This window comes from Parasutterella excrementihominis YIT 11859 (genome assembly GCF_000205025.1).
GTDB classification, from domain to species: Bacteria; Pseudomonadota; Gammaproteobacteria; order Burkholderiales; family Burkholderiaceae_F; genus Parasutterella; species Parasutterella excrementihominis.
Window position 1 is genome coordinate 1 of sequence record NZ_GL883764.1, and the last position, 41,250, is coordinate 41,250.

31 protein-coding genes are annotated in these 41,250 nt (G+C 42.5%); 21 read left to right on the plus strand and 10 right to left on the minus strand.

Annotated elements, in window-relative coordinates:
• The first annotated feature begins 650 nt into the window (after positions 1-650).
• The 4 genes from HMPREF9439_RS12295 (at position 651) to HMPREF9439_RS12310 (ending at position 6,416) form a co-directional block, all read left to right on the plus strand.
• Positions 651-947: a hypothetical protein gene (locus HMPREF9439_RS12295; RefSeq protein ID WP_040603710.1), complete on the plus strand. Its 297-nt coding sequence runs from the start codon at positions 651-653 to the stop codon at positions 945-947.
• 524 nt (positions 948-1,471) lie between these two features.
• On the plus strand, positions 1,472-3,808 hold the full coding sequence (locus HMPREF9439_RS12300) for an autotransporter outer membrane beta-barrel domain-containing protein (RefSeq protein ID WP_157645900.1): 2,337 nt from the start codon (positions 1,472-1,474) through the stop codon (positions 3,806-3,808).
• A gap of 654 nt (positions 3,809-4,462) precedes the next feature.
• Positions 4,463-5,977 carry a flavocytochrome c gene (locus tag HMPREF9439_RS12305; protein WP_008865101.1) on the plus strand — a complete coding sequence of 505 codons (1,515 nt, stop codon included), beginning with the start codon at positions 4,463-4,465 and terminating at the stop codon, positions 5,975-5,977.
• An 85-nt stretch (positions 5,978-6,062) separates the two neighbouring features.
• Entirely contained in the window at positions 6,063-6,416 is a 354-nt protein-coding gene (locus HMPREF9439_RS12310) for a cytochrome c3 family protein (protein ID WP_008865102.1), read from the plus strand.
• Between the two features lie 73 nt (positions 6,417-6,489).
• On the opposite strand, the gene HMPREF9439_RS12315 is transcribed toward HMPREF9439_RS12310, so the two are convergent.
• The 3 genes from HMPREF9439_RS12315 to HMPREF9439_RS12325 all read right to left on the minus strand — a co-directional run bounded on the left by HMPREF9439_RS12315 (position 6,490) and on the right by HMPREF9439_RS12325 (position 9,968).
• The gene (locus HMPREF9439_RS12315; protein ID WP_050789296.1) at positions 6,490-7,167 is read right to left on the minus strand and encodes a response regulator transcription factor; all 678 of its coding nucleotides are present in this window, start codon (positions 7,165-7,167) and stop codon (positions 6,490-6,492) included.
• 844 nt (positions 7,168-8,011) lie between these two features.
• Positions 8,012-8,890, minus strand: coding sequence for a DMT family transporter (locus HMPREF9439_RS12320; RefSeq protein ID WP_008865104.1), 879 nt, complete (start codon positions 8,888-8,890; stop codon positions 8,012-8,014).
• Between the two features lie 43 nt (positions 8,891-8,933).
• Positions 8,934-9,968: a LysR family transcriptional regulator gene (locus tag HMPREF9439_RS12325; RefSeq protein WP_008865105.1), complete on the minus strand. Its 1,035-nt coding sequence runs from the start codon at positions 9,966-9,968 to the stop codon at positions 8,934-8,936.
• Positions 9,969-10,077: 109 nt separating this feature from the next.
• Between HMPREF9439_RS12325 and HMPREF9439_RS12330 the strand changes: the two genes are divergently transcribed.
• A complete protein-coding gene (locus HMPREF9439_RS12330; RefSeq protein WP_040603712.1) occupies positions 10,078-11,553 on the plus strand; it encodes an FAD-dependent oxidoreductase in 1,476 nt (491 codons plus the stop codon).
• 166 nt (positions 11,554-11,719) lie between these two features.
• On the opposite strand, the gene HMPREF9439_RS12335 is transcribed toward HMPREF9439_RS12330, so the two are convergent.
• Positions 11,720-12,556: a TOTE conflict system archaeo-eukaryotic primase domain-containing protein gene (locus HMPREF9439_RS12335; protein WP_008865107.1), complete on the minus strand. Its 837-nt coding sequence runs from the start codon at positions 12,554-12,556 to the stop codon at positions 11,720-11,722.
• A gap of 353 nt (positions 12,557-12,909) precedes the next feature.
• On the opposite strand from HMPREF9439_RS12335, the gene HMPREF9439_RS12340 reads away from it, so the two are divergent.
• On the plus strand, positions 12,910-14,190 hold the full coding sequence (locus HMPREF9439_RS12340; protein ID WP_008865108.1) for an AAA family ATPase: 1,281 nt from the start codon (positions 12,910-12,912) through the stop codon (positions 14,188-14,190).
• A gap of 74 nt (positions 14,191-14,264) precedes the next feature.
• On the opposite strand, the gene HMPREF9439_RS13245 is transcribed toward HMPREF9439_RS12340, so the two are convergent.
• The 3 genes from HMPREF9439_RS13245 to HMPREF9439_RS12355 all read right to left on the minus strand — a co-directional run bounded on the left by HMPREF9439_RS13245 (position 14,265) and on the right by HMPREF9439_RS12355 (position 17,733).
• A complete protein-coding gene (locus HMPREF9439_RS13245) occupies positions 14,265-14,939 on the minus strand; it encodes a DUF3800 domain-containing protein (protein WP_008865109.1) in 675 nt (224 codons plus the stop codon).
• 465 nt (positions 14,940-15,404) lie between these two features.
• Positions 15,405-16,037, minus strand: a complete 633-nt coding sequence (locus HMPREF9439_RS12350; protein ID WP_008865110.1) for a response regulator transcription factor — start codon at positions 16,035-16,037, stop codon at positions 15,405-15,407.
• Positions 16,027-17,733 (minus strand): sensor histidine kinase, encoded by a 1,707-nt coding sequence (locus HMPREF9439_RS12355; protein WP_040603714.1) that lies wholly within the window; start codon positions 17,731-17,733, stop codon positions 16,027-16,029. The genes HMPREF9439_RS12350 and HMPREF9439_RS12355 overlap by 11 nt, the downstream gene beginning before the upstream one ends.
• A 154-nt stretch (positions 17,734-17,887) precedes the next feature.
• Here HMPREF9439_RS12355 and HMPREF9439_RS12360 point away from each other — a divergent pair, with 154 nt between their 5' ends.
• From HMPREF9439_RS12360 to HMPREF9439_RS12385, 6 genes are all read left to right on the plus strand, one after another.
• A complete protein-coding gene (locus tag HMPREF9439_RS12360; protein WP_008865112.1) occupies positions 17,888-19,630 on the plus strand; it encodes an FAD-dependent oxidoreductase in 1,743 nt (580 codons plus the stop codon).
• 336 nt (positions 19,631-19,966) lie between these two features.
• Positions 19,967-21,616: an ATP-dependent nuclease gene (locus HMPREF9439_RS12365; RefSeq protein WP_008865113.1), complete on the plus strand. Its 1,650-nt coding sequence runs from the start codon at positions 19,967-19,969 to the stop codon at positions 21,614-21,616.
• Positions 21,609-23,126, plus strand: a complete 1,518-nt coding sequence (locus tag HMPREF9439_RS12370) for an AAA family ATPase (RefSeq protein ID WP_008865114.1) — start codon at positions 21,609-21,611, stop codon at positions 23,124-23,126. Before HMPREF9439_RS12365 ends, HMPREF9439_RS12370 begins: the two co-directional genes overlap by 8 nt.
• Before the next feature lie 371 nt (positions 23,127-23,497).
• Positions 23,498-24,424 (plus strand): retron St85 family RNA-directed DNA polymerase, encoded by a 927-nt coding sequence (locus HMPREF9439_RS12375; protein WP_040603716.1) that lies wholly within the window; start codon positions 23,498-23,500, stop codon positions 24,422-24,424.
• Position 24,425: 1 nt separating this feature from the next.
• Complete coding sequence (locus tag HMPREF9439_RS12380) at positions 24,426-25,796, plus strand: AAA family ATPase (RefSeq protein ID WP_008865116.1); 1,371 nt, start codon at positions 24,426-24,428, stop codon at positions 25,794-25,796.
• Position 25,797: 1 nt separating this feature from the next.
• On the plus strand, positions 25,798-26,448 hold the full coding sequence (locus tag HMPREF9439_RS12385; protein WP_008865117.1) for a retron system putative HNH endonuclease: 651 nt from the start codon (positions 25,798-25,800) through the stop codon (positions 26,446-26,448).
• Between the two features lie 305 nt (positions 26,449-26,753).
• On the opposite strand, the gene HMPREF9439_RS12390 is transcribed toward HMPREF9439_RS12385, so the two are convergent.
• Positions 26,754-28,688, minus strand: a complete 1,935-nt coding sequence (locus tag HMPREF9439_RS12390; RefSeq protein WP_008865118.1) for a DUF4435 domain-containing protein — start codon at positions 28,686-28,688, stop codon at positions 26,754-26,756.
• A gap of 202 nt (positions 28,689-28,890) precedes the next feature.
• Positions 28,891-29,211, minus strand: a complete 321-nt coding sequence (locus tag HMPREF9439_RS12395; protein WP_008865119.1) for a hypothetical protein — start codon at positions 29,209-29,211, stop codon at positions 28,891-28,893.
• 310 nt (positions 29,212-29,521) lie between these two features.
• On the opposite strand from HMPREF9439_RS12395, the gene HMPREF9439_RS13155 reads away from it, so the two are divergent.
• The 3 genes from HMPREF9439_RS13155 (at position 29,522) to HMPREF9439_RS12400 (ending at position 30,911) form a co-directional block, all read left to right on the plus strand.
• On the plus strand, positions 29,522-29,641 hold the full coding sequence (locus tag HMPREF9439_RS13155; protein ID WP_008865120.1) for a twin-arginine translocation signal domain-containing protein: 120 nt from the start codon (positions 29,522-29,524) through the stop codon (positions 29,639-29,641).
• Positions 29,638-29,808: a hypothetical protein gene (locus tag HMPREF9439_RS13250; protein ID WP_008865121.1), complete on the plus strand. Its 171-nt coding sequence runs from the start codon at positions 29,638-29,640 to the stop codon at positions 29,806-29,808. Before HMPREF9439_RS13155 ends, HMPREF9439_RS13250 begins: the two co-directional genes overlap by 4 nt.
• Before the next feature lie 203 nt (positions 29,809-30,011).
• The gene (locus HMPREF9439_RS12400) at positions 30,012-30,911 is read left to right on the plus strand and encodes an HNH endonuclease (RefSeq protein WP_008865122.1); all 900 of its coding nucleotides are present in this window, start codon (positions 30,012-30,014) and stop codon (positions 30,909-30,911) included.
• Between the two features lie 224 nt (positions 30,912-31,135).
• On the opposite strand, the gene HMPREF9439_RS12405 is transcribed toward HMPREF9439_RS12400, so the two are convergent.
• Entirely contained in the window at positions 31,136-32,797 is a 1,662-nt protein-coding gene (locus HMPREF9439_RS12405) for an FAD-dependent oxidoreductase (RefSeq protein ID WP_040603726.1), read from the minus strand.
• Positions 32,798-33,073: 276 nt separating this feature from the next.
• On the opposite strand from HMPREF9439_RS12405, the gene HMPREF9439_RS12410 reads away from it, so the two are divergent.
• The 6 genes from HMPREF9439_RS12410 to HMPREF9439_RS12435 all read left to right on the plus strand — a co-directional run bounded on the left by HMPREF9439_RS12410 (position 33,074) and on the right by HMPREF9439_RS12435 (position 40,981).
• Positions 33,074-35,701, plus strand: coding sequence for a molybdopterin-containing oxidoreductase family protein (locus tag HMPREF9439_RS12410; RefSeq protein ID WP_008865124.1), 2,628 nt, complete (start codon positions 33,074-33,076; stop codon positions 35,699-35,701).
• Between the two features lie 30 nt (positions 35,702-35,731).
• The gene (locus HMPREF9439_RS12995; protein WP_008865125.1) at positions 35,732-36,448 is read left to right on the plus strand and encodes a 4Fe-4S dicluster domain-containing protein; all 717 of its coding nucleotides are present in this window, start codon (positions 35,732-35,734) and stop codon (positions 36,446-36,448) included.
• Positions 36,449-36,483: 35 nt separating this feature from the next.
• The gene (locus HMPREF9439_RS12420; protein ID WP_157645901.1) at positions 36,484-37,068 is read left to right on the plus strand and encodes a TorD/DmsD family molecular chaperone; all 585 of its coding nucleotides are present in this window, start codon (positions 36,484-36,486) and stop codon (positions 37,066-37,068) included.
• Positions 37,069-37,317: 249 nt separating this feature from the next.
• A complete protein-coding gene (iscB, locus tag HMPREF9439_RS12425) occupies positions 37,318-38,601 on the plus strand; it encodes an RNA-guided endonuclease IscB (RefSeq protein WP_087942024.1) in 1,284 nt (427 codons plus the stop codon).
• A 5-nt stretch (positions 38,602-38,606) separates the two neighbouring features.
• Complete coding sequence (locus HMPREF9439_RS12430; protein ID WP_008865129.1) at positions 38,607-40,349, plus strand: sensor histidine kinase; 1,743 nt, start codon at positions 38,607-38,609, stop codon at positions 40,347-40,349.
• Positions 40,325-40,981: a response regulator transcription factor gene (locus tag HMPREF9439_RS12435; protein WP_008865130.1), complete on the plus strand. Its 657-nt coding sequence runs from the start codon at positions 40,325-40,327 to the stop codon at positions 40,979-40,981. The genes HMPREF9439_RS12430 and HMPREF9439_RS12435 overlap by 25 nt, the downstream gene beginning before the upstream one ends.
• The last annotated feature ends 269 nt before the right edge of the window (positions 40,982-41,250 follow it).

Below are 41,250 nucleotides of genomic sequence, written 5' to 3' on the forward strand. Positions count from 1 at the left end.
TAGTAAATATATTTTTTAATAATTAAGTTAAATTAATATTTGTTTTTTAATGCACACTGATTTTTAAGTAACAAAAGTAACTCAAAAAAGCAAATCAAATAATCTTCGTTCCAGAAGCAGTGCTAGGATGCGCGTGCAATGATATCGGCAATAATTGGTAGATAACTATAGGTATAAAAAGACTTTTTCTTGTCAATCAACTGTCCTAGTCTATGAAGCAGACATAAGAGGTACTTTTTCTACACTACGTTTAGGGATACCTCTCTTGGCACTATATTTTATTTAACCTCTTTTTGAGGCTAGATAATCTCAAGTCATAAAAATAAATATAAACTTCAAATAGCATGCTATATAAATAACAACTCTCTGCAACTCGAAGCTTTTTTTACTAACACAAAATCGTTAGATACGACTTACCAAAAGAGCAAGATATAATTGTTATTTAAACATCCTTTTATAAACAAAAAAAATATTGTTGTATAAAACAATAATTGTTTTAATTTTTATACAACTACTAGATTTGTTTGTTATTCATCAAACACTTATTGACGACGTCTATTTGATCTAATTTAATATTTAATCAGAAAATATTTTTTCATTTGTAGAATTCAAATTTCTTCATATTTATCTTTTATTTAATTATGAATAACATGAAAGTTCTGCATAACGGATCGGGTTTAGACAAACTCATAAAAAACAGCCCCCTGTCTGCAAAAGCTCCTTTTATTAGGAAACACTCTGCCCTTGCAGTGGCTGCTTGTTTGATTTTTCCTCTTAATGATGCGATAGCGAACATTGAAGGATATAACTTTCCCTTCTCAGAGGCTTATTTAGTCTTCGTTGATAACGAACAAGATGTCACATCTAACTCAAATGATCCGAATGATGTTTCTAACAGAGAAAACCGCCCCTTATTTTTTGGGCAAAAAACGGCTCCTATACTCTAGAAACAAGGGCGCTGACAATTTACTCGCCGTCTTATTTTCAAGCAGGCGGCGAAACGACGTTTACTCCACTCCCAACCGATAGTGTGCAACAAGGCCAAACAGCCTCTTTAAGTTTACCCCAGATAGTTCTTGGACAATCTTATGTAAGCGAAAGAGAACCCAATCTCTTCATTAATGTCATTGGCTCTGGAAACGGTGATGTTTCATTTAATGCAAGAACCATAAGTGCTTATAGTGGTCAAACTAATTACATCAGTTTGTATGTGGATGGCGGAAACCTAAATAACAACAATGAAACACAGTTAAATGTGGCAAGTAGTTTCAACATTATTGATTCGAATGTTCAGGCCTCCTTCGTTGTAAAAAACTCAGCCTCTGTCAGCGTGGGGGCCGGTAGTACTTCTAACAGTACTGCACAGCTAAATTTTTCCAAGGAAAATGATCGTTTCTTAATTGAAAATGCTAGAAATGTTTCTTTTGCAGAAAATCTTAGCTTTACTAACAAAGTCAAGAACCTAGCTGTTATGGGAGAAATTTCTGACCAAGCACTTATCCGGAATTCTAACTTCTCAGTTGGCAAAACTTTCCTATTCGGCGGTTCAGAGTACGGAGACGTGAGGGGTACCGATAATGCATTCTTACAGATTATTAACGATGAAGGAGTCAATGCTGAATTCAATGTTGGTTCTCTTGTCATTCAAGCCCCCAGTGCCGGAAATAAAACATCCCTTCTAGTAGGTCATGGCGCAAACGTCAAAACCTCATCGCCTGTTATTGTTCAAGCACAAAAAGAAGGGGCAACAGCACAATTACTTCTTGGCGACACCAGCTCTAACGAAGGGTTTTATAACTTAAACGCTCCGGAAGTTCAATTAAAAGGTCCGGGTGATGCCAAAGTTGTTTTTAACAACGGACATACAGGAGATTCCGCACAAGAACTGCGGATTCCTATCGTCGGAAACGGCAGTGTGGAAATTCAAAGCGGGCGAACGTTATTCACCGTTCCGACCGGTTATGACGGTCAAACGCTTATTGCAGAGCAAGGAACCTTAATTCTTCCCACCCTGAATTCTGTTGGGCAAAGCAGCATCGTCGATAACGGAGAGCTTGTCTATACAGGGGTGAAAGGCACTTTGCAGGATAAAATCAGCGGAACAGGCGCTGTCAGTTTTGATAAAAATGCAAATGTCACCATTCAAACTGACACCGAATGGACCGGTCCTACAAATTTAAGAGACGCTATCGTCACGCTCGGAACTTCAGAAAAGCCAGTGCTGATGAATAGCTCTTCCGTGAATATTTCGTCCGAATCTTCTTTAAGCGGCTTCGGTCTTATCAAAGGAAGCCTCAATAATGAAGGTTTCTTGGGTATCGGAAACTTAGACTCAACAGAAACGGCCGAATTAAGAGTCGGAAAGGATTTGAACAACTCAGGACAGATTGTTCTTGGAAACGGCAAATCTACAGGAAACAAGCTCATCGTTGCAGGGAATTATTCCGGAGATAACGGGCATATCTTGTTTAACACGTTTTTAGGCGGAGATAATTCATTAACCGATATGCTGATCGTCGAAGGCGACACATCAGGAAGAACCATCGTCCACGTTAACAACCTCGGCGGACCCGGAGAACAAACACTTAACGGAATTAAGCTTATCGATGTTTCAGGAAAATCCGACGGCAATTTCGTTCAAAGCACCCGCCTTGCTGCCGGAGCCTATGATTACGAACTGAAAAGAGGAAAAGGCAGCGATAGCCGAAACTGGTATCTAATCAGTGACCTTACCGATAAAACAAAACCTGACAATCCTAATAACGAGGATAACGGAGGCAATGGCGGTGACAACGGAAACGGAGGCAACGGAGACGACGGCAAAGTCATTCCAATCGTAAGACCTGAAGCCGGTGCTTATATCGGAAATGAAGCTGTCGTCCATTCTCTTTTCACAAATCGCCTGCAAGGCAGAATCGGTGACCTGTGGTTTACCGATCCGCATTCTGATAAGAACGAAACAAGAAACTTTTGGATGAGAATGCAGGGAGGATATACCTCCTGGAAAGAGAGCAGCGGACAAATCAAAAACCGCACTCTGACAGCCGCTACACAGCTTGGAACGGAACTACTCTCGTTTTCTTCCAACGGCACCAACCGATTCCAATTCGGATGGATGGGCGGTTATGGCCACGGAAGGACCAAATCCCATAATCCTTATTCGGGATACCGCGCAATCGGCAGCGTAGACGGTCTGAATTTCGGTGTAACCGGCACCTGGTTCCAGAATGGAACCGGCCGTGAAGGCGCATACGTTGACACCTGGCTTACATACGGCTGGTTCAAAAACAGAGTTAAAAGCTCAGGCGTTGAATCCTATCATTCAAAAGGCCTAACGGGATCTCTTGAGACGGGCTATACCCTGAAGGTCTCAGAATTTGATACCTCTGAAGGGCGCCAAGTCGGAATTTATTTCCAGCCGCAGGCTCAGGTCATTTGGTCGGGTATTAAGACTGATAACTTCACTGAGTCCAATGGCACACGCATTGAAGCTGTCGGGAAAAATAATGTGACGACAAGGCTCGGCGCAAGAACGATCTTCCATCTGAAGAACCAAGCTAATCCTAAATATGAGGGAGCACAGGTGTTTATTGAAGGTAATTGGATTCACAATACCAAAGATTACGGAGTCACAATGAACGGGGTTAACCTCAAACAAAAAGGCGCACGCAACTTGGGTGAATTTAAAACCGGGGTAGACAGTCGTCTCAATCCCAACTTACACCTCTGGGCAAACACTGCTGTCCGCGCCGGTTCATACCATTACCGTGATTTAAGCTTTATGGCCGGATTAAAGTATAGTTTTTAAAGCCTTATCCTAAAATCGCTTGATTAATTGGACGTCTCGGAGAGCAAGAAAACGCACTCCGAGACTAATGTTTTTTCAGAGATGATATCTATAATTTTCCCTGCACCATGTGTCAATCAAATAGTTGCCAAACATTTGTACCTGCTCAAGCAGCAATTAGGGCACCAGATCCCATTCAAAACTCTTCTGGAATAGCTATTAATCGCAGTTTGCGAAGAACTTTTTGTCGATCGAAAAAATCTACCCTCTCTTGTTTTGAACTAGACCTGCGCCGCTAAAGCAATGCAAAATCAACAAGTTCATAACCTACCAACAAACCATACGGTCCTAAGCCTCAAAAGCCATGTTCTATCAAAAACAGTCAGCTTTGAAAAAGCTAGATCGAATATGGTGCTTTTCTCTTCATCATCAAGAAAGCTGTTTAAAATATATCTCCTGCTTCTGTCGCGAGGTTTACTAATCTATTTGTTTTATCAAATAAGTCTTTTGTCCTAAGTATCGCACCTTAACTAATTTAATTATCACTATAAATCATATAGTTATAGATTAATCAAATCTATCATTTAAACTTTTTGACGTATTTCTCTGTCCACTATCCCCCTCTAGAATGACTTTTGATCTCTTGAAATAACCTTGTTAACAAAAGGGGGCCTTATGAATACTTCTTCCCGTCGATCCTTTTTAAAAACGTCTGTCGCAGGGGCTGTATTTTCGTCATCCGGTATCTTAGCCGCGACAGTATCCGCTCAGACTAAAAAATGGGATGAAACCTTTGATGTGATTGTGGTTGGTTCAGGCTTCGCCGGCCTCGCTGCGGCGATTGAAGCTAAAAAAGCAGGAGCAAACGTCATCGTGTTAGAAAAAATGCCAACCGCCGGCGGAAACTCAATCATTAACGGAGGAATTCTTACAGCCACCGGCTGTCCGCAGCAAAAGAAACACAACATTGAAGATTCAAAGGAGCTCCTTGAGAAAGATATTCTCGTGGCCGGCAACTATATGAATGATGTGAAGAAAGTTCACCAGATGGTTGATCGTGTCCTTTCCACTTATGAGTGGACCGTCAATGAATTAGGTGTCGAATACTTGCCTGATGCGATCGGTCAGGAAGGCGGCCACTCAGTTCCGCGCTATGTGACAACAAAGATTGGCTCAGGCGCAGGAATCGTCAACAAACAGTTAGATAAATGTCTTGAACTTGGCATCCCGATTCGTCTAAGAACGTACGTTGACAAGATCATCCGAACAGCAAACGGTGTAGAAGGCGTCGAAGTCTTTGAAGGATACCGTTTTCCTAAGGCTGGAAGCGGTCGACACAAATCCCTGAAAGCCAATAAAGGTGTAATTCTCTGTTATGGTGGTTTCTCAGCTGATGTTCCTTACAGAACAATTCAGGATCCGAAACTTAATGCTACCTTAGATACCACTAATCAGCCGGGAGCAACCTCCGAACTTTGGAGAGAAACCTCCAGCATCGGGTGCCTGCAAGCTCAAAACGATTGGATTCAGTGCGGTCCGTGGGGAAATCCTCATGAAAAAGGCATGGGCATCGGCTGGCAATTCAATCAAACAGCAGCGGCAGAATACGGACTATGGACCAATAGCGCCGGCAAACGATTTGTGAATGAATTGGCAAATAGAAAAGTAAGAGCGGACGCGATTATGGTCGAACAGGCCAACGGGCGTAAATGCTTCGCAATTGCTGATGCAAACGGTGTAAAACCTTTTGAAACACAGCGTCCGGGAATGTTAAATAAACATCTCGAACGGAATTTGATCTTCAAATATGACACGTTAGATGAATTGGCAAAAGCACAAGGAATTGACGCCGAGCAGTTGAAACAGACGGTTGAAGAGTTCAACGGATATGTAAAAAACAAAAAGGATCCTGTCTTAGGCCGTTATATCAATAACGAGCAATTGCCTGTTGAAACTGCGCCCTTCTATGTCGGCGAGCTTCAGCCTAAAGTTCACCACACCATGGGTGGTCTGATTACAGACGATAAATGCATGGTGCTTGACGTGAAGACAGATAAACCTATCAAGGGCTTGTATGCGGCCGGGGAGGCGACGGGACATGTACACGGGGCAGTCCGATTAGGCTCAGTCGCTATCCTCGATTGTTTAGTCTTCGGACGAATGGCCGGCGAAAACTGCGCCAAATCCTAAAGAACGATATTCTCGCTTGAGGAATTAGCCGAAGAATGGTCGATCAGAAGAAAATCTTTTTGGTCGACCTTCTGTTGGAGGGATTATGAAAAGACTCCTGCTCAGCTCCTTTCTTTTATCCGTAGCCCTTTTTTACTTTGATGCTTCTTTTGCTCAGGAGAGTGCTCCGCTCGGCGCAGATCGCCACGGAGTTAAAAATGTGACTTGTAAGGAATGCCATGGTGAGAGAAATGAAATTACTGCCCCGGACATTAACCAATGCTCGAAATGCCATGCTCCCGATGAAATTGAAAAGAAGACTCAAGGAATAAAACCTCAGAATCCACATGTATCGCCCCATTACGGCAACAAATTAGAGTGCACGCTTTGTCATCTGCAGCATGCCGCTCCGGAAAATTATTGCGCACAGTGCCACAGTTTTGATTTCAAGGTTAAATAACCGGATTTGATCGGCGCACTCCTTATTAAACAGTAATTACCTTTTGAAAGAGGTGCTGATTAAGGCACCTCTCTTAAAGAAAGTTATTAAGATTATCTAGGAACTGCGTTTTTTCATAACTCCGGAATAGGTTATTTCCTCGATAAACGCTATCAATTATTTTAAAAACTTCCAATGGAGTGCGGACCTGCAATTTTCGATATATAGATGAGCGGTGAACTTTGACCGTTTTTTCTGCGATGCCCAGTTCCTCTGCTATTTCCTTATTATTCAGACCTTTCGTTATGAGGCGTACGATGTCGAGTTCCCGACCGGTCAAAGTGAGGAGAAGTTCTCTATTTTTCTTGACGTTTTTGAGGGTAGAGCGAGACTGCCAATCTTCATTCACAGCAGCTTCGACGCTTTCAAGAAGTCTTTCATCATTAATCGGTTTTGTTAAAAAATCGTATGCGCCTTCTCTTAAGGCCATAACCGCTGTCCCGACATCCGCATAGGCGCTAATATAAATAAGCGGCATCGGGCACTCACTTTTCTTTAACCTAATTTGCAGCTCAAATCCAGATGTTTCCCTCACTTGAATGTTTGAAATGAGGCAGCCGGGTATCATCGGATTATCATTTTCAAAAAAATCTTTAATGGAAAAATAAAGACGCACCTTCCACCCTTCCTGTTCAAGAAGGAATTTCAAAGAGTTTCTCGCACTCTCTTCTTCGTCTATGACACGAATCAGAGCCATTGGATTAGAACTCATTTTTACCTCTTCAGCCAATTAGGAAAGGATTAATAGGAAAACAGTTCTCACTCAGATGCAATAAGTAATCGCAAGCTAGAGACCGCTGCCGCCTTAGCCAGCCTTGTTAACAATAGAAAGATTCCAACAAGGCTTCAAGCCCACGAAAGCAGTCTTACAAAAAACTTAGATACATTTTTCTTAGCTATCCTTATGTTTTAGAAGTAAAACTTTCAAAGTGCACGCTAATCTTTGGTAACGGGACAAACTCAAGTTGTGATAACGGATAATACAAAACAAGCATCTCAGGACCAGTCAATCGGGCTCCAATCGAGGCCTATTGAACGCGAAGGACAAAGAGTGAGGGTCTAGGGTTGAAGAAAATCTTTGCGATTTATCGGGAGATGATCGATAGTCGTCATCGAAGATGAATAAAGCTGTATTTTGGCGGTAGGACCTTATCCGCATCAGCGAAGCAATAACAAGACCCAAGCAGGTAAATCAAGAAAGGCGTCCAAATCTTACTTAATAAACCCGCCCTTTGTCCCCAATAAATCTAGACTACCCGCTAACTTGGATAAGGCGGTTTCAGTATATTCATTTGGGAGTTGACGTGTTCAGCGAAAACAACAACTCCTACTTGAGCATATCAATTACTCAAATGAGAGATGCCTAAAGACGGATTGTTACCGTTATTCTGCCTTTTCAAATACAGTCTAGTGAAATCATTTAAGAAATTCCGCGGAATTTATTAAAGCCCGTCTGTCCTCAAAGGACAACGAATGTTTGCTTGAATATTGGTCCAGTAAATTTAGCAGGGTTGGCAGGAAAACCACTTTCTGCTCAAGCTCTAAGTCATAAGAAATTAAGAATGATTGTTCGGTTCTTCAAAAATTAAAACGATGACAGATGCCATCAAACTCAGCATGCCTAAACCCATGGAGATAGAGGGATTTTCATGAAGAAAAAATATTCCAAGAGCGGCCGCCATCAGCGGCTCTGTCAACGCTAATGTAGAAGCCACAACAGGAGATGTGTATTTAATACCGTAGGTAAAACACGGGTAGGCAATTCCGGCAGTCACCACACCTAAACCTAGAGAAACCAAAATTCCTCGTGTTGTAAAAATCCAATCTGTCGGAAAAAGAATTGTCACCGGCAAAAGCAGGACTGCAACTAGACCCATCTCCAAAAGCATTGTCGTTTCAGGATTGATTTTCTTAACCACTTGCCCAACCGCTATAATTTCTACACCGTAGCACAGGCCTGCGGTAATCGGTAATAAAAGCCGCCAGTCTGCGCTTTGGGACTGGAAGCCTTCTCCGAAATTAATGAGTAATACACCGACAATTGCCAGGGCAGTTGCAACCACCCAAAATTTAGATGGCGTCTTCTTAAAAAGTAAAAATGCAACCACTGCCGCCCATAAAGGAGTTGTCGCAATCGCCACCACTGAACCAACCGCAACTCCGACTTCCGCTACCGAGTAGAAAAACAACAGCTGGTACAGCAGAACGCTGGCTACAGCGATTAACATCGGTTTCCACGGGACAGCTGACCAATTAGGCGGAAGCCTATGAGTCCATAGGCACCAAAGGAATATTGTTAAGGCGCCGAGGAACATGCGCACTTCGGTGATTACGACCGGAGTATGTCCTTCGGGTGCCAATTGCTGCAATGTCCCGGTAACACTGAACAGCAAGCAGCTAACTAGCAGGAATAAGGGACCAATGAGATTACGCATAGAAGAACTGCTCCAGACCCAATAATCAGAATCCTCTGTGCCTTTAGAGGTTGGCGTAAGCCTCTTCTGGGACTTCGCAGAACTGATACATCTCATTCCACCGTTGATGGGAGTCAATTCTTTCATGCAGTTGAAACCAGCGAGCAAATGTATAGAGCTCCTCCCAATGTGAATTTTCTTTATGGACAACCAGATTTCGGCTCCAAGGTTTTCTTTTCCAACCTTTAAGAACCGGTACTAAAGAACCACCCATAAGGTCACGTTTTATGAAAGAAAGAGGCAGGTCGACTGCAATCCCTTCTCCTGAAAGAGCTGAAATATAACCGTTTTGATCACCGACAAATTTCGTTGTTACCTTTCCGGCGCCCTTTTTGCCGGCCGCCCCTTCCTTATTGTCTTTTAATTTTCTCAGTTGTCCTGTATAAAAATCATAAATAAAGTCCCCGTAAACGAGATCTTCTGCCTCCGGATAGAAAGGTTTGCGCTTTAATAAAAGCGTATGACCCTGATCATTAAGGTCGGAGATTATTTTCGGCTCGCCCCGTTTAGCCAGATAAGCAGGAGAAGCCACTAAAAGTGTGAAACACTGGCCTATAGGAAGAACTGTCAACTCAGATTCTTTCGGATCGTAAGGCACTAAGGAAATGTCTACTTCCCTATTCATAACCGAAGTGTGGTCCATATCCGGAACCAATTGGATTTCAATATCAGGATATTCAGTATTAAATTTGTTTATCAGGCCGACTACTCCGTGAACAATTGCGCTCGTTGTTAGACCGAATCGGATGAACTTGTCGTTTCGACTGCTTAATTCTTTAGCGACTTCCTCCAATAATTCATCGTGGAGACGAATAATTCGACGGATTAAAGAAAGATTAGTTTTCACAAACCTTGTCGGCTGCATGGGCTTTCTTCTTCGATCAAGGAGGCTGATCCCCAAATCCTCTTCTAAGGCAGCCAATTGTCTGGAAGCCGTAGACAGGTCGCAATCATTTTCAATACAAGCTTGAGTTAAGTTGCCGGTGCGCTCAAGACTCTCCAAGACCTTCCAATTTAATAAATTATTTTTGGGTCGCATGGGTCAGTCCTCTAACTTGCAAAATTGCAATATAGGTTGAGTAAAAGCGGTAGGTAGAAAAACTACGGACCGCTAATCTGTAAGTGTTCTTCACCTAAGGAGACATTTTATGCAAAGAAGACAATTGTTTTTAATCTCTGCAGGCGTTGCTTTTTCACTTTCTTCTCTACCTATGACAGCAATCGCAGCAGATAAGTCAGACGTTCGATCCAACGTTTTAGTCGTTGGCGGCGGCATGGCCGGTTTGTGTGCGGCTATTTCAGCTAAACAAAGCGGGGCCTCAAAAGTAATACTCGTTGAAAAAGGCGGATTTTTAGGAGGACACTCCATTCTTTCAGGATCCGGGTATTGGATTGGAGGCACTAAGATCCAGAAAAAAGCCGGAATTGATGATTCTCTGGAAATTAACTGGCAGGATTCCCTTGAAAGAGGATTAAAGCTGAATCGTTTCCTGAAGAGAGACACCGGCGTTGCGCGGTTGGTTTATGAACAAGGTCCTAAGGATCTGGATTGGCTTGAATCTTTGGGCGTCAAGTTTACGGACCAGCCGGCTCAAGCCATCGGCAATCGCAAACGTGTTCATTATTTTGCACCGGGTTATAGAGTCGGTTCACCGCAAGCCATTAAGGCTCTTCAGGCAAAAGCTGAATCTCTCGGAGTTGAAATTATTCTGAACACTAACCTTGTTTCCCTGATTACTGAAAGTGAAAAACGCAATGCTCGCGTCATCGGTGCAATCCTAGAAAATAACAAAGGAAACAAGTACGCAATCTATGCTGACCACGGTGTGATTCTTGCAACCGGCGGCTTTGCTAACGGCAAAGAGATGGTTGAAAAATATCATCCTTATCTGAAAGGCGTTAAATCACACGGCTCTAAGCTTAATGTCGGAGAAGGCATTAAGGCTGCAACCGCGCTTGGAGCAAATGTCATTGTTGAACATTACGGTTTCGGCATGAACATGCTCTTTGTCGGAACACACAGCAATGTATCCATCGGTCAGCCTCTCGTTGAAGTTCCATTGATCATTGTTAATAAGAACGGACAGCGATTCCAAGATGAGACTCGCGGTTATCTCGCCGTTAACCACAAGATGGTCGAAAACAAATTCAAACTCGCCTATTGGATTCTTGACTCCAAGGCAGTTAAAAAATACAAAGATACCAGCCTAAAAATCTTCTTTGAGAAACAGAAAGTCGACAAGTTCGATAATTTAAAGGATCTTGCAAAGGCTGAAGGCATTAACTACCAAAACCTTGAAAAGACGGTTAAGGAGTACAACGAAGACGTTCTCAAGGGCAAGGACAGATATCAAAATCGTACCAAGTTACTGGATACGATTGATAAAGGACCCTACTACGCATTTGAGTGCGAGCCTCAAATTTACACATCTTATTCCGGATTAGAAATCAACAAGAAAGCTCAAGTCATGACGACGGCCGGTACCCCAATTCCGGGACTTTATGCAGCTGGCGACGTTACAGGCCATTTGGCTTATCAAGCCGGACTAGGAGGCGGTGGAATTTCCGGACTTGTTATGGCGACAGTATACGGAAGGATTGCCGGGGCTGAGGCTGCTAAGTAGTCTTTGACCACTAAGTTAGTAATGATTGACCAGCCGGAGGGGCTTAGGTCTCCGGTTGGTCTGCTATTTTTTTTTGAAAATCCTAATGTCTGACTTCGATTCACTGTTGCTAAAAGATCATTTGAGTTCGCTGTCTTCGTCATCTCCAACAGTGAATCCGAACTGTTTATTCTCGCGTCGGAAACCCTGACGCCTTCTTTTGCAGATTTTTATCCACAAAGACTGAAGCATTAGGACGCCGCTTCTTTTGAAGCGGAAGTGCGACAAGATTGCCTAGCTGATTCGTATCCAATACATCCTGGCAGGGAATGATGCGATCGAAGGATGACAAAGAGACCTCCATTCTGATCTGATTCTGAGTCAGAGTGATTAGAGAATCGCAGAGAAGTCTTGCGTCTTTTGCAGAAACCAAGCCCTCAAAGAAAATCCAGATATGTATGCCTTTTCCTGAGCGAGATATTTCCAGATAAGCCGGAATGCCAAATTTCTCAGCGCACTCAAGAATGGCCTTGGCGTCATTTCTGCAATCATCCTCGTCCAAATCTATGACAACGAAAGGACAATATCGGCCATTAACGAGCGGATAGGTTACAACCGTTTTGTTTCCTAAAAGGTGCTGTTCAATGTCTTTTGGAGTGAAGGGTTTGTAATGTTTATCAGGGCAGTTTTTGCAGAACGAATACGGTCTCGGGCATTCGCCGGAACGTTTGATGCAAATCGGAGAATATCCTACCTTTTGCGGATCGTAGAAAGATTCCCATCTTTCGGCAAAGACGTCTCCCCGTCCTTTGAACAACTCAAAGAAAAGCGAAACTTTTTGCTGCGGCGTTAATGGTGCGGAAACGGAAGGTTTCTGTTGATCCGCATCTTTGGGTGTTTCATGCGCAAAAGGAAGAATAAGAGAGGGAGTTTTCTGGGTTAGGACAGAAATTTCTTTCTGAATCTTCGACAACTCTTCTCGACGTCGATCTCTTTGAAAGATCAGATCAGCAAGCTTGCGCACTTCTATCTCCTATCCCGAAGCTTTCTCCTTCCATCTTAAAGAATAAATCACTGTGAGTTCAGATAGTTATAGGAAGAGATTGATTGAGCGCATTACCGTTTGGGAACGGAAGAATTCATTGGAAACCGAATCTCAACTTCCTGAATATGAAAAACTTTGAGCTAAGGAGCTTGAACAATACTTACGTAGAGATCACTGTTTTTTCAGGCTGTAGGTAGGATTTAAAACAATTAAAGGCTTAAGGGAGCTCTCTTTGAGAAGATCTTTTGTTCCATTCTAGGAGATAAAATCTCGTTATATGAAACATAAAAGTCGCCAAAGCGAAGTTAACCAACACAGTCGTAAAGAACATCATGCTTATTGAGTTTAAGTTTTCGAATTTTCTCTCTTATGATGAGATAACCACTTTTTCCATGGTTGCTGGGAAAGAGAGAACAAACAGCAAAACATTGGCATCGATTTCTAAGTTCAGACTGAAACTGCTTCCCTTGGCTGCCATCTACGGAGCCAATGCTTCGGGCAAAAGCAATCTCATCAAAGCGTTGGATTTCCTCAAGACATTGGTAACAACTCCGAGGCTTAAAGGGAAAATTCCCCTGCAAAATTTTTACTTTACTGAGGATAAAAATCCGATCTCCAAATTTGAGATTTCAATCCTTGTCAACGAGCTGATCTATGAATTCAAGATCGCATGCAACGAAGATGAAATCTTGTATGAGGAACTAATCGAAAGAAACAGCCGCAGCGAAAAGACTCTGTTTCTTCGGGACAATGACAAGGTTCGGATAAATCCGAACATTAATTCTTTTGAAGCCATTCAGTGCATCGCCGATCGCTCTCTGGATCGTCCCTACTCGCTTCTCGCGACCTTGAGTTCCATGAAATTCAAACCATTTGAAGAAGTTTTCAGATGGTTCTCTGAGGAACTTAAAGTCATTTATCCGGATTCTTTTCTGGTTTCTTACGATTTAGATGTCGGTGGGAATGGTTCGTGGAACAGCCTATTGTCTGAAGTTCTGAAAAACACCGATACCGGAATATCAGCCCTTGTTTCCACTCCTGTTTCAGAGTCAGCCTTACGTCTATCTCCTTATGAGCGAAACGAACTACTTTCAACTGTGAGTTGTCAGGGAAGCCAACTCATCAAAGAACCAGGGGGCGGACGGGTATTGGCTTATTACAAAGACGGAGATTTAGCCTTCAGGAGACTCTTTGCAGTACACGAAATTTCAGGTAAAGAATATTTAATCCCATTAGAACAAGAATCCACCGGCACAAGGAAAATTATTGACCTTGCTCCGACCATCAACGATCTTTTGCTCAGCAAGAAGAACTGCGTTTATGTCATTGACGGAATCAACCATGGATTACACACGGAAATCAATTATTGGCTCGTGAGAAGATTCTTAGAGAATGTAAGCTCTAATACTAGGAAGCAGCTTGTCTTTACCTCCCATGATACCAACCTACTTCGGCGAGCCGGTCTTCGCAGAGATGAGATTTGGTTCGTGGAGCGGCGGCAAGACTCCTCTTCGCAGCTGGTGAATGTCGTCGAGTTTGAAGGGTTAAGGAATGATTCAAGTTTGCAGAAACTTTATGAGGAAGGAAGATTTGGAGGCTCTCCGAAACTTTAGATCCAATTAAAGCGCCCTTCTTTGGATAACTTTTTGTTTTACAGTTTCCTCTCTTCCATGTCAGTTGGAGAGAGTTAGAGGAAAGTTTTCGTCAGAAGAGGCGCTAAATAAGTTTTCTTTAGCTCTCTCTTGCCGGAAAAGAATTTCAAGTCCGATTTGGTAAGGCAGTCCTTGTCCAATTTTTCTTTCAACAATCTGAACGTACAGACGTAATCAGCAGCTTGGAATAATTTATAGTCCTTGGGAGAGACTTTATTAAAAACCACATTATTCAAGTAAATTGGAAGCACAGAAGCCAATATTTTTGTTAATTCAGTCTGTCCGTTGTCGTAATAAACTTTGACAACATTAAATGAGTGAAAAAAAGAGGTGTGTTGCTGCAAAAATTGGGAGATCTGACGGGATAAATCCGAAATTAATTTCATCGGATCATTTATGTATTTTTTATCCACTAAGAAACATACACAAGAAACATCTACGTGCCTTAAAAATGCAACAAAGGCGTTTAATATTCTTTTTCGCTCTTGAATTTGCAAATGATTATATGGAGGCTCCCTCCTAAGAATCGGGCCCGTATGAACCACGTGGTCTATATTTAAGTTATCTAATTTCTGATCAAGAACTGAGACTTGGCTTGAGATATCAACGGCTTGATCGTGGAATACGAAAGATACGATGTAATACCGGCAATGAGGTTCAAAATTCCCAAAATCACCTGATTCATCAATAAAAACACTCAGCTCTTTCATAAATAAAATGGCGGGACACAATCCCGCCTGTGAAGGACCAGGGTCTTTCGACCAGCCCTAGTTGCCTTTCAGCAACCTTTTCATGGTCAATGTTAAAAAAATTAAACTATCTTGTCAATCAAAAGTTGACAAAAATTGTCGAATGTTATGTCTAGTTATCAAACTGGCGGTAAAAATAGTTGGATATCGACTAATGGGCATTATAGCAGATAGATAGCCTCTCAGAAATAAATTACCCACCATAAAAGAATTTCAACATGTATCAATCTGCGAATTGAGAAAATCTGGAAACTATCTCGATCAATTTAATATGTATTGTTAGCGTATTAACCTCAAAGTTCTTTTAGGGAACTAAGAAGATTGATGCACTTGCTTTCACCAAAATTTAAGGTTAACGTCAATTCCTATGCGAAATAATTAAGAGGAGAAAATTAAAGTTCCTCTAAAACACCCTGGTCTTCATAATTACTGGTTGAGTCGCGAAAGGATTTCTTTCAACTGAGTTTGTTCAGTCATCTTCGATTTAAGGCCAAGTTTCCCATAGGCATGAAAGCGGTGACTCTCGACGGTACGCTCACTTAATCCAAGCCGCTCGGCAATTTCAAAATTCGTCAGTCCTTCTTTTACAAGTGCCAGCACTTGCTTCTCTCTCATCGATAAAGACTGAAAACGTTTATTCAGGTCTTCAATGTTTCCCTGAGTTTGTTCTGCCGAATCTTTCCTTATACCTTCGGAAATTGCATCGATCAGCTCTTGTGGATCGACCGGCTTCTTCAAAAGATTGTCTGCTCCTTTCCTAAATACGGATATCGCCATGTCTAGATCTGCATGTGCCGTAAGGAAGAGAATCGGGTGAGAAAAGCCCTTTTCTTTCAGGCGGTTTTGAAGTTCAACGCCGTTCATTTTTGGCATTAGATAGTCCAAGACAAGGCATCCCGGCCTCGCAGAATCATCCAAAACAAGAAAAGACTCTGCCGTCGGGTAAGTTTTAACTTCCCAGCCCTCTCCTTCCAGCATATACGCCAAGCCTTCCAACAAGTCCATATCGTCGTCAACGATACGGATTAAAGGGAGGATTGGGTCATTCTCACTTTTCATTTAGGTCCTCAGGTATAGGAAGAGTCAAACAAGCCGATGCCTTTTTATCATCAACATCTAATCTAAAACATCCTCCATGGCGAGCAGCAATGGCCTTAACAATTAACAAGCCTAAGCCAAGTCCCTCCGGTTTGCTGGAGGAAAGAACATTAGAAGGAGCATCTGCCATGCTTCCGCCATTATCGGAAACAATAAGTTCAGCCTTATCGTCTTTTCTTGACAGAGCAATGGAAATTAAAGGATGGCGGCGTCGGTGCTGACTGATTGATTCAGCAGCATTCTTTAAAAGGTTGTGTACTACCAACTCAATCTCAAGCCTGCTACCTCGCATCATTATGTTTTCATTGACAGCCACCTTTAGAGCCCCCGAATAAGAGCCCGAGTCTTTGAAATCCTTTAGTGCGGAATCCACTGCATCCGAGAGCGAGAACTTTTCATACTTTCCTGTCTTCTGCTTTGCGTACTTACGCACATCGTCCACGATTCTTTGAGCACGATTGGACTGAGCTTCGATTTTTTCAAAGACGGTTAAGGCTTCTTCAGAACTCAAAACACCCTTCTCTGCCTTTTTCTTTGCTCCAAATAAGAAAGCTCGAATCGTTGTGAGAGGCTGCCGCAATTCATGCACGACAATTGAACTAAGCTGATCAACCACACCTAAGCGTTCGAGTGCACTGAGTTTTTCGGATACCGCCTTTTCTTTCCGTCTCAGTTCGTTCTGTTTTTTAAGAGACTCCGTTAATGATCTCGTTCTTTTACGAACAATTTGTCCGAGAATGAAACTTAAGAAGAGTGAAGAGGCAAAAAGTCCAATGCCTAATAGGAGCCAACCCGCATATCTTGTTCTGAATTCTTTAGAGAACCAATCCTTCAGAAATCCGAATGGACCAATTTGAAGATCTTTGAATAATTCATCAGTTTTTGTTGAGTCCGTCGCAATACTCCAACCCATTCCTCCCTCTGCCTTCGGCATTGCAAGCAGTGCTTCGGCTGCTTTCCTTGCAACAGCCGGGTCTGCTGTGGGCATCGTCGAAACAGACCAATTAGGATAAAGATCAGTGGAAGCCAGGCAGCCTGTTCCATTTGGTTTAAGACCGATACCTTTCAGGTTCTTCCATACTTCTCCGTCCTTTGGATAAGTATCTTCCAAAAAACAGCTGGAAACTGAGCCAACGTCGGCCTTTCCTTTCAAAACAGCATCAACTACCTTTTTGAGGTCTCTTCCTACGTAATGAACAGAGCTGAAGAAGGTATAAGGGTCGTAGCCTTGTTTGACGAGTTCTCCGAGTCCGATTTGATGTCCATAGAAACCACCTTTCAGATTCGCGACCAATGAATGACCCTGCATATCTGAGATGTTATTAATCGGACTGTCTTTTCTTGTAATAAACAAAGTTCCATAGGCTTCATTGGGGTTTGGCAAGCGATCAGAGACCATAGTTGCCAATTCTTTCGCTCCTTTCTGTGCCATTCTTCTGGACAAACCGGAAGTTGAAAGAAAAATGTCGATTTTTCCCGCTTCTAAGTTTTTCTCCAGTTCAGGAAGAGGCAGACGTACGATTTTAAGATTCTGGGGGCCGAACGTATTTTTAAGAACGTTAAGCGTCGGCTCTACGATCTTCTGATTATTATCCTGCGGAGGATCTAGGCTTACACCTACGACAACCTGTTCAGCCGCATGAACTGAAAGGAGCATTAGCTGGGATAACAGGAATATTGAGATTCGAGCAAACATTTTTAGTTGAAAGATCCCCTTTTACTAAATTTTAAAAGGATGAGTACTTAAGTATCGAACTCGGTATCGTTATTGATGCAGCTCAATAGAAATACTCACTCAAGGAGAAATCTCAATGTTCAAAATCTCAAAACTCGCGCTGCTTTTATCTGCAGGCCTTTTAGGAACGAACTTGCACGCAGCCTCCTCGGTAGAATTTGTTCCCGGCAAATATATCGGAGAAGCAAACGGTCGAAACGGCCCAATGAAAGTCGAAGTCACTGTTAATCAGAACAAGATCACCAACATCCAGGTTCTTTCTCACCGTGAATCTGCCGGTCTCTCTGACGCGCCGCTTACTCAACTGCCGAAAGAAATTATCGAGCGCCAGACGCTTAAGGTCGACAACATCGCCGGTGCCACTTTCAGCAGCCAAGGTTTAATTAAAGCGACTCAAAACGCTTTGAGCAAAGCCACTAAAGATCTTTCACCTCTGCTTCTTACCACTTTGCCCGTAAAAGCAAAACAGGCTATGAAAGACGAGAAGGCAGATATTGTTGTTATCGGATCGGGTATTGCAGGCCTGACGGCTGCCATTGCGGCTAAAGAAAAAGGAAGCAATGTCCTCGTTATTGAAAAACAAGGCATGTTAGGCGCCGGAGATTCTATGAACATCTCCACCGGAATCACTGCCGGCGGCAGCAAGTTCATTCAAGAACACGGCATTAAAGGAAAATCCACACAGGATTATGTCGATCACCTGATGAAACAGGCCAAAGACAAAGGCATTCCTATTAACAAAGCCAATGTCGAGACTTATGCACGCAAAGGCGGCGAAATCATCGACTGGTTAGAGCAGCTTGGCGTTCCGTTTGGTCGGTTCCAAGAAGATAAGTATTTCCACATTACTAAAGACGGAAGCGCTCCCGGACCGCACATCATGAAGGCACTGAAAGCCGAAGTCGAAAAACAAGGCATTCCGTATCGTCTCAACAGCAAAGCCACAGAAATCCTGTCTGATCATGGAAAAGCCATCGGTGTTGAAGTCTCTACACCGGAAGGAAAATACAAAGTTCTGAGTAAAGCGGTGATTGTTGCAACCGGCGGATTCTCCGCGAGTCCGGAGCTCCTCAAACGCTACGCACCTGACTGGATCGGTCGTCCGACAACCGGTGCCTCTTCTCTGACCGGCGACGGCATTCGTATGGCGCAAGCAATCGGTGCAGACACCGCTTCCATGGAACAGATCAAAGTTAACTACCTCTGCCACCCGCTTACTAAGAAAGACGGAGTTTCTCTGACGGCAATCACGCCTTATACCGTTCTTGTCAATCATGACGGCAAACGCTTCGTTGATGAAAACCATCCTTCGATTAACTTCAAGAGCAAAGCCATGATGAAGCAGCCGAAGCACGAGGCTTATGCTGTTGTTGACCAGAAAGCGATGGACAACCTTAAGCTGATGCGCAACTACGCAGACGCCGGTTACTTTGTCAAAGCGGATACGATTCCGGAACTTCCCAAGAAGCTCGATGTCAACCAAAAGGCTTTCATCGAAACGATGGATACTTACATTAAAGACTGCAAGGAAGGCTTAAAGAATGACAAGGCTTTCGGAAGAAAGATCCAGTATCCGATGCTGAATCCGCCCTACTATGCCGCTCTTGTCACACCGTCCATGCAGTCCACTTACGGCGGTATCAAGACCAATACCAAAGCTGAAGCGCTGGATACTAAAGGCCACGTTATTCCCGGACTTTATGCAGCCGGTGCAGCATCCGGACATGAAGCTTATGCCAATGAAGTTGGCTTTGCGGCGATTATCGGTTTGACATACGGTCGAATTGCCGGTGAAAACGCTGCGGATTACGTTAAATAATTTGAAACTCTGAAGTAGATAATGGCCCCGAAGACCGGAAAGGTTTTCGGGGTATTTCTTCGTTTTATCTTACTATTGGAGCATATCGAATAAAGAGAAGTAGCTTCAACGATAAATCTTTCCCCTATAGAAGTGCAAAAGCCTCCTAAAAGAAAGTATTGAGGTTCTGCTATTAAATTGCTCCTTTCGAATCATATTTATTTCTCTAGAAACAATGGATTGATGTTTATGATGCGCTTATTTATTGACCCTTCTATTTCAATAAAGTAACCTGAGAATCTAAAAGAGACTTAAAGTTACGAACAGTAAGCCTGATATACCCGCGCTAAAACAATTATGAGCAAAATCGAAAGCATAACAATCAAAAATTTCCGTGGAATTAAATCGTTGGAAACGACCTCTCTTTCTGAAAGACTTATCATCCTTATCGGCCGGGGAGATTCTGGAAAAAGTACAATTCTTACCGCTATTAATTACGCCCTTTCACCGGCATGGAACCTTAGCTTTTCTGATTTAGATTTTTACAACCAAGATATTTGCAATCCTATTGAGATAAACGTTTCGGTTTCCGAACTTCCTAGTTCTCTGTTAAAAGACCATAAATTTGGATTACTTTCCCCCTCTCTTTCCGAGGAAGACTCGGGAGAAGATTTTGATCCGGCCAAAATGACATTGAATATCCGCCTACGTGTCGATGATAGTTTGGAGCCCAAATGGACAGTGATTAATAATTTCGGCACAGAAGTTCCAATTAGTGCAACTGATCGCGCAAAAATAGGGGCAACTCTCGTTGCTGACTACTGTGATAATCACTTTTCTTACTCTAAGCAATCCCCTCTATACAGGCTAACAAAAAACTCTTTAGAAGGAACTTCTATCGAGGAAATCCAAACGCATTTGCTAAGGGATTTGAAATCAAAGTACAGTAAGTCAGAATTAGCAGAATTGGAAAAAATTTTGGAAGACTTGCCCGAGCGGTTCAAGCCCTATGGCCTACTTTTAGATGAAATCAAGACTCTTTTTGATTTCCGAGAAAATACTCTTAATGGCAGCTCTCTTTCTCTTCATTCTCATGGTCTTCCTCTGCGATTACAAGGAAAAGGAACAAAACGTTTAATTTCAATGGGGTTGCAACAAGAGTTATCAAAAAACGGAAACATTGTCCTCATTGATGAGGTTGAACAGGGATTAGAACCCGATAGGATCGTAAATCTTATTAAATTGTACAAAAGAACGCGGAAAGGCCAGATTATATTAAGTACTCATTCCTCATATGTTTTAATAGAGGCCGAAGCAAACCAGTTATACAAGGTAGTTAAATCATCCGACGGTACAACACACCAAGTTTTGCCAGTTTCATCTGAGATGACGGCTTGCAGACGGACAACCCCCCACGCTTTCTTCGCAAAAAAAATCGTTTGCTGCGAGGGAAAGACCGAGTTTGGAGTCATGAGAAGTCTTGATGAATGGCTTCTTGAAAATAAAAACCTTTCGCTAGCTTCTCTCGGGGTTTCTTATATAGATTGCGGAGGCGGAAGCAAAATGTATAATTTTGCCTGCCGGCTCAAAGAACTAAACTATGAAACTTGTGTGTTTGCCGACAACGACAGCCTCAAAGATCTTCATGAACACCAAAAAAAAGCGGAAGACCTCAAGATTCGGTTATTTCTATGTTCTGTTGGAAATTGTATCGAAACGCAGTTTTTTGAAGATTTTGACAAAGAATACATCGAACCGTTTTTATTACTTTTATCGGACGAACCCTTAAATAGACCGGAATTTTTAGAAGATTATAAAAAACATAAAGACGACTTTAAGACCAAATTTCCGATGCCTATCCTTACAAAGAAAATCTTCAAAAACATCCCCGGGGGAGAATTCCTTGGGAAGCTCATCTTGAATCAGTACGAGAGTGTCCCTTATCCCGAGTTCTCAGTTCTGCGTAACCTTCTGACAGAAATAGAGAACTGGAGCACCAATGCTTAAAGAACATATCAAAAATTTTTTATCTGAAAAAGCAAGTGTTTTAATTGCACCTGCCGGGCACGGCAAAACCCACTTTATCACTGAATGTTTGTCTCAGGCTTCGGATGAAAAGCCATTCCTGATTCTTACCCACACTCACGCAGGAATAGATTCTCTTAAAAACAAATTTCAAACTAATAAGATCCCCGGAAATAAGTATGTACTAGAAACAATTTCCGGGTTTTCCCAAAGAATTGTAACGAACATACTTGGAGAAGCGTCACTTCCTTCAATAGATGATAAAAACCGTCATTATTTTTCAGAAACCTTAAAACTATGTTCTGATTTACTTCAAAAAAGACAAGTTAAGTTTGTCATATCACTGAGTTACAGCAGGATCTTTGTAGATGAATATCAGGATTGTACATTTTCTCAGCACTCCCTTCTCATGACTCTTCTGGGGAGCTTGCCTTTGCACCTTTTAGGCGATCCCCTTCAAGGAATCTATAACTTCGGAGATGAACCCTTGGTCGATTTTGATAAAGATTTAACAGCGTTTAGAAAATTTAATTTTCTGAATACACCCTGGAGGTGGCAATCTAATAATGAAAGGCTGGGTAGACTCATCCTCTCAATGAGAAATAAGTTAGAAGAAGGAAAACCTGTGGAACTCCTTGAACATTCGGAATTTGATTTCTATATCAGGGATTTTCCTCAACTTAAGGAAGAGTACAAACCAGAAGCTTACAAGTCTTTATTTAAAGCCATCAAATATTTTGAACAAAAGAATCAGTCAGTTTTAGTGATTTACCCGATACATAAACAAGAAAATGGTCGAATGGTCGGTTTGTTAGATGACCGATTAAAGTTAAATTCATATCTGGGTCAACAACTTAAGGTACTTGACGCCATAGATGAAAATGTCTACTACGAAGCGGCACTCTGTGCAGTCCGTGTACTTGTGGGAGGAGAAGCGTACCTTAAGCATTTTCATGATCTTTTGGTTAAATTAAAATTTAATAAAAGTGGCTTGAATAATTGGTTAGATCGATCTGGAAAGCCAAAGAACAAACGTAATCCGGATGAAAAGAAGTATTCGGAAAAACTAAAAGAACTTTTTACTAATTTAAAGACTCGAAGAAGTCCTGACAATCTATTGTCGCTTCTAACCTTTTTCGCATCTTTGCCAAAAGTTTCTAAGAAACATCCGCCTCTGTATTATTCCTTATTGAGAGCACTAGAAAACTCAACGATTTCAGGGCAAAGCATTCATGATGAAATGGTTCATGTAAAAAATTGCCAAAGAATTCGGGGGAATCGCAACTCTCGGAAATGCATAGGGACAACCTTACTTACAAAAGGACTTGAATTCGATGCTGTTATTATCTGGGGAGCTCATAGATTTATTGACAGAAAAAATTTTTACGTCGCAATATCCAGGGCGAAAAAAAGTCTCGTCATTTACACCTCTGACAAAATTTTATCGTTTGCTACGGAGGAAAACAAAGGTAGGACAGGAGACTGTAAGTAAACGCCAAATAATCTAGGAAAGAGTTAATACAGCGTTCATGAAATAACTCTTTAAACTAGCATTTAATTCGACTAACGAACGATTTGGGAACACATCCGCCATAAATAATTTTAGGGGGTGTATGTCAATTTCTTATCCATGCTCATGTTGAAGTTTTGAGTGCTTCATTTTCAGGCTTGTCACCCAAAAACTGCCTAGGGTTGTTTGCTGCATTCATGCTATTATTTGACTGCTTCTTAGCGTTTAATAGATTAAGTCGGGTGTTAAGCCAGATTGAATTTTCCTGTTGGCATTGGAGCGGCCTCTCGCCGCCTTAATGCCTGATAACAGCCAATAAAGCGGCGAGAGGCCGTCTCTAGTAAGGAGCCCAAGTGGGAATTATTTCTCGGATGGCGGTTCGGTTAAATATGTCCGAACCGCTACTTGTGAGTCATCTAAATGGAGGAGCCCGCAAGTACAAACTCTTTTTTATTCCCAAAAAAAGAGGAGGAAAACGCGCGATAGCTCAACCATCAAAAGAAATTAAATTTCTCCAAAGAGTTTTTCTTTCAGCCGTTCACTTACCCACGAGTAACTTCGTTTATTCGTACAAACAAGGCAAAAATATTTTTCAGAATGCTTCACTACATAAAGGAAATAAATATTTTTTAAAGTTGGATTTTGATAATTTCTTTAACTCAATCACCCCCAGAATTTTCTGGGAACAATGGAAATTAGCATTTCCGGAGCAAAACTATTTAAACGCTGTTGATAAAATCTGTCTCGAGCAATTACTTTTTTGGCAGCCTAGTGCCTATAAATCAGATTTAGTCCTTAGTGTCGGAGCACCCTCTTCCCCTGCAATATCTAATTTTTGTCTGCTGTCTTTTGACAATGAAATACATTCTTATTGTTATCAAAGAGGTATTACTTTTTCTCGATATGCCGACGATTTGACTTTCTCGACTAATGAGCCAAATGTTTTATATGAGGTTTTGCCTTTTGTTCAAGAGCTCCTGACTCAAAAATTTAATGGTGCAATCCGATTAAATCCTTCTAAAACGGTATTCACCTCCAAGAAGCACCTTTGCAAGGTAACGGGTCTTATCATCACCCCCGAAGGCAAAATTTCCATTGGAAGGAATAACAAACGTTATATAAAACATTTAACTTTCGAATACCTACAAGGGCGTTTAGAAGAAGAGGATGTAATGAAGTTAAAAGGTTTCTTGTCCTTTGCTAAATCCATTGAACCAAGCTTTATTCATTCTTTACAGAAAAAATATAGCCCAGTATTACTGTCAAAACTAGGAATATGATATGTCACTTTCAGAACTGAAAGCAAAAATAGAAAGATCCGACAATATTGGTTGGGAGTTAGAGATAGGGGGCCAAAAGAGTCTTGTACATGAGATCGACGAAAAAGCTTATTTCCAGTCTTTTTTCGTATCGAGATTAACCCTTTTCAATTACAAAAATTTTAGTTCTGCTAACGGAAAACCTTTTTCTATTCACTTTTCTCCTAAAAAAAATCAAAGCCCGAACGCGATTTTGGTGGGAATAAATGGGGCAGGAAAAACCAATCTTTTAACAGCGATTGCAAGAGGTTTATCTTGGTTGGATGCTGGTATTTCTGGAGAACAATCCCAAGGGAAACGCTTAACAGAAAGCGATATAAGTTACAATCAACCTAGTAGCTTCACAGAGCTCGCACTTTCTATTACTCTTCCTAATTATTCCGCTGAAACTCGGACATTGATCCTTCGAACCACGAAAAAAGGTTCCACCGAAACTGTAACAAATGAAGTAGCATCTTTTAGATCGTTAGGTAGAACCTTAAGAATACTCGCTAATGAATATGGTCACGCCCTTCCAGTCCTTCTTTATTACCCAGCAAACCGCTTTGTTTCCAAAGGGATAGATTCTGGAAATATTCGGGCAGACGAAAACAACTTTTCTACCTTTCCTTCGATTAACTGGTTAATTAAACAATTCAAGGTCATTTCCAATCCTTCTTCCGAGGGATATGCGTCATCAACACTAATTATTGAAGAGGTTAAGAAACTATTAAGCAAAATATTTGAAACGTTTAAAAATATAAGGCTCGATCAAAGCTCAGGAGAAGATGAAATTATTCTTGACTGGAGAAATGATCTTCGAACCAAATTTAAGGATCTCTCCCTAGGTCAAAAGAGCTTTATGATTTTATTTTTAGATATCCTCATGAATATCTTTCTAAAGTCAAAAGAAAATATCTCAAATCAGAGAGGAGTCTTATTAATTGATGAAATAGAGAATCACCTTCATCCCTCTTGGCAAAGAAAGATCTTCCCTACATTAAAAAAAGCTTTTCCAAACATACAGATTATTGCATCTACACATAGTCCGTTCGTTATTCAGACAGTTCCCAAATCTGAAATTTATGTTTTGGATTCGCAATATCCAACTGATGCCGGCCATCCCACATCTCAAACCGAAGGTAGTCAATTCGACTCCGTAATTGCTAATATTTTTGATTTAAATGAAAGGGGAGATCAGGAAATTGTTAATCTGCTATCTGAATGCGAAGCCCATATCAGATCAAATCAAATTGAAATAGCCAAACGAGAATTAGAAAAGCTGAAATTACACTTTGGGAAAGACGACCCATACGTTAATTTCTTGGATATATTATTAACATCAAAACAATAAAATGAGATATTTCGCAAAAACTCAGGGAGAATTGTTTGACACATTGAGAAAGCAAACAAAGAAGAAGATATTACGCTTGAGCTGGTCTGACTTTGTCACGAAACACTATAATCTATACTCTGATATTAAAAGAGACCTTCTGTCTTCGCAAGGAGAGTATTGTGCCTACTGTGAGAAGAGAATAGATATAGAAAATAGCCACATTGATCATTATTTTTCTAGGAGTTTATTCACCAACCTCACATACGACAAAAGCAATCTTTATCTATCTTGCATGAGCAATGGTCATTGCGGTATCGCGAAAGATAACTTAACAGAATGTAAAGAAATAGACATCAAAGAAACAATTAAACCGGATCAACTAATAAATGGTAAATATATAGAGAATTTTCTTTTTTACACCAGAGAGGGTGAAATAAAGGTCCTACCTCTTGATGAATTATCTCCTCGTGACTTTATAAAACTTGAAAACACAATATCAAAATTAAATCTTAACGAACCCTCTCTTGTAAATGAAAGGAAAAACCTCCTCAGTACTTTAGAAAAAATTTATAAAGCACAAGGTAGACCTTCTAATGAGATGATTCAACGTATCAAAAACAAATATGGAATACCAACCCTAATTGAACAATACCTCAAAGAAAAAATATAAATCTATTGAATTAGAAAATACTCATAATCCTAAACTAAATTATATTTTAGATTACAACATTTTTTATTTGAATAACTTACTCCGATTTACGTTTATTCATCTGTTATCAATTAAATATAGTTGCAACCACTAAATATCTTATTCCCTATTAAGAGCATTTCAACTGATCAAACCGAAAAAGATGATCAGGTAAAAATTATCCTTGTTTTAGGACCGCTCCTATCTAACATTTTCGTTGCCGCATTTTAAGTAGGTATTTATTAGGAGAATTAAGATATGGATCAAGAATAATCGAGCCCACCTCCCTACTTGGATTTTTCAAGTTCACAAAGTATTCCACCAAGGCCAATTCTTTCGATAACCTTTTCGGCGACACCTCTATCCCGCTTTAGAAAGTTAATCAACTTTGCTCTTAAATAATCGGCACTCGAACTATAAAAGAAACGCTGAACAGTAGTTATCAGACCTTTATCGAACGCTACTTCTACCGCAGTTGCATAGTCTCGTTTGTTTACTGCGTCCGAAAGTTTTAAATCAAGATCCCTTACTAATTTTGTAAGAATAAGGATACCTTTTTCAGTTCTATCATTCAGAGATTGTAAAATTTCAGAGTCTGAACAGCGTCTTTTAAACTCTGTTTTAGAAAAAATTTGTGTTGCATAGAAACATCTCGCTTGCTGAAGCATCTCTTCTTTTTTTTCTGCAATTTTATTAAGAAGTTCAGTCTGCATAGCTTCAAAATCGATATTGTCACCTTGTGCTGAAGCAAAGGGTTTCAATAATTCAGAGAGAAGGAAAACATTTTCTATTTCAGAAACACCTAAGACGTAAATGTTTTCTTTAATTAACTCTGAAACATCCTCTTCAGTCAACAAGTCCCTATCTATAATCCCCAGTGCTTGTACATTGGCCAGCCCTCCCGAATTCATAGCCCTTGTATATGCTCGTACTTTTGAGCAATTTTCCACTGGTACAACAAAAAAATCTGGAAAAAGTGCAGAATACAATTTGTAATCAAAGCTTTGCTTTTTTCCCTCACAGAAAAGAACTTTTCTTTTACTTCCCAGTAACTCCAGATAGAGGTCTTCTGGAATTGTGTCATCACTCAGAAATCTAAAATCCCAGTGATTTGGATATTCAAAAGACTTTATCCAGATTTTTTTTGCGTCTCTTGTAACAGCGAAATCTATATCGTGCGTAAAATAAAAGAATACGCAGTCTTCTCTTTTCTGTTCTAATTTGTCCCAAAGTGCGCAAACAACGGATTTATGTAAATGAGCTTCTGGTTCATCAACAATAATTAAAGAGTTTTTAGGAGCCAGCAAAACTCTCCCGATAAGGTAAAGGGTCTCTTTTTCTCCTTCACTCAGCGAATTACCATCGTATTCTATTGTGGTCTTTCTTCTGACACGAAGAGATCCTGTCTCTTTCAACTTAAGTATTAAACCGGGAAATAAAGATTCCCATATCCCTATAACTTCATTTGCTTTTGAATTAAAAAACGATGCAAATTTTCCTGGATCTTTCGGGTTCGCGTTGAATTCATCTTCCAACTTAAAGTAATTTGCTATTTTTTCAGAAAAAAGCTGTGTCAAGAGAAAAGTAAATTCGCTACCAATGGCTTCTTCGTAAGAATGATACCGAGTTGGGTTATCAATACTAAAATTTTTTTTGTAATTTGGAATGGACCTGTCAAACGTTTCATAAATTGCATCCGCAGTGGTCTTAGAAGGAATATTCTTAATATTGGGGATTAGAAGAACTCTTTGGGCCGGTATTACGATTCCAAGATTTTTATGCACAATTTGTTGCAGTTGAGTGGCGAGCGATGTTTTTCCACATCCATTGGCTCCAACAACTACCGTATTACGATCGCCGAAGTCAAGGTCTCTCATTACTTTGTAAGATTCTTCTAGCTGCAATACGCCTTTGAAACGATTTCCACATGCAGAATAAACAGAACGACTCCTAGGATAATTTAAGAAGTAGAGGACAGTATTCAGATCTAAGTTCTTTAGAACCGCGACTACAAATTTTTGAAAAGAAATATTCTTCTCAAATAATTTACTATCAACCAGTATTTCTTCTAGCCAACTCTTTGTTTTTTTGATATCCCCAACTGTTCCATTTTGCCAATTCTTTTCTTCGGGAGAGAGGTTGCCAGATTTTTCATCAGCAGCTTCTAAAAGAATAGACAGTTGAGACAGAGCTTGGTTTAGTGCTTTTTTGAGGTCGGACATTTTTTCTGAATAGTGTTTTTCTAAAAACTGGATTTAAAGTTTAGCCTACTCGCGGGTCTCTAGTAATATTAGATTTCATTAAGATTCGCTAATTAATTAGATCCTTAACAAAATATTACTCGTCTAACTCATTCTTTCACATCATTCTTCAGCCTCCAAAGAGGCTAAAGAATATTAAGGTTTATAACGTTCGATTACCGACTTATTTATTATCCGTAATATATTTCACCACTAAAAACCAGTGCATCAGTAAGCCACCTTCTCTTTTTAAACCACAGGCGACCTCATCTATTGCGTAGGGGGATTTTAGGGGCTTTCCGCCCCAATCAAGTGCTTGATGCTCTCCATTGGCCTTCAGACCGCCTATTGTTTTTGATACTCCTGCACAAAAAATGAATGGCATAAAAACGTGTCCCTCTAGAGCTTTTAAGGACTTAGGATTTCTTCCCAAGTCTTCGTTTTTTCCGGCTGAGCCCATTTCATTGAAACTTTGCAATGTTTCTGCCAGTTTCTGAGAATTCATTCTTCCTTTATTGATTAAAAAGTTCGAGTACTCTTCTCGACTAACTCCTCAATCGAATCTTCTTTTAGCATTCTCCAGCCCTTCTTTAAGGCACCCGCTTTAACCGTGGCGCAATAGTTTACGAAACCAAAGCTAACGAACGAATAAACTCAGATGAGTCGTTGAAAGATGGTTAAGGAAAAACAAGGACCATTAGGGAGAAGATCGTTATTCCAAAATTGAATAAATGCACTAATAGACAGTTTCCAAGTTCAACCCAAGAAATCAAAATGATTGCATCACCCCTTTTCTCGAATACTAAGGAGAGCACATGACAGCCAAAAGGATTACACGTCGGACTTTCTTAGGTACGACAGCCGTGGGCACCGCTTCAACTTCATTTAGTTTGAATACTTGGGCTCAAGCCATTAACAACCAAAAATCACCTTGATTACCGGAACGATTCCGGCTCTGGAAGACGACGTTAAAGTTGTTAATACTTGCCATGAGATCCATTGCCACGGACAATGCATGCTCAAAGCTCACGACAAAGACGGAAAATTGCTTGCCTTAACCAGTACCGGCGACATCCCTTCTAAAGACTGCCAACAAATATGACAAAAAGATATTAGTGAACTACTCTATGTTAGGTTTCGTCTGCTTCCTTTTCAAAATGGAGTTATCCTATGAAGGTTGACTAACCTTTAGTCAGACCTTAATAAGTTTCCTAAGCTCTGGACTACAAAGCTACAAAAAATATTCGTAACCCTTCCGAAGGGAAAACAATAACTTTTCTAATTAGTTAAGCGAATAAAACTGCGATGACCGAACAGTTAGCGAAATGCATTCTTTGCAACAAAATCTCTCCACTTACTGTGGAGCATATAATCCCCGATGCCCTAGATGGCAAACTCATTTTTAATTGCTTGTGTAAAGACTGCAACTCTAAATTAGGAGAAAAAGTCGACACTCAACTAACTAACTACGGACCCATCAAAATAATTAGGGCAACCCACGGTATAACCGGAAAAACGGGAAAAATTCCACTGCTTCTTCCTACCATTATGTATGACCAGAATGGTAGAAAGTTCAGACTGTTTCAAGATGAGGGTAAGTTAGTTGCTCGAAGTCTCCCTTCTCCTATAGTTCAAAGTGAAGAAGAGGGAAAAATTACTCTGCGATGGAGTTGCGATTCTTCGGATAAAGAAACTATTAAAAAAAGGTTAGATAAGGCAACAAAAAAATATGGTCCCAAAATTACAAATACCGATTTAGTCGAAAGGACATTCGATAATCTGTTATTGGAGGGGAGTATAACTCTCGATACTAAATTTCCGGTTCTACCATTCTTAAAAATTGCCTATGAATTCCTCTTCTTATCCTTTCCTGATTGTGAAAATTGGCTGAATACCCAAGAAATGCGCCAAGCCTTACTGGCCAATGATGAATCTCTTGCAAGAAAATTTGTGTTGCTTTGTGGGTTCGAAAAGGCACCCTACTTTTGTCATTTCTTAAGCTTTTCCCAAGGGATTCCGCCCAAGTTGTCTGAAAAACGATCCCCTACTAGTCTGTTTTGCAATGTAACCCTTTTTGGACAAATATCTTGTCTAGTCTTTCTCGGAGATCCCGGACGCTTCCTGGAAAATTTGGAGAACCACGCCTATCTGCAACTTCTGGATCCGCAGCTATCTACTAATCTAGGCCTTCCTCGTTCACGATAAAGAAAATTCCTTACTTCCGAAACGTTTTTTTAGGCTTGAAGCGCCACATTAGTAGCCGGAGCTGTAGTCTGTATTATTAGGCTGATTTTCTTTACTCGAATGAATGTTGGGCTTATAAATTGAACTAAATCATATCCAAACGCCCTGTAAATCAGGGCGTTTGGAACTTGAAAAGGAGTTGAATTGAATAAATGCGTTAAATCTTCTTCTCAACAAACAATGGCTTATTTACTAGACGCTGCCGCTTTTCCTGTCACCTGACCAAAAACCAGCGCATCAGTAAGCATCGCTCCGCCTCTATTTAAACCACAGGCGATTTCTCCAGCTGCGTACAGACCTTTAATCGGCTTGCCGTCCCAGTCAAGAACTTGGTGTTCTGCATTCGTCTTCAGGCCGCCTTTGGTATTTGATCCGCCGGCAAACAACGGAATAGCATAAAAGACAGTTCCCTCAAGAGGTTTTAAAGACTTAGGATTTCGTCCGAAGTCTTCGTCTTTCCCTGCCGTGCTCATTTCATTGAAACGCTTCAATGTTTCTGCCAGTTTCTGGGGATTCATTCTTCCTTTATTGACAGAAGTTTCGGCAATCTTCTTAGCTAGCTCTTCAATCGAATCTGCTTTTAGGATCCAACCCTTCTTTAAGGCATCAGAATTATCTGAAGCCCCGTAGTCAACGAAACCGTAGCCAACTGTCGAACGAGTGAGATTTGCTAATGGGCGAGATTTGAATATTTTCTCTTCAAAAATCTGCCACGCCGGCATATTGTCATATGTCATGGTATCAAGATTCTGTTCGGCGGCTTTTTCATAGACGCTATTGTTGGTAATTCCTCCCATGATCTTGTTCTCAGCGATGAAACGATCTCCCAGAGCATTAACAACGAAAGAACCAGGAGCTCCGACTCCGACAGTTGTGACACCTAAGCGCATTCCGTTGTGGTAAACAGGAGGAGCCCAGATCATTCGTGCAGCACAAGTTGAGACTTTAGATAAAGCAGCTCCGGCCTTTATGCCCATACGAATACCTTCTCCTTCGTTGTAAGGAGTTCCGTAGAACGCAAAGCCTCCGACAGAAGGTCCGGGCAAAAATGCTTTGCGCATTTCAGCGTTGTACTCATAACCTCCGGACGCAAGAATCACACCCTTCTTAGCTTGAATATGAATGTCTTTACCGTCTTTCTTTGCAACTACACCTACTACATGGCCGTCTTTATTGAGGATTAACGAAACTGCCGGAGCGTTATCGATGACTCTAATCAGGCTGCTTCTATCTTGAATGCCTTTTTCTAATGCGCGCCAAAGAGCCTCCCCTTCTGTCGCTTCACTCTTGGGACCGTTATAGCTGGAAGTTTTGCCCATCCTGGCGGGAAACATTAAGTGATAGGAAGCATAGGAGCTGGTTTTAGCTCCGGGAAAGTTAACATACTGAGCCGGTCCGCTAAATTTTTGGCCTTTAAGTTCAGGGTCAAGAGATTTAAGCCAGTCCATCAAGTTCGGCGTGTATTCGACCCAATATTCAGCCATTCCGTTCGAGATGTCATCTTCTTCTCCGACGGATGGTTTGTCAGCGTATTTAGCAGAGAATAAAGCTCTGAAGTATTTGCGCAGTTCTTCTTTATTTCCGTCTTTATCCGGACAATGTACCCAACCGCCTGACATTCGAGTGTTGGAGCGCAAAGTGGCTAAAGGTTGTTTTTCAAGAATGATTACAGAAGCCTTATGATCCGCGGCAGTTATCGCAGCAGCGGCGCCGGCACCGCCTAATCCGACAACCACTACATCGGCAGATTCATCAAACTTGTTTTCCGGTTCGGCGGCAAATGTCGGCAGACTGCATACCATTGCTGTTGAACCGACAAGAAAACTTCTTCTAGATATCGAGGTCATTTTGTTCTCCTTGGTTAGAACAAATAAATTATCTGAAGCAAGCAAACTAGTGTCAACGCCTTGAGACACTTGTTTTGCATTTTTGCCGGTGAAACAAAAATAGAGGCAAATCACAGTTCGAGATCTCCAACTTACTGACGCACAGCGTTATCGGAGAATTAAAGGGAGATTCGCTATTCCAAAACTGAATAACTGCACTAATAGACAGTTCCCGCTCCTGCTCTAAAAATTCAAAATAGCTGCATCACCTCTTTTCTCGAATACTAAGGAGAGCACATGACAGCCAAAAGGATTACACGTCGGACTTTCTTAGGTACGACAGCCGTGGGCGCTGCCACATCTTCATTGAGTCTGAATACTTGGGCTCAAGCCATTAACAATCAAAAATCCCCTTTGATTAACGGTTCGATTCCTGCCCTGGAAGACGACGTAAAAGTTGTTAATACTTATCATGAAATCCATTGTCACGGACAATGCATGCTCAAAGCTCACGTCAAAGACGGAAAGCTCCTTGCCTTAACCAGTGCCGGCGACATTCCTTCCAAAGACTGTCTTCCTTCCGATGAATCTATCGGAAAGATACAGCGCCGAGCCTGTATGAAAGGTTATGCAGAAAGAAAACGTTTATACGCTCCCGACCGTCTTAAATATCCTCTGATTCAAACGATTGAAAGAGGAAATACAGCCGGCTTTAAACGTGTTTCCTGGGACGAAGCATTAGACAGAGCTTGTGAGGCAATCCGCAAAATGCAGGATCGCCAAAAAGAACTCGGCTACCTGCCGATTTGGAACAATGGCTGCGCTCCGTTAAATATGCTGGGGCCATGCCTTTCTGCTTACGGTCACCATTCGGCCGGCAATCAAAACGACTGCCTTTATAACGCCTTAGGAAAAGGCGTTAAAGGTCATCCGGCTATCGATATGCTGAATTCCAAACTGATCATTGTTTGGTCAGCCGACCCACAAACCACTTCTCCTCACTTACCTTTCATCATGACGAAGGCACGAGAGAAAGGTATTCCGATTGTCGTGATTGATACGAGATACACCGGAACGGTAGGAGCAATGGCAACCGGCATTCCGGGTGTACCTGCTTGGATAGCTCCGAGACCCGGAACTGATTCCGCAATCCTTGCTGCCATGGCCAACACGATCTATCGCAGAAATCTGCATAATCCCGCTTATATCAAGGAATACACCTTCGGATTCTTCCCCGGAGACTCTGTCATCAGCAATTCTCCGGCTAAGAGCCCTATTGACGGTCATCCATGGAAAGGTCAAAGCTTCACTGTCCCGCAGGGACAAAGTTTTGTTGAATATTTAGATGAATTGAATACAGCACATGGCGGCGAAGAAGGCGTTTTGAAATGGGCTGAACTTCTTTCCGGCGTTCCTGCTAAGACGATTAAGAATCTGGCGATTGCTTACGGTAAAACCAAACCTGCCTGTATCTATTCTGCCTGGACAGCCGGCGGGGCACAAAGAACCGGAAACGGCATGTACTACACCTGGCTCATGCTGGCTCTGGCTGCAATGACAGGAAATGCCACTGTTCGAGGCGGCGGTATCGGTTCTTTGTCTCCGAATGAAGGTATGTCCGTGAAACTCGGCAAAGCTCCGGGCATGGCACACGGCAAGACCTTCAAACCGCTTTTGTTCTCTACACACGTCTCGAGCCAAGTCATTATGACGGGGCGCGACACGCGCACACCGGAACAATTAAGAGAAGATATTAAGCTTCTGAACGGCATCGATTTAGGCGAAGATCCGAGGCTCCATCTTGAAATGTTTATTAAGGGAGCCGGAAGCGGAGACGTTTTCAATCAGCGTGCGGCCATCAATCCGAAATTAGAAGCCTGGAATAAATTAACTTCCGTTATTACCTATGACCGCTTCATGAGCACGACGGCCAGGTACTCGGATATTATTTTCCCGGTTGTCACTCACTTCGAAGAAAGTTTCATCACCGGTTCCAGAGTCAAAACAGATACGAATTTCGTGAATCAGATTCTTGATCCGATGTATGAATGCAAAACCGACTGGCAGATTAACGAATTGATTGCTCAGCGTCTCGGCATTAACTGGGGTCGTGACGGTAAGTCCGACGTCGATGTCATGAAGATTCAGTGGGCAGGCGCCAAGGTTCCGGAAAAATACAAGGAACTCAATCCTGAATTCAAGCTTCCGACCTTTGAAGAAATGCAGAAGGAAGGCAACGTTCAGCTCTTTGTTAAACCGGAAACTTCTGTCATCGACGCGGCCAGATTTGCTCCGGGAGAATTCCCGACCGATACCGGCAAGATTAACTTCTACTCTCCTTTCCTTGCGGAAAGAGGACGATTAAAACAGAAAGCAGCTCGTGCTCAGTATGTCAGACCGCCCGAGGGAATTGAGGATTTGCTTGAAGGTAAAAAAGGTGCGAAAGGAATTGCATACAGTCTTCAGTTCACAACTCCTCATATGCCCAACAGAAGTCACTCCTCTTTTGATAACACGACTTCTTTGATGGACGCCTTCCCGCATTGCGTCTTCATCAACCCTGAAGATGCACAAAAACGAGGCATTTCCGACGGAGACGAAGTGTATGTGCATAACGATGCAGGCTGCATGAAAATTCCGGCACAAATTACTCTGCGTCAATTGCCGGGTGTGGTTTCTATCGGTGAAGGCGCTTGGTATCAGCCCAGCCCGACGGAGAAATACGAAGCATGGTTTGATTTAGACGGCGATGGAAAACCTGAGAAGCACATTGTCGCAGTGGATGTCGGCGGAGCCGTCAACACACTAACGACAGACCGTGATATCGGAGCAGCAGATCCAGTGCTTCACCTGCAGACCAACAAGTCAGGCGGATTTGCAGCGGGCGGAAATCTTTGCGAAGTCAGCAAACAAAAACCAGCCTAAGTTCATCGACAAGGATATAAGGAATAAACCATGACTCAATATGCATTTTTCTTCAATCAGAAACGCTGCTTAGGCTGCAAAACTTGTGTCATCGCCTGTAAAGAATGGAATGAGAGCAAAAGAGGAGACGCCAATCTCAACAGAGCATTAACAGAGGCTACGGCCGGGACCTTTGATACACCCGCCTCTTGGGGCGCGGGCGCAAGAGCGGATACGCTTAACGGCGCACACTCAAAAGATATTCTTCGCAGATTTGATGCGAAAGAAAACTGGAGACGCGTGACGTTTTTTGAATTCGGCACAAAAGCTCCGAACATTGCCATTGTTCCGTTATCGATCGGCTGCAATCATTGTTCTGAACCGGCGTGTATTCCGGTTTGTCCTGTTAAGGCCATTTCTAAGGAAGCTAAATACGGCGCAGTCCGAGTGGATTCTTCCAAGTGCATCAGCTGCGGAGCCTGCCGAGCTGCCTGTCCGTGGGACGCACCTCAGTACTACAAAGATTTGCAGGCTGAGGGGCCCAGACCTCCCATGACCAAATGCGATCTTTGTTATGACAGATTAGAAAAAGGACTTAAACCTGCTTGTGTGGCATCTTGCCCCGGACGAGCATTAGAGCTTCTTCCCGTAGAAGAAATTCTGAAGCTTCATCCGAATGCAACACGCACTGCTCTCGGATTTAAGCAAGAGGATGTCAACCGTACGAAACCGAACATTTACTTTGAGTCCCGAGAACTCTTCTTCTAATTAATATGGTGAGCATCAAACAAAGCGAGGTTGAATTGAATCATTCTTCCGAACAATGTTCAGAGCTCTTCTTCAAAACACTGGGGCTTCTCTTTTTAAACGGCCCCAGTGAAGAGAATGTTCAGCTCTTAACTTTAGGATTAGAGAATTGCCGACAATGCGGGTTGATTTCTCAAGCCGAGTATGAGGAGCTTTCTGAGCAGCTCGACTTGCAGGCACTCGGACGAGATTACGGCTCTCTCTTTTGTCTCGGGGGTTCGAGTCTTTCTCTTTACGAGAGCGTCTGGTTAACGGGTCTCGCAATGCAGGAACCGAGAGACGAATTAAGGAAAATCTTAAGGGCTTGCGGTTTGAAGCCTAATACGGATTCCAATGAACCGGAAGACCATCTCGGCTTTATCTATTACTGCATCGGGATGCTTCTCGAAAGACGGCGGACTGAAGATAGAGATTTAAAAGAGTCAGAGGATATCGGTCTTCTTCGAGAAGCGGTTTCGCATTTAGAATGGACTCGACTTCTTGCCGATGCGATTTCGGACCGGCATGCGGGTAATTTCTATTCGAATATTGTTTCTGTAGCGAATAGACTTGCTAATGAAACGATAAATAAAAACGATTAGGAGCAGTTGTCAACTACCTCGGCCTAAAGGCCGAGGCTTGAAAAAGTCTCTAGTTGACTAGCCTCAGTCCGTCGTTTTGAGGACTACGTTGGTTGGGAATGCACAGGCACCGCGGGATGCAGATCCTAGTCCCGCGCTCTGCGGCCGATGGTTAAAAGCTCTGAGAGGTAGGAGCGGTGCTGTCGGCTTGAAACCCCTTCCAACATTGGCGAAGGATCACAACCGGTCGAAAGACCGAGGAGAGAAAACTTGAGAGTATTTCTACTAAACAAACGTGGAAAGCCGCTGATGCCCTGTTCACCGGCAAAAGCGCGCCTTCTGCTTAAAGAGAAGAAAGCTATTGTTGTAAGGCGCACGCCTTTCACCATACAGCTGACGATTGCAACGGGCGAGTCCAAACAGCCGGTGAGTCTGGGTGTTGATGCCGGATACAAACATGTCGGCCTTTCCGCATCAACGGAAAAGGCTGAGCTTTATGCATCAGAAGTCGAACTCCGTCCGGACGTCTCTGATCTGCTCTCTGCTCGTCGTACGTTACGGCAGTCCCGCCGTAACCGCAAAACGCGCTATCGCGCACCGAGGTTCGACAACCGCATCCGCACCAAGCGCAAAGGCTGGCTTGCTCCGTCGGTTGAAAATCGAATCAACGCGCACTTGTCGCGCATAGGAGCGATTCTTCGACTGTTGCCGGTCACGAAGATCACCGTGGAAACGGCGTCCTTCGACACGCAGCTGCTGAAGAATCCCGACATTTCGGGAAAAGAGTACCAAGAGGGAGAACAGCTTGGTTTCTGGAATGTTCGAGAGTATGTTCTTTTCAGAGACGGGCACGCTTGTCAGCATTGTCACGGCAGATCGAAAGATCCGGTGTTCAATGTTCATCACTTGGAAAGCAGACGCACTGGCGGAGACTCGCCCGGCAACCTGCTCACGCTTTGTGAGACGTGCCATAAAGCACTTCATCGCAGAGAAATCAAGCTGAAGACCAAGCGCGGGCAGTCGTTCCGTGCGGAAGCCTTCATGGGAATTATGCGCTGGGAGGTACTGAACCGCCTAAAGGCGTCGCATCCTGAGCTGGAGGTGCACAACACCTACGGCTACCGAACCAAGCACACACGAATCGTGAACGGCATCGACAAGTCGCATTGTGCGGATGCTTTCTGCATCGCCGGCAACCTCGGCGCCGAAAGGCTCTGCGAATTCTTCTTCCAGAAGCAGACGCGCCGGAACAACCGGCAGATTCACAAGCTTTCCATCCTCAAACACGGGCTTCGAAAGCGCAATCAGGCGCCTTTTGAGGTCAAAGGCTTCCGTCTTTTTGACAAAGTTGTTTGCCAGGGAGAAGAAGGCTTTATTTTCGGCCGTCGATCCTCCGGGTCTTTTGATGTACGAAAGCTCGACGGCACCCGCATTTCAGCGGGCATAAGCTGCAAAAAGCTGCGTCTGCTGGAGAAGAGACGGACCTATTTAAAAGAAATTCGAAAGGAGGAGGCGCTTCCTCCCCTGCCTGAAGGAAGGAGTCTCCGCGCCTAAATTTGATGAATATCAAGCTTTTGTTCATTCCGCTGCTCCTTTTTTCTTCTCAGCTGTATGCGGAGACCATTCATCTCGGCATTCTCAACACTTCCGGCAATGAAGCCGAAAACGTTCTTTATGCCGAGACAGCCTCTGTTCTCAAGGACAAATTAAAACCGAGGAATGTGGAGGTTTCGACTTACGATCTTCCGGGGTTAGAGAAAGCCATTGCTACAGGAAAATTAGATTTCTTTATCTCCAATCCGGGATTCTATGTTTCGAGCAGACAGAAGCTCGATACCACTGCCCTTGCCTCTCAAAGCAATCAATTTTTTAGGCGCCCAGACAGAGCATTAGGTTCTGTTTTTGTTGTTCCTCAGCAGAACGGCAATAATTTTTCTCTTCGAGATTTAAAGGGAAAAAGCGTCTGCGCCGTCGCGCCGAATGCTTACGGCGGTTTATACATTGCTTTAGGTGAGCTCAATCGCAGAGGCTTTGATCCGGATAAATTTTTTAGTTCTATTCACTATTCCGGCTATCCCATGCCAAAAGTTCTTGAGGACCTGAAAGCCGGCAAATGTGAGGCTGCGATCGTACGAACATGCCTTCTCGAGGAACTCTCGTCTTCCGGACAGATTAAAGGCAATGAATTCAGAGTGATCGAACCACGTGAGACAAGTTCAAAGGAACATTGCGTTCGCTCTACAGGTCTTTATCCCGGATGGGTTTTTGCTGCAACTAAGAATACTTCAGAAACATTAAGGAAAGAAACTACGAAAGTTTTGTTTTCCCTTCCTGCCGTTCAAGGCAATGAATGGAGTGTTCCGCGGAACTTTGCCGAACTAGACAATCTGTATAAAAACTTAAAGGTTGGACATTACGAATACCTGAGAAACTGGGACTGGAAGGAATTCATTCGGAACTACTGGAGTTTTATTCTCATTGTTTTTATCGTGATGATTGCTGTTTTCCTTCACAACCTCATCTTGAAACGACAGGTAGAAAGAAGGACCGAACGTCTTAGGCAGACGATGAAAGAAAAGCTTGCCGAGCATCAAGCGGCCGTCAGTGCGAATCGTCACTTACATGACATGGAAAAAATCAATCTTGTCGGTATGCTTTCCAGCATGATCGCGCATGAGCTCAGACAACCGCTCACAGTTATCCGGAACTATTCAGAAGGGCTCAGAGATATCCTCCATTCTCCGGATTACGATGAGAAAGTTTTAGAGGAAGCGCTCAAGGTCATTGATGAACAGTCCATCCGAGCATCTTCGATCATTGAGCATATGCGCGGACTGATTAAGGGAAAAGAATCGAAGGTCCGGGAAGTCAATTTAAATTCGTTGGTTCCGTCCATCATCGAAACGTATAGAGAATTAGGCGGAAAATACGAAGTCAATATCGTTACGTTGAACAACGCCTCGGTTTCAGTCCGGATTGATCCCACTCAGTTTGAAATTGTCCTTCTCAACTTGCTCAATAACGCTTCCGAAGCGATAACTCAGCAGGAAACGAAACCAGTCATCTCCGTCGGAATCTCCTGCGAAAACGGTGAAGCCGCCGTTACTGTCGCCAATGAAGGATTTTTAGAGCATAAAGAATCCTTTAATAACCTGTTTGCCGTGAAGAACTCAACGAAAGCCAACGGTCTCGGACTGGGATTGGCTATTGCGGCAAGAGTCGTTGAACGCTGGGGCGGCCAGCTCAGCATTCGTCAGCAAAATAAAGAGGTCATCGCATGTATCCTTCTTCCAAGCCTATAGACCCATCAGTTCTCCGCTTAGTTCAGGAAAAGTCTTTAGTCAGAATTGTGGACGACGATGAGACTGTCGCGAAATCCTACGAATTTATGCTTCGTTGTTCCGGCTGGAACTGCAGGATCTTTAATAGTGCGGAAGATTACCTTGCTTCTGAAAACGTTCAAATCGGTTGTCTGATTCTTGATGTTCGGATGCCGGGACTTTCAGGTCTGCAGCTTCAGCAAAAGTTAGAGATTCTTGAACGAGAGATTCCTATCATCTTCGTCACTGGGCACGGAGATGTTGATATGGCCGTGCTTGCATTGAAACACGGTGCCCAGGATTTTATGCTGAAACCGGTTGATCCCCAGAGGTTGAAGGGGGCTGTTTTTCAGGCGTGTCAAAGTGACCTGCTCCACTTCTTGAGAAGTCAAAAGGAAGAAGCTGAAAGAGAAGCGACGAGCTCTCTTTCGCAAAGAGAGCGAGAGGTTGCTCAGCTCCTTGCACAAGGTTTACTTTATAAACAAATCGCTGAACGTCTCGGTTGTTCGGAAAGGACAGTGAAATTTCACAAGGCCCGGATTGCTGAAAAATTAGGAGTTAAAACTTCAGCTGAGATTGCTTTAAGACTCTCCAGTACTGCTAAAAATAAATGAGATATATGAGCATTAAGAAACTGGAGATGTACAAAAACTGTTTTGTACAAAATCAGCCACCCTGAATTTGGTTTTTCGATTAAGAATTGTGTCCCTATAGGAATATCGGAGGGACTCTTGACCATCCTGATTTATGCAGTGACTTTTGTCAGGTTGTCGAAGTACCGTACTCAGATGGATCAAACTTATTAGAAGCAGAATAATTTCATTTTTTTTTGGCGTCTTTTTCCGCTACTCTATTAGTCAGATTAGCGGGCCTGTTAGCTTCT

Coding starts and splice junctions, on each gene's coding strand:
- HMPREF9439_RS12295 (WP_040603710.1), top strand. CDS start 651: ATGAAAGTTCTGCATAACGGATCGGGTTTAGACAAACTCATAAAAAAC.
- HMPREF9439_RS12300 (WP_157645900.1), top strand. CDS start 1,472: ATGGGAGAAATTTCTGACCAAGCACTTATCCGGAATTCTAACTTCTCA.
- HMPREF9439_RS12305 (WP_008865101.1), top strand. CDS start 4,463: ATGAATACTTCTTCCCGTCGATCCTTTTTAAAAACGTCTGTCGCAGGG.
- HMPREF9439_RS12310 (WP_008865102.1), top strand. CDS start 6,063: ATGAAAAGACTCCTGCTCAGCTCCTTTCTTTTATCCGTAGCCCTTTTT.
- HMPREF9439_RS12315 (WP_050789296.1), bottom strand. CDS start 7,167: ATGAGTTCTAATCCAATGGCTCTGATTCGTGTCATAGACGAAGAAGAG.
- HMPREF9439_RS12320 (WP_008865104.1), bottom strand. CDS start 8,890: ATGCGTAATCTCATTGGTCCCTTATTCCTGCTAGTTAGCTGCTTGCTG.
- HMPREF9439_RS12325 (WP_008865105.1), bottom strand. CDS start 9,968: ATGCGACCCAAAAATAATTTATTAAATTGGAAGGTCTTGGAGAGTCTT.
- HMPREF9439_RS12330 (WP_040603712.1), top strand. CDS start 10,078: ATGCAAAGAAGACAATTGTTTTTAATCTCTGCAGGCGTTGCTTTTTCA.
- HMPREF9439_RS12340 (WP_008865108.1), top strand. CDS start 12,910: ATGCTTATTGAGTTTAAGTTTTCGAATTTTCTCTCTTATGATGAGATA.
- HMPREF9439_RS13245 (WP_008865109.1), bottom strand. CDS start 14,939: ATGAAAGAGCTGAGTGTTTTTATTGATGAATCAGGTGATTTTGGGAAT.
- HMPREF9439_RS12350 (WP_008865110.1), bottom strand. CDS start 16,037: ATGAAAAGTGAGAATGACCCAATCCTCCCTTTAATCCGTATCGTTGAC.
- HMPREF9439_RS12355 (WP_040603714.1), bottom strand. CDS start 17,733: ATGCTCCTTTCAGTTCATGCGGCTGAACAGGTTGTCGTAGGTGTAAGC.
- HMPREF9439_RS12360 (WP_008865112.1), top strand. CDS start 17,888: ATGTTCAAAATCTCAAAACTCGCGCTGCTTTTATCTGCAGGCCTTTTA.
- HMPREF9439_RS12365 (WP_008865113.1), top strand. CDS start 19,967: ATGAGCAAAATCGAAAGCATAACAATCAAAAATTTCCGTGGAATTAAA.
- HMPREF9439_RS12370 (WP_008865114.1), top strand. CDS start 21,609: ATGCTTAAAGAACATATCAAAAATTTTTTATCTGAAAAAGCAAGTGTT.
- HMPREF9439_RS12380 (WP_008865116.1), top strand. CDS start 24,426: ATGTCACTTTCAGAACTGAAAGCAAAAATAGAAAGATCCGACAATATT.
- HMPREF9439_RS12385 (WP_008865117.1), top strand. CDS start 25,798: ATGAGATATTTCGCAAAAACTCAGGGAGAATTGTTTGACACATTGAGA.
- HMPREF9439_RS12390 (WP_008865118.1), bottom strand. CDS start 28,688: ATGTCCGACCTCAAAAAAGCACTAAACCAAGCTCTGTCTCAACTGTCT.
- HMPREF9439_RS12395 (WP_008865119.1), bottom strand. CDS start 29,211: ATGAATTCTCAGAAACTGGCAGAAACATTGCAAAGTTTCAATGAAATG.
- HMPREF9439_RS13155 (WP_008865120.1), top strand. CDS start 29,522: ATGACAGCCAAAAGGATTACACGTCGGACTTTCTTAGGTACGACAGCC.
- HMPREF9439_RS12400 (WP_008865122.1), top strand. CDS start 30,012: ATGACCGAACAGTTAGCGAAATGCATTCTTTGCAACAAAATCTCTCCA.
- HMPREF9439_RS12405 (WP_040603726.1), bottom strand. CDS start 32,797: ATGACCTCGATATCTAGAAGAAGTTTTCTTGTCGGTTCAACAGCAATG.
- HMPREF9439_RS12410 (WP_008865124.1), top strand. CDS start 33,074: ATGACAGCCAAAAGGATTACACGTCGGACTTTCTTAGGTACGACAGCC.
- HMPREF9439_RS12995 (WP_008865125.1), top strand. CDS start 35,732: ATGACTCAATATGCATTTTTCTTCAATCAGAAACGCTGCTTAGGCTGC.
- HMPREF9439_RS12430 (WP_008865129.1), top strand. CDS start 38,607: ATGAATATCAAGCTTTTGTTCATTCCGCTGCTCCTTTTTTCTTCTCAG.
- HMPREF9439_RS12435 (WP_008865130.1), top strand. CDS start 40,325: ATGTATCCTTCTTCCAAGCCTATAGACCCATCAGTTCTCCGCTTAGTT.